We start from the raw sequence: 56736 nt of genomic DNA, 5'->3' as shown, positions 1-56736 counted from the left end.
TTACGAACTTGCAGCATTAACAGAGTTGCGAAATTACATAAGATCAGGAGATGTATTTGTTTCAGGAAGTAGACAGCATAAGGCATTTGATGATTACTTAATATCTGAAGAGGATTGGAGAAACATAATAAATGCGGAAAATTACTTGGCAGTTCCTTTAACGGTCGAGGAGTACTTAACAGAAAGGATTACTTCGCTAAACCAACGTTTGGACTGGTTATCAAAAAATAGTGAAAAATTAGAAGGTGTTGATATCAGCCAAGGAAAGCTATATGTGGAGAGGTTAGATAAAGGGACTCCAGAAGAAGCAAAAGCATTTAGTATCCGTCTACATAATATGTTACCAAGAATAAAGCTCACAGATTTACTATTAGAAGTTTCCAGCTGGACTGGATTTCATGAGCAATTTATTCATGCTTCAACGAACAAATCTCCTGATAAAGAAGAGAAGAATGTAGTATTAGCAACTCTGATGGCAATGGGTACAAATATTGGTCTTACAAAAATGGCAGAGGCTACTCCTGGAATCTCTTATAGACAAATGGCAAACACTGCACAATGGAGAATGTATGATGATGCTATGGTTCGAGCTCAGTCTGTTCTAGTTAACTTTCAACACAGGCGACAATTAGCAACATATTGGGGAGACGGTAATACATCGTCTTCAGATGGAATGCGGGTACCTATTGGCGTTCGCTCTTTACATGCTGATTCAAACCCGCATTATGGAACAGGAAGAGGAGCAACTATCTATAGGTTTATAAGTGATCAATTTGCTTCCTTCTATTTAAAAGTAATTAATACAAATGCCCGAGATGCACTATACGTCCTTGACGGTTTACTTCATCATGAAACAGACCTCATGATTGAAGAACATTATACAGATACCGCCGGATATACAGATCAAGTTTTCGGATTAACACATCTTCTAGGCTTCCGCTTTGCACCACGTATTCGTGACTTAATGGATACAAAACTTTTTACTATTAACGGTGTGCAAGAATATCCAAATGTTCAGTCACTATTAAAAGGGAAAATTAATTTAAAGGTTATTCAAGAAAATTACAATGATGTTTTACGGTTAGCATACTCCGTAAGAACAGGTAAAGTATCTAGCTCACTTATAATGGGGAAACTTGGATCTTATGCAAGACAAAATAAATTAGCGACCGCCCTTGGTGAAATGGGTCGAATAGAAAAAACGATCTTTACCTTAGATTATATTTCGAGTAAATCAGTGAGGAGAAAAATACAAAAAGGCTTAAATAAAGGCGAAGCCACAAATGCCTTAGCCAGAGCTATATTTTTCGGAAAGAGCGGAGAGTTTAGAGAAAGAGCCCTCCAAGATCAATTGCAACGGGCCAGTGCACTTAATATTATTATTAATGCGATAAGTGTATGGAATACGGTCTATATGGAAAAAGCCGTAGAAGAATTAAAAGATACAGGCGAATTTCGAGAGGATTTAATGCCGTATATATGGCCTTTAGGTTGGGAACACATCAATTTCTTAGGTGAATATAAGTTTGAGGGATTACATGCAACAAGTTTACAATCCTTACGCCCTTTGAATATAAAAGAGCCGATTTACTCTTAACGGAGTAAAATACGGCTCTTTTTTCATATAAATTTGCTTAGCGTGGTTTTTTTCCGAAATGCTGGCTGTACCCCTTTTAGGGCATATAAAAGCTAAGTAGAGCTTTGAGAGGCATTGAATAAATAAAGAAAAGGAGAAATGAAAAATGAAAATCGGTGTATCTGTATGGAGAGTTCTTTGCAAAGAAACAAAGTTGAAATTGCTTCAAAACGCTATGCAAGAAAGTAAAAGCCGCTTTACAAAACAATCCCTTTCCATTGCCATAAAGCAACAGAAAGGGGAAGTGTGATGAGTGATCGTATTGGTGAAGGGCACAAGAAATAAGATGCCTTCAAAAATATTTTAGCATGTTCATTTAGGAAATAAAGGGGGAATTTCATGTGATGAAAACAGTTCAATTATTGAAAAGTGAAGAATTTGAAATTGGTACAACGGATAAAAACGGGCACAAATTAAGACAGTCTGATTTTGTTGTCACACAAGATGACTTTGAAGGTATTAGTATCTGCCAAATCTTATACAACAGTATTGCAAAAGAATTTGTGGCTATGAGTGATTCTAATTGGTGGATACCTTATCATGATTTATCTGTTGCAACAGAAAGGCTAGATCATGTCATTGCAAAAGAGTTTTTGGGGCTAGAAAAATGCGGTACATATTGGGGGAAGAATTGTACACCATTTATTAGAATGCCAATTGAATATTTCAATCCTGTTGAGGAATCCACTTTTATTCTAGAAAAATTAGGGAGGCAATATGACGATCTATTGAGTGTAAAAGAAAAAGGGTGCTGGTACCTAACAGTGAACAAGAAAATATATAGTGAAAAGCGTCTTGGGATAGCCGCTTGTTTAGCCGCAATTGATACCGTAAGAAATAATAAGTAGGGATTTGATTTTAAGGAAGAAATACAAATTAAAATTATAAATAGGGGGAATCAAAATGTTACATGCAGTTATGCAAGAGCAAAATTACTGGAAAGGCCAAAAACAGAAATTCCGAAAAAATAATAAGAAGTTATTAATTTCATTAGAACCACATTTGCATGAAAGATTGGAAGAGTTCGCATTGTATAACGAAAATTTAGATCAAATTGCATCGGAGTTAGTAACAGAAGGTTTAGACTATATCTATATGGAGGATATACCTGTAAGGCAATCTTATGCTTTTCAGCACTTTGTAGAAATTGAATTATCACCATTTCAGCAAAAACTCTTACAACAATTGGCACTCAAACGAGGATGTTCAACAAGAAAAATGGCTTATACAGTATTACATTTTATGCTCAAAACAAAGTAAAAGAATCCAATCATTAAAGAAGGATTCTTTCACCAGGTATTCGTTGGCAAATGACTTCACCCGAAGAATTGAGTCTGGACCACTCAATTCTTTTTTATGTTATAAAAAACAATATAATTTGTCAAAAAGCATTTGCTATAGAATAACAAATGCTTTTTGTTGAACTTGAATTGAACACTTTCAGAAAGTATTTATATTGTTTGCCTTTTTCTCTTGAAAAATTGTACCCTCAATCACTAATTTTAACATAGAATATAAAAAATGTAGCGTTTTAATATTAAAAAACCTATTGGTTTTATATGGATTATTTCTTTATAATAATGAGAGGTAGTTCCCGAATGTAGATAGGCTCTCATGCAAAAAGCAAGAGAGCCTATTTACATAAAAAAAGATTGGATATTTGCCAACCTTTTTCGTGTAAGGGGTTTAATGACAGCTTGTTACTACAACTCGTTTTTATTTCAAAACAATTAATCAGAAAATTCAATCTAGGTTGTTTTTGCCCAAATCTCCGAAAGGGGGCATTAGCTAAATTTATTTTAAAAATACAACTTATATTTATTTGAAACATGTCAATTAAACTGTATATGTTTTGACATATTCATTTTTAAAAGAAGTAAAAATCTTTATTTTAAAGTATTTTTTGCTATTCCCCCTTTTCAAGGGGATGGGCAAAGAAACCCATATAGGGGAAAAACGAAAAAGGACGCTTAACTCCATAGAGTTAAACGCCAAAAGTGAATAGATAAATTAAAATAAGTACATAGAAGGGGAGTGATTCCCTTACTTATCATGAGTATATCACAGAATCAGGTTATAAAGAAAAACAAATGATAGTTAAGCTGGTTAAGTGATGAGGGGAAATATAGAGTAAGAGAATAAAGATCAGGAATCAAAATAAGATTCTAGAAAAAAATAACATGGAAACACTTGTTTGATTATGCAAAATTTGAGATAATATAGGTACGTGAGTAATTCCTATGTAATGTCTTGCCCTATAATGGGATGAAGAGGTTCGTTATTCTTTTAGAAATTTAATGCGGTGTCATTCAGTCAGCAACCATCAACCATTTTAAAATTAAAAATAATTAAAAATGGGGTGCTGATACATGTTTAAGTTTTTCTTTAAGAGAGATAAAGATTCAAATACAACAGAATTCTATTTTCATGTTAATTTTGATGTTGTTATCTCTGCTGTCATCATTGAGTTGATTAAACGATCTTTGAACATATAGAAATTTGAAAAAGGGAATGTGGAGATAATCCATGTTCCCTTTTTGTATGTAATGCTATCATTATAAAAGGGGAAATTTATTAAAACTAAGGGGGATGAAATAAATGGCTATTGATATAAGAAGGGTATTTCCTAAGTTTTATCGTGTTATTCCAGTAGAAGTACAAGAAGATAATGGGGAATCTAGAGAATATTCTTGTTTAGCTGATGAAAGAGGCACTGTTTATTCAAAAGAAGATGTAAAAGCATTGTTTGAGGAAATTAAAGAGTTTTATATGCGTGAAGATATGCCTAATATAGATGACTACAATAAACATATGCAGTTATTAGATTATATGAGGTGTGTATCTATTTCGTTAGAAGAAGATGAAACGGGTAAATATTTGATTCCTAAGGCTAGGTATACATATAAGAAGTTTAATAGTGATAAAAGAAATTGGTCTTTTAAGTGTAATTGGTGTGGTGAGAAAGTATCTAGCAAGACTGATGAAGGTTACTATTCAGCATATGACCGTAATTTTAAAGCTGATAATTTTGATAGAGGTTGTTCGGAGGATTGTGCTAAGTTAATTTGGAAAGATAATTTTAAACATTGGGCAAATGAACATGGGTATAGTAAATTCTTTGCATAAACAAGAAATTCCCCTACCAATCAATTAAGATCAGTAGGGGAAAGTATGAAGATAGGTTGTTTTTTCCCAAATCCCCGAAAAGGGGGAATTAGCTAAATTTATTTCAAAAATACAACTTATATTTATTTGAAACATGTCAATTAAACTGTATATGTTTTGACATATTCATTTTTAAAAGAAGTAAAAACCTTTATTTTAAAGTATTTTTTGATACTTTTTTTTGCTATTCCCCCTTTTCGAGGGGATGGGCAAAGAAACCCATCTAACGTTTTTTCTCAATATGGCTTTTCATATTTTTGAATTATAATATAATTAATTCTTTTTATTTCTATATCTGTCTCTTATCTTCCTGTTATGAATCCTTATTGAATTAAGGATTCTTTTTTATCCTAATTTTTTGATCTAATCGATATTTCCCCATTGCTTCATAGATTAAAAGGTCTAATTTTTGACTAAAATCAATTACTTTTTGATGGCTAAATCCATATTTTTTTACAAGATTGCTCAATTCTTTTTTTTGATCTTCGATCATGTCATGTAGTAATCTCATTTCCACTTTTTCTTGTAAACTCCTTTATACATAGAATCTCGAAAAAATTGTACCCAAAAAATTGCAAACAAAAACAAGGCTGAAACCAGCCTTGCCCTAAAGGAAAAAAACTAACTCTTATATCTAAGAGTACATTATGTATGGTAATTTTTGAAGTGGATATCCCATAAAAGGATAAAAAAGTTATTATTGTAATATTTTTAAAGGTTTTTTATTTTATAAAGAAACAGTCGAAATTGCTTGTTTATAAAGGAACTGTTGCTTTCCATTGCTTAAAACTAATACCGAAAATTTATCAACAGCGATAATTTTGCCAGGTACTCTGACACCATTTATTAGAAAAATCGTTACTTCTTTTTTTTCTTCTATTAATTTTTCATAAAACTTCTCTTGTGTATACATCATTTTGATGGTTGCAACTCCTCTCCTTTTTTTGAACGGTTCATAGCTTCTAAGAATACATATTCTTTTACTGTTAATTCAACAGTTGGGCAATATTCAATCTTTGATAATTCGTGAAATAAAGAAAGGTTTTTGTTTAGTTTTTCAATCATTTCATCTAAAGTGATTTCCCCTACACCATACTCGATTACTGGATTTAAAAATACGTCTATATCTATTAAACTTGGTTCAATTAGAGAAACAATTTCTTGTACCTTTGGTAAAATAATTGTTTCATAACGTTGTTTGAATAGTTCTAAGTCCTCTGGTGCGGATTCATTCTCACATAGCTTTTTGAAAGATATTACACGAATGTCATTTCGTAATGAATCAATACGCTCTTCATAAAACGCTTTGTCAAATCCTTCTTTGTCAGCAACATCATAATGAAGTTCTGTTTGTGACCTACGCTTTTTCTTATAAGAATCCATAAGGATTTTTTCTTTTGCATTAAACATCATAATAAAAACAGTACGTTCTAGATTCATGATTTGGTTTGCTACGCTTAATGTTTCATCTAACACTTTTGCGCGTTCTTCTTCACTTAACTTTTTTATAGAGGATGGAACAAGGTTTTTGACATTCTCAAACGACTCTGAATTTGTAATGTGTTGAAGAGAAAATTGAGCGACCTCTGGTAAACAAGGATCAGTGGTTTTGTCTAAGAGTAACAAATCTTTAATCGTTCGCACTGTATTTTTGATCTCTTTTTGAGCTTGGCGAACTTTTTCTATGCTTCTTTCCATGTATTCTGGTTGTTTGAGACGATTGAAAATGTATTCTCTTCTTTCTTCAAAATGTTGCTGTAAAAGTGACATAGTTGTTTCCCCTCTCTAAGTGTCTTACGGTTTTAAAATCCTTCTTATGGATGCAAAAGGAACAGTATAATTATAACATTTTATACTTTGATACGATTTTAAAATTCTTATATTTCGGAATTTTTGAGAAGACGCTTCTTTTTCGTGTTGTACTTGCACAAGTTTCATAATGTCGGCATATAGCTAATAGCGTAAAGCACGCTGATAGCTAATGATTAAAAATGTGGCCTAAAAGGGTCATTGTTTTATGGGAAAAGTGATATTACCGCTCATATCGATTAAATAAAAAAGTAGAGAATTTTTTTGTATAAAAAGGTGAATAACGTACAAACAGAAAGGAATACGTTTTAGTAATACCGATATTATCGGTCACATCGGGGAGGGTGAACAGAATGGAAAGATCAAAGTTTAGTAAACCTGTAGCATTTAATAAGAAGAATGAAAAGGATCGGATCATGTTACAGCATGTAAAGCGTAAAAATTTTTCGGGTTATGTAAAGAAATTAATCTGGAACGATATACCCGATAAACATAAAAAAATAACATGCGAAGAGGATAGAAAACAAGTACCTTCACCAATTCGACAAGACGAACAGAGTGTAACAGGAAAGAAGAAATTAAGTGCCGCGGCACGTATTGAACAAATTAAGGCGCAAACAAAAAGACAGGAGCCTTCAAAAAGCTCACTGCCTGTATTTTTACCCAACAAAAACATTAACAAGTGATCCAATAATCGCGCCTACAGCGACAGCAATTGCAACATGCATATCGTTAGACCTCCTACTTTTCATTTATAAGTAGTATGTGTAGTTCTTTTAAAATTATACGAGGGGTGTTGCATCATGACTAAGACAGAAACGATTTCTTTTCGCTCTTTTATGGACCAAAGTTATAAAAAGAAAGCACATAAAGAAACAAATAGTAAGAACGTACTTAAAAAGGTTTTTACCGCTACAGGGAGTTCATTAATATTAATACTTCCAAAAGTAACATTTGCCGCGGGAGTTAACGGGACGTTTGGCAATGTTCATAGTGCCATTATGAACGGGTTTGATGCGGGCGTAGTTTTAGTTATTATCTTTTCGGGCGCGGCCTGGGCATTGGGTCACCGTACAAAGGCAATAGAAATTTTAATTGGTGCATGTTGTGGGTATATCTTGGCTAGACATGCGGTTGACATAAGAGACTTTTTAAAGGGAATTTAAAAGGAGGGGTCCTTGTGAAATTCATTTTAGAAGGTGGAAAAATGATTGCGGCTAATACAGCTGGGTATATTGGAGAAAAGGCAAAAGAGGGTTCTTTTTTAGATCAATTAAATAATTTTAGTGATGCTATTGTAGGGAAGGAAATGGAATGGATTTTCAAGCCAGTTGGTGAATTTATGGTTGATATAGTAAGCGAATTAGGTCATTGGTTTATTCTAAATTTGCCCGATATTATGGGATATGGTGCATTGGTGACAGCTGGATTTATCATGATAGGTTCAATGACAAACAAAGGCGGAATGATGAAGCCGCTTGCCTATTTTGCAGGCGGACTTATCTTAGCAATATGTATATTAGGAGGGGCCTAAAATGATACAGGGAGAAGGCTTTATTATATGCGATATAGAAAATACAAACCTTCCTGTTTTGGCACAAAATGAATATTTGCCAGTAGTATATGAACCTAAGAAAATAAAAAAATCCTGGTTTAAAAGAAAAGAGATATATTCTTTAAAACAATTTTTACAAGTAGAAAAAAACAAAATGGTTGTATATCGGATTATTCCTCATGCGGATGTATCTAATAATACAAAGCGTTTATGGCGGGCGATCTATAAGATGTATGAAATGTACGAAAGTATGGGAAGTCGTATAGAAAGAAAAGGGATTACATTTCATTATCGTGAAAAGGACTATTTCTGGTTTGATGTTGTTTTCAAACAGAAAAAGGGCCAGAAGAAAATTGAATTTTATGTAGCAACTAGCGAATACCAAGCATTAAAGCTCAAAAGAAAACTAGAGAACAAAATGAGTGTGACAATTAAGGAAGCCGAAATAACAGATTTGCAAATTTCTAATGAAAATACAATCGTACAAGAAATGCGATATTTGAAACATGACATCTTTTCCTTAAATACAAATAGCAACGATACAAAAACGCCTATTGGTAATATTTTAAGTGTTATTGATGAACTAAGTTATGATGGAGACATTTGCCGATTGAGTATCTGTAATGAAGCGGAAAACCGCCAGAAATGGGTGAAAAACGCTTCCTGGGCCATTGAAAAGTTAAAGAAGGGTAAACCACCCCAACGGGTTAATATGAGCGGCAAACGACTTGTAACAGGGGCTAAAATTGGTGTTGCGGCTGTTATTAATGAAATAAATGATTTATTAACTGATACATTCCAGGCGTTCTCGAACGCTTTTTTTAAATCAGATAAAAAATTTAGCAAAGAGCACATCATTAAAAAGGCACATACAACCGCTGATGAAGTTGGAACAAATCGTGTGAGTTATGACAAAGGAAATCAACCTGTTTTTAAAACGCGTATACGGGTGGCCTCACATTCCCATGATCGGTTAACCAGGGAGACAATGGGGGAAACCTTAGCACTTTCTATGATGGATTTATCAGAAACGAATGAACTACATGGCGTAAAAATAAGAATGAGAAAACGCCAAACAGAAATATTACAGGAATTAAACACATTCGAACTATCAAGCAAGACAAAGTTTGATCCGAATGTAAATTTGATGAGTACCGATGAAATGAGCAAATTAGCTTTGCAAATGCCTGTAAAAGAGTTGCAACGAAAATATGCAGATGCATTGAGTGTAAAAAAGAAAGTTGAAATTGAGATACCAGCGATTATGCGGGATGAGAAAGGAATATTTTTGGGACATTCGGAATTGAAAGATCACAAAATACCAATCTATATGCCAATAGATAATCCAGACAATTTTTATAGAGGTTACGTCTTTATAGGAGGACAGGGGGCTGGTAAAGATACATCAATTAAGAATTTTGTTATTGAGGGAAATACAAAACATAAGATTAGTTTTATCATACCAGATGCAATTGTAGAAGAAGGTGGGCGGGGTATGGCAGACGGGATTCGTGATGCATTACCACCAGAAAACATTATTGATCTGGATTTAAACGACAGTGATTATATCCCACCTCTAGATTTAACAGAAGTAATTACAAAGCTAGGGCGGAACGGTGCTTCAAGATTTGCGGATGAAATGATTGATTTCATGCAAATTGAAGGATTAAGCCGAAGTGAAAAATATTTAACGGATGCGGCCAAAGCAAGTAAAGGAAGTCTATTTAATATTAAACGTATTATAGAAGATGAGGACTTTCGGGTAAATCGTATTCAAGAATTAGTGAATGAAGGGAATTTGCGTCTTGCGAATGAGCTGATACAGTGGGGAGATAATGAACAATTAGGGAATAAGTGTGATCCCATCATAACCAGATTAAACCGCTTTTTTGGGAATGAAAGATTGTATGATATCTTTGCACAAGACCCATTGAAAGAACTTGATTTTGGTAAATGGATGCAAGAAGGAAAAGTTATTATTTTAAGGGTTCCAAATGCTAGGGGATTGGGGGAACATGCAGTAAAAACCCTGGTTCACTGGATCACACTAAAAACCTTCATGACCAGGCTATTAATGACTAAAAAAGAGCAAGAAAATGGGGCGTTTATCATTTTTAATGAACCCGAGCAATATGAAAGTGAAGGATTAACTAAATTGATGGGTAGAGTGGGTACAGAGGGCAGAAAAGAGAGACTAGGAAGCATCTATGCATTTCACCATTGGAACAAATTGAAACCGTCATTACAAGAGAATTTACAAGGTGGCGGCGTACAGCAATTCCTATTTATGAACGATCATACAAAGACATTTGAATTATCTAAGTATCGATTTGAGGATACAATTTCACTAGAACAAGCATATAAAATACCAGCACATCACGCGATTATTAGTGTAAGAGCTGGGGGAGAAATGCAACCATCGTTCATTTGTAAAATGGCTCCACCGGTTAAAGCAAAATACGATAATAGTTTCCTAACAAAAAGGCATTCTCGTATGTATGGGCGATCGTGGATAGAATTACAACAAAAGTACGGATAATTCAAATGAAAAGGAGTTGTTTGTTATGAATGATTTAGCAAAAGAACTCAATGAGACATTTCAAAAGTATCAGATCGGCCCGCATGAAATTGCATATTGGATGTATCTCACATTAGAACGAATGACAGAGGATCATCGTGAGATGTATGAACAAGAATATACAAAAGAAGAAATGGAACGGTTAGAAGGCATAGCAGACGCCTTAAACAAAATTACAAATCAGTGTTGGTGGTTACTTAAATAATAAATGAAGCACAAGACATTGTCGCTTGTGCTTTTTACATTCTCCAAAAATCATGCGGTTGTGCGTAAGGGTCTATTTTTCTAATAGCTTTCAAGAGTTTTTTCATTACAAGGGGTGTTGGAATATAGGTTTTATCACGACAAGCCTTTGTCATTGTTGGTAAAGAAATACCCGCGGTACGCGCAATTTTTTGTTGCTCTATTCCGTGACGATCCAGCCATTTTTTTAACATGGTTTTATTATCTTTAAAAAACACTTTGCATCTCTCCTAAACTTGTATAATTTGGTTACAAGTTTGGACAGATTTTTTAAAATCTATTCTTTAGAGTTTAATATTTTTTTAAATATGGGAAGAAAGCGAAATTTTTATGAAACAATGAAACGAACGATTCTTTTAATTTTTAGCTAGTAATCTGGTATACATATAATGCAAAGATTTGACTTACGCATCATACAACAAATCTTTGCAAGGCGGTTTCCAGAAATACTTTGACATTTACATGTAAGAAAATATAAAAAAAGACTTAAATTGCAAACAGTAAATTAAAATTTAGTTTTGAAGAAAAGTAATTAATTTCGTTAAAACAAAATGAAGACGTATTATACAATTTTCATCATACGTCTTCATTTTTTGAAAAGAGCTTAGACCAGAATCCTTGTTTTTCTTTTGGAGCATTAAGAGCTTGTTTACTTTCTTTTAGCTCTACATGCAATTGCTCAATTTGTTTGGATTGTTTTTGTAATAGTTTTTTTTGTTCAACCATTTCTTCTGAAATGACACCTAAAATTTGTTTCAACTCACTATTTTCTTGTGTTAAAGTCTGTAATGCTTCCATTACATTTTCATAACGCGTTATGTGATGCGTGTTTTCGTCTGTGACGGGGGGCGTAATGGGCACCAAACTGTTAGGCTGATTCATTGATATAATAGCATTTGCGGCATCATCTAGCGTCATAGACTTACTTTTACTTAATTCTTGTATTTTTCTTAGAATAATAACGTCCTTGTCAAAAAAACCTCGTTGGTCATGGTCGTTACGGTGGAAGTTATAGCCGCGATCTTCTAATAAACGGGCATACTTGCGTATAGTTCCTTCCTTAACTCCTAATAATTCAGCAACCTCGCGGGTCCAGTAAACATTTTGTATATCTGTTACGGCGTCATGTGACACGTCACATACACCTCCTTTTCGGATAATATTATACACTTTTTAATAGAATCCTTGTGTATTTAATAAAAAAAGAGTTGTTCTTTTATAAAAGAACAACTCTTTTTGATTGTATTATGCATATGGATCATCTTCTAAATCATTCAGTTTATTCCATGATGTATTTTCTTCTTTATCATTGGATTCCCCAGGATTCGTTATCTCTTGACTTGTTTCGATATGAGTTTGAACCGAAACAGGTGTATGAACAGTTTTTGAACCTTCATCGTGTTTGATTGGTAAAGGTTGTGTTTCGTTATCTAATGTAAATGTGTATTTACGCGGTAAAATTTCCGCTACATCTGTATTACCAATTTGTTTATGAAGTTGTTGCGCCGCATACAAAAAGAACATTGTAAGATCACTTTGTTTGTTAATAAAATCGATCATGTCTGGTGAAATGTCTTTCTTAATATAGACATTTGCTCTATCACCAGCTTTGTATATTTTACGAGCCATTATTTTTCACCGACAGGAGCAAGCGCTTTTTCTTTTAATTCTTCAAATCTTGGAGAGCATGTGTACACAAGTAATCCGCGTGCATTTACGAAAAGTGGGTCTTTTAAGAAAATAACATTTGTTAAACGTCCTTTTTGCTCTAAAATTTGTTGTAGGCTTTCTTTTACGATTGCGGCACCGCCACCATAAATGAATACATACGGATCATCTTTCATATCATCAATTTTATTAATAATATCAGTTGCAATTCGATTTGCTAAACCCAATAACGCGCCACGTGATGCCTCTTTTAAACGAATATGACGAGGATGTTCAGAATCAAGATAAATTGCATTAAATTCAGCAATACTGTCTATTGTCTTTTGTTTATTGTTTAAGTTCCAAACCTTGATAATATCAAGTAAAGTTTCTTTCACTCCATATGGTAAACCACGACTCATTTTATGTTTAAAACTAACACCATGAGAAACAACTTCTTCTGTCGTACCAGCGCCAATATCGAAAGATAATATTGTTTTGTCAACAAAGTCTATTTCTGTAGTTTTGCCTTCTGTAGCTTCTACTTTTCTTTTGATGGTTTTACCTTTTTCATCATAAACGATTCCCCATGAACCCGCCGCACCTTCTGGTAAACACTTGCAAAATTCAATTTGGATATTAACTACTACTTCACGTCCGCTTGGGTGATGGAATTTTACCGTATGATGATTCATATAACGCTCTACAAATTCTTGTGCTGTTTGAGGCGTAATTGTTGCTACAGGTAATGCAACAGAAAGATCATAAGTAACATCAATTTTATTTTTATTTGGTTGTTTTTTCATAGCTGTAATTGCTAAACCAGCTAATGTAACAAGTAGCACAAGATCATCTTTCGATTTATCCGATTTCTTTTCCATTTCAATACCTTTAATGTTTTCATCAATCACTTTTTGACCAATAATGTAACGCAGATTGTTTGCTTTTAAGGTAGGTGATGAAATTGTAACATCAATGTTGTTTTCTAAATCTTCAACAGAAATATCCTCATCACTCAAAATGTTTGTTGCTTCTCCAATGTGATGTGAATAAATACTTGGTATGAATAAAGGATCAAGACCTAATACATTTAACTTTAAACCACTATTTCCCGCATCCGCACCAGCTTTAAGAATTGCCATATATAAAAACCTCCTAAAGATTAATTTTTATCGATTAACTTAATTCCATTATATGCTAAACTCTTTTAAAAAGTCAATACAATTACACACAAATTAATACATTTTAATACAAGTCAATACAAAAAATATTAGTGAAAATCTATAAAAATCATTAAAATACAAGTGTTTTTCGTATTGATTCGTATTTACTTGTATTCATTTGTATTGACTTTTATTGATTTTTACATAATTTAATTGTTTTTAGATCGTGGGGCCGACTGTCTTTTTGAAATAATCCACCTGTTACCTATTTTTTTAGCTTTTACTTCTCCCGCGGCACATAAATTTTTAATTGTTCCTGGTGGCATATCCCACTTTTCGGCGGCTTCTTCAACGCCCATGACTTCTTCTAATGGGTCGCTATCATCATTATTGTAATTAATCACTAATAAACGTAATGTTTCGCCTGGGGCACTTGTTTTTTTTAGAAATTGCTCCCAGACATCGTCTGGAAGCCTAAATTTTCTTTGCATAAAATCCCTTCCTTTCAATTTCGCAATGATATTGCTTTGCAAGCTGATCCGCATATTTTAAAGCCAGGTGACGTTCTCTACCTGTAAACATTTTTTCATGTTTGTAAAAACCGTACACCCGTTCATTTTCTATATAATCTGTACTGACGTTTGGTCGCATTTCTAGTTGTACATGGTATTTCACATGATTTGTAGAATAATCTCTTCTTCTAACAAGTGTCACAACGCTTTTAAATTCAGTATTTGCAACAGTTTGAGCGTGATCGTAGATATCCATTTGATAATTTTTAAGCTTTTTTATAATTTCTTCTAATCTTTCTATGTCCCGATCCACCATATCACTATAACTCTTTAATCTTTTCATATCATAGATGTGCTTGAATTTTTCACAATTTGCATTTATATACATGTGGGCATCTCCTTTTTTTAGAAAGATAAGAGGGGAAAACCCCTCTTATGCTTCAAGTTTCGGCTTGTTTTTCTTAATTCGCTTTACCTCGTGCATTGATCTGATTTCATCGAGTGAGAAGTCTTTGTTATGAAACTTCTTGTACTCTCCTTCATACCAATACCAAGCCTTTTTCTTAGATGCCCATTTAAATCCAAGTTGCTTTAATTCAGTTTTCAATGAGTAAGTGTTGCCTGTGAGCCAAATCCAGGTTCCAATGATCTCAATTTCAATATCGTATTTGATAAGTTCGTCTATGATGTTTTGGTATGCGCCTGTGTTTTGTTTTCCAGAGTTACTATGTAGTTGTTCAAAAAGTCTGTCATACTCTTTCTTTAATGCGATAAAGTCTTCATGTTTCCCGCCTAAGTCTGGATGGTGTTTCTTTGCTAGTTTCTTATATTGCTTTTTTAGTTCTTCGATGGAAGTGACACTTTGAAAAAATTTCATGGTCAACAGCTCCTTTTTAATATTTTAATGCGCTAGCGCATTTCTTAATTATATTTTATCATGCGCTAGCGCACAAAAACAAGCATTTTTTTACTTATTTTGAATTTTTTAGAAATTAATTTAGGGTTGAAAAATAGTGTAAAAAAGCCCTAGTTTTGCTGGCACCAGGGCTTTTTTATGCTTATATAAAACTCTTTTTATTGCTGTTTATTCCAGAATTGAACGTATCTATGCAGGGCCTCAACGCTTTTTAATCCTAAAAATGCTTTAATTTCAATGGGTTTCATGCCATTCTGTAGGGCATTTAATATAAAACGGTTCCGTAGCATAGTAGGCGTTATATGGATTTCAGCGCGTTTCGCTTCTTTCTGTAACATGCGTTGTACAGCGATTCTAGTTAAAGCGGCGGGTTGATCGTTTTCATAGTCCCATCGGAATGTTTGCGGGCCAAAATCAAACGCCACAAAAAAGGGATCACCCGTTTGTTGGCGCGGCCTTACAAGGTTAGGAATCTTGTTGTAATAAGATAAGGCAAGTTTTACATGCTCTTTTGAAAGGGTAATAGATCGTTTGTAGGCGTGCATCCCTCCTGGGGTAATGGTATTCGTCCCAAAGTGTATATCATGCATAGAAAGCGTGAGAATGTCCTGGATAGATAGCCCATAATCTAACATGAAATGAATTAATAAAAGATTACGCTCTAGAATAAACTTTCTTCCTGTTGCTTGGTAGTCGGTTAATCCGTTATAACTACGCATGACGCGGAATAGCTTTTTTATTTCTTTATCCGATGCAAAGTGTTTAGAAGTTAATCCAGGAGGGGAGACATCACTTTTTAAATCCTGGGCCGCACCATGAAATTGTAAAAAGTTAATTAGAATACCTCGTACACGTTTGATATTAGAAATTGACGCTCCACGTTCTTTTTTAAACGCTTTTAAGTATCTGTCTAATACATTTGTATCAAAAGAACGGAAAAACGATTCTGGAGGCAATTTGACGTGTTTCTGAATCCAAGATGTAAAAAGTGTGAGATCGTAGCGGTATTGTTTAACGGTGGAAGATTTACGGCCATGTTTTAATAAATCAGAAAGGAAAACATCAACAGAAAGTTCCCATGTCATTTTTATATACTCCTTTGTCCTAAAAATTGTGTACCGCAATTATAAGCGAGAACCATACAAACAAGCAATAGGGGATTCTAGGTCGTGACGTTTTTCGAGGGGGCTTGTGTGAGATGCCATAGCCGAGACATTGCGGGGCTATGCGGAGACATATGGGCCTGGCTAGAGAGGACGTGTAGTTGTGATATAGGGGGATATATAGATGTACGGGAATGTGTAGAAGGCGAATGATGGGCCGAGATTGAGGGAGGACGATATGCGAGGAATGGGAATGGCCGCCGCCCCGCCTACGTAGTTTTTTGAAAATCTGCCTGGCAACGGAATCTGATTCATAGCTGAATCAAGATACCCTTACCAGGAGAGCTTCGTTTTTCTTTTTCTTTATGTAAGTAGAAAAAAGCTAGAGTTTACATATATCAAACTGACTTTGCACTCATGCCGAAATGATGCCGCCTTTCATCATGTATACACTACATAGGAATCATATTTGCATCACTTTGGCATAACATAGGCATCAGTATTTTTGCTGTATGTTTAGATGGGATTAGAAATGATAATAGATAAAAGATCATCATGATATGTAGGAAAATAAACGAATAAAGCTACTCATAAATAGTGTGTTTGTTCGGAAATATGTTGAGTAACTAAAATATTGTAGATTTGCATATTAAGAGAAAATGAGGATTTTATTTTCGTATATAGATCAATTTAGGAATGATATGTAGAAGTTTATAAAAAAAGAAACTCCCAATATAGGATACTTTTTATTAATAAATCTTGTTTTAAAAAAAATTAAAACAATTAAATACATTAGGATTTATTTTTGCCCAATAAGCCTTACTCTCACAAGGGATTAGAAAATTTTTCTTATTTAATTACTAATTTAAAAGCAGGTTCAATTCGGGTTTAAATTCATAGTGGATTTGTTGTGAAAAACACCCTTATTTTGTAAAAGTATAATAGATTGATAATATGTTTAATCTATTAAAATAAAGAATGGCATGACAAAAAGCCTTGTTAGGGGGGAATTTTTTGAACAAGGCTATCAAACAATTATTTTTTTGTAAAAAATACGATTTAAGCGTTTGGATCGAGCATCTTTTTGAATAAATCAAACGGGATTTTACTCTTATTTGATTTTCTCAATCCTATATTTCTTATGTTTTCTTTCGCTTGTTGCTGTCTACGCTTCCTATTTGCAGTTAACTGTTTTGTATAGATTGTTATGAAATGTGCAGGCGTACTTTCTTGTGATTTGTTTATCTCAAAAAACTGTACACAATCCTCAAAAGTCTTTCGTGCTTCCCAATCTACGTCTGGCGGCATACGCAATGCGATTGTATAAGCATCTTTTTCAGTAATATTTGTATCTTTACTTATGATATACATATACAGTTTCTTTTGATCTTTACTCATAAACTCATCCATTTCGCGGAATCGTAGTTCTAACTTTTCACCCAAATCAGGGGCATTTATTGGCTGTTTTTCTTCTACTTCTTTATTTGAAGGAGCAACAGAATCTAATATGTCTATTCCCTGGCATGTAGGCACAGTTGGTTTTTCGGCTTGTTCTGTAGATTGCTCCTGTTTTTTACTTAGTTTTTTAGATAGAAACTTTGTAAATGTAGAAAACATATCAATTGAAAACGCCCATTTTTGCTTAAAGTATTCAATGATTTTTAAATAATTGGTATTGAGGCTTAATATGTAAATAGATGGTGCCTTCTTACCATGACGTCTTGTTTTGATTTGATGGCATACCTCAAGGTCCTCTAACCACTTCAGAATAAAGTTGATAATTGGTACAGAGATACCCGATTTTTTACTGATTTGATCTTGTCGCATTTGAGAGAAGCCTTCTTGTACGAGGTAAGATAAAACAACTTCCAATGCCTGATAGCGGCGTGGTGTTTGTACGAAGTATTCTTTAGTGGTTTTACCTTCATACTCGAACAGAATAATATCAATAGCTTTAATTACTTTTTTAACAGATTTATTGATAGCACCTGTAGGAACATGAATAAGGTTTGGACTTAATTCTCGTTTTGCTGTACTTAGTAAAAAGTTATTTAGTAGCACAAAAAACCCTCCTATTTTTTCCACCACACATTTGTTAAGGAAAAGTAGAGGATTTTCTTCACAAGAGATTCACTTTGTGCTAAAATAAACGTATATAAGTGAATAAATTCTATGCGTTAAAAATCCTACTTTCTGGGATTTTTAATTGGTGTCTAGTTTGCCGACCGGAACAACCAATTAAAAATTTGTGAGGTAGGTTTTTTTTGTTTTGATAAACTTATTTTATCGTTCTTCTTGCAGAATATCAATCTTTTGAAAGTAAAAATTACACTAAAGTGTTAATAATGTGTTTATTTTATATAGAAAGCAGTTGTTTGAAGGCCCTTATTTGTCTGAAAAATATTGAGAAACATGTACATTTACCTATTTCTGGAATAAAACCCTCCATTTAGAACAATTGTTTGATATAATATATTGAATATGTCTGAATTTTCTTTCAAGAGGTGTGAATGTATGAACTACTGGAATAGGAAATTACAAGAAGAAATTAATAATGCACATAAGACATATGATTGTTTTGCTGTTGAAGCAAAAGTTTCTAAGTCTACTCTAACTGATCTGTTTAAGTATAATAAAGAAGTTTCAATGTTTAGTGTGTTTAAAATGGCGAAAGTTCTTTTCCCAGATAGAAGAGACATTCATGAAGAATGCTGTATAAACATTTTTGCTCAATATGAAAGAAATGTAAAAATTAACATGAAGAGATTATTTGTTATTGCCTATCTTAACGGTTATTCCTCGATTTTAAAATATTTAGTTGATTTATCTAGCAGTCATACAGATTGTAATGTGAAAAAATATTCTCCACTTTTTAAACTGTTCTATGAACGTCCCAGGGGCGGAAATCCGAAGGAACACCTTTTGTGTTTAGAAGATATTCGAAAAACAGTTCCTAAAAAAGAAAATTTAGATATGGAGATATTTTGTGATATTTTATACCTACTGTCTAGTGGTGATATCGGAGATTTTGGAATGTTTGATACATATAAAGATCGTGTTGTTACCAATATTTCTAAGATTAAAAATCAAGATTTAAAACTCCTATATAATTACTGGATTACTGACATTTGGAGTTATGCTTTATTAAGAAGGTTAAAAGTTAATGAATTTAGAGAACAAAATAATAAATTAATGATGTATGAAAATATAAAATATTTTCCCGTTATGAATGCGATGAACAATTTGAGGCTAGGAGAGAGCTTTTTATTTTCGGATTATCAAAAGTCATATGAGTATACTTTAAAAGCACTTAAAGAATTAGAAAACAAATGTGATTTTAAGTATAGAATAGCTATAAATAACATGAACTTTTTAAAACTTATACACAATATAGAAATAGATACAATTAACTTAGAACAGCTTCATCCAGCAGAATTAGCGTTGTATTTTGTTTTAAGAAAAGAGTATTTAAAAGCAATAGAAATTTTAATGAACTTAAAAAATAAAAATAAAAAACTGACGCCAATTCAGTATTGTTATTTAGGTCAAGCAAAAATGGACCTGGATATAATAGCCGAATCAAAAAAGTTATTCATTGAAAATGGTGATTACTTTTTTGCCCAATATGCAACAAAGGCGTATAATGATTGTAAAGAATTGTTAAAATGTGGAGGCGTAAAATGAAAAAATTAGCCATTTTATGTACTGTATCATTAATTTTATTAAGTGGATTAAGTATTTCAGAAAAAAATAAAGTCCAAAATCCAAATAATGTGCAATATATGGTCGATCCCGGAGGAATGGGCTGACTGTAGAAAAACAAAGAGCGACAAAAGACACCGTTTATACGGTGTCTTTTGTTACTTTATAAACAGTTTTTTTAATGTTTGAGCTGGATTTCAGCGAACAAGAATATCAATTAATCCCAAAAAGGAGCGGTAATATGGAAAATATTCAAAATAAATCTAATTGCGAATCACTTATTGTTCAAATTGTTCAGGCATGTAATGGAGATTTAGAAATCATGGGAAAATTAATTGATTTATATGATAGTACAAACCATTTGGATATTGATTACTCGTAATTAACTAAAAAGTATAGATAAATATATGTACTCTAATTTGTTATTATAATGTGCTCTACTCCTCGTGTTGCGATTGCATTTCTATTTCAATTTCCAGAAGTTGCGCCATCCTAAGAATTTCTTTTTCGATTCTTGGTTTGTGTTCTTCTGGAACATTTCTATATTTTTCAATCAAAATTTGCGCCATACGTTCGATCGGATCAGTTTCACTACTATCTTTTTCTAAAATTTCGTTATCACTCATTTGATGGTGTAAAAGTCTTGATTCACTAACATTAAAAAATCTCGCGATTGTCGGTAGACGTTCAATCTTAGGGACTTTATCTCCATTTTCCCAGCTTGTTACGGTGCTATATGGTGTATTTATTGCTTGGGCAAACTCTTTTCGACTAAGGCCTTTCATTGCTCTTAACTTTCGTATATTTTTCCCAAATATATTGTTATCCATTAGGTATAATCCTCCTTTTATACTTTAGTGTTATTTTTTACACTAAAGTGTTGACTTTCGGCTTTAAGCCGAATACAATGTAATTAAGGGAAGGGAGGGTGAAAAAATGCTAGCGTCAGAAAATAAAACCATTGTACGAGAATATAGGGAATCCAAAGGTTTAAGTATTAAGGAAGTTTCTAAAGGCGCTAAAATTCCAATTGGCACATTATATGATGTTGAAATTGGGAGAAGGAGTCTCAAAGCCAATAAAGCCAAAAAAATGGCTGATTTTCTTGAAGTTCCAATCGAGAAACTTTTCAGACCAACATATTATCGTGCAATACCCATCACAGAATGAATTAACCTCATGTTATTGATTACATTTATTTTGTTCATATTCCTACTAAATGTATTGTAAATGAAATTCGGCTAAAAGACGAAATAATTATCACTAAAGTATAAATTTCTATATTTAGAAGGTTAAAATTCTAAATATTCCGTCCTTTGAAAACTGAATAATCCTAAAGGAGCTGTAAAAAATGGTTTTGAAACGATCGTATCAAACACTACTACTCTTTACGAGTGTACTTTTATTTGTGATGAGCTGCTTGATTCCACTGAATCAAGCCAGTGCGGAGGTAATCAATCGAGAAAGGTATCAGATGGATTGGGCCTATAGTCCGCAGTATGGGAAAGATGTTCGTACAGAGCTTCTAAAGAACGCAAGTGGTCAAATTGCGTATTGTCTGGTATACGGTTTGAAATCCCCAAATGGAGAGGATTTACCCGAAGCGGGCAAAACAGATGATGTATCCTATCGCGTCTTAATGAATGGGTACCCACAGAAAACACCAGAAAATTTAGGGGTTTCCAATTGGAAAGAAGCCCATTACGCGACACAATTAGCTCTTTGGAATGCACTTGGCCAGATTTCCGTTGATGAATTACAGTTCAAAAATGCGGCTGTTGAAAAAGCGGCAAAGAACATCATTCATGCGGCAAATCAAAGCCAGGATACACAAGATGTCTGGATGAATGTCATCCCAACGGATAAACAAGAAGCCCAATTAAACGGTGAATATTTTGAAACAACAACATACAACGTTCAAACAAATGCAAAAAAAGGTACATTCCATGTAGAAATGAACAACGCACCACAAGGCACACGCATTGTCACAGAACAAGGTGAAGTAAAAGAAACGTTCCAACTAGGAGAAAAGTTCCGTATTCAAGTACCAAAATCCTCTAAGAGTAGTGAACTATCTCTAAAAGTCGTTTCAAATCTAACGAATGTTCATGCAGTCGTATATAAAGGAACAAGTACGATTCAAGATGCAACTGTATTATTAGAACGCAGTACAGAACAAGTAAGCACAGACTTACAAGTATTTTGGAAAGCAAATGGCGCCTTAAAAGTGATGAAAGTGGATGGAAACAAAAAGCCGCTACCAGGCGCAGTATTTGAAGTCGCAAACAGCAATCAACAAGTTATGGGAACGATTACAGCTGACAAAAACGGTATCGCTGAAATGGGTAACTTAGAACTTGGCACATACACTGTAAAAGAAGTGAAAGCACCTGTTGGATATGTGTTAGACGCTACACCAAAGCCTTTTGAAGTAAAAACAGGTGAAGTTGCTGTTGTAGAAATGAAAAATGTACAGATCAAAGGAAATATTGAAATTAAAAAGATTAGTGATACAGGCAAGATTCTCCCAGGCGTTGAATTTACAGTATTTACGCCAGAAGGAAAGGCAGTCACAAAAGTAACAACAGATCAAGAAGGGATTGCGAAAGTACATTCTCTTCCGTTTGGAAAGTATTACTTCCAGGAAACGAAAGGATTAGAAGGTTACTTATTAAATCAAACAAAGTATCCATTTGAAGTAAAAGAGCATAATCAAACACTTACGTTTGAAGTGAAAAACGATCAAGTAAAAGGAAATGTACAGCTCTTAAAAGTAGATGAAGACGGAAAAACGAAATTAGAAGGTGCTGTTTTTATCCTAGCTGATGAAAAAGGTAAGAAAATCAGTGAGCATAAGACAGACAAAAACGGGTTCATCAAAATTGATAATATCCCATTCGGAAAGTACCAATTCATCGAAAAGACATCACCAGCGGGCTATGTGCTAGTAAAAGAGCCGATTCCGTTTAGCATCACTGAAAATGGGAAAACAATTGAGCTAGTTGCAAAGAATACGAAGATTAGAGGATCAATTGAAATTACAAAAGTAGACGTAGCCGATGGAAACAACAAGTTACCAGGTGCAGAGTTTACAATCTATAACGAACAAGGCCAGGAAGTCGTGAAAGGAAAAACAAACGAACAAGGCATTGCGAAGTTCGATAAACTCCCAGCAGGAAAGTACACATATAAAGAAACACTTGCACCACAAGGTTATGTGTCACATGAAGAAACATTCTCCTTTGAAATTAAAACGGATGGTGAAATTATAAAACACACCGTAAAAAACAAAAAGATTGAAGGTAGCTTAGAAATTACAAAAGTAGACGTAGCCGACGGAAACAACAAGTTACCAGGTGCAGAGTTTACGATCTATAACGAGCAAGGCCAGGAAGTCGTGAAAGGAAAAACAAACGAACAAGGCATTGCAAAGTTTGAGAAATTACCAGCTGGTAAATACACATATAAAGAGACATTTGCACCAGAGGGATTTTTAATCAATGAAGAAACATTCTCTTTTGAAATTAAAACAGATGGTGAGATTATCAAACATGTTGTAGCAGATCAGAAAAAAGAAGTTCCACCAACGCCAGAAACGCCACAACCAGAACAACCAAAACCACAACCAGAGAAGCCACAAACACCACAGGTCATTGAAAAACCTGTACCAACACCAGAGAAACCACAACATATTGTAAAACAACTACAACCGATGAAAGAACAACCTAAGAAAGTAGAAAGCCATTTACCAACAACAGGCGGCAAAGCTGAAAATCCATATTGGAAATGGATTGGTGTTACATTTGTCGTTCTTGGTAGCATCCTAGCTGTTTACGTAATTAGAAAACGTAAAAATCAAGAAGTGTAAAACACTCTCAACTGATAAGGGAGGGCGGGATCAAATGTGCATATTTGATGTACATTATCAAATCAATGATAGGAAATATACGAAATCATATTTACTTGCATTGGTGGAAGATGGGTTTCAGTTGCGAAAAAATATCCAACATGTTCTATTCAAAGAGCACCAACAAGAAATTAAGATTCTTTCTACAGATTTAGAGGAATTAGATTTAGTAGCTTTATAAAAACTGATACAAATGGAAAGGTGAGATTGCTATGTGTGGAACATTTATTGGAAGAAGTGCACAAATTCCAACATTTATGAAGCCAAAATGGTATGACATGAGTAAGTCAAATTCCATTGTCATAGGGAATGAAGGGAACAAGATGAATCCTCAATTTGTATTTGGAGAAGAAAATAGAAATATTCTGGTACGAGGTGGAACAGGAAAAGGAAAAACGGGTTTGATGAAGCAACTCCTTAACCTTGTCATGGCAGATCATCAACAAGCGACTGTCTTAGATGGGGAAGGAGAGTATAAAGAATACGAAAAAATGGGTGCTCACATTATCACCTTTACATCAAAAGATTCTTTTCTAAGCCAAACAGAAATAGAAACATGCAAACAATCGGATGTCGTTATTATAGATGAAGGATTAAGGTTGTATTCCAATAATCCAGAGGGATTCATCGATCTTTTAGAAGAACTAGAGGAACTGAATGTAAGAGTTTTTGTGAGTTTTCAAGCGATACCAGAAGAGTTATTGCACAGATTTGATGTGTATTTAGAATTGGACCCACTCATCGCTTAAAACTATACAATATTTCTATTTAACGATATAGAAGGATAAAACAATACAGGAGGATTTCTTATGAAACCAATTAAGCATATGCGAAGTAAACGCGGTTTTTATATTGGTCGAGTTCCACATACAACACATACACCTTCAACAAATAAGCGTACAGAAGCATGGACGGGAAAAATGGGAAAGGGCATGATTTTCTCTTCCCTTCTAGTCACGCTAGACCCCTATAAAAAAGCGCACAAATCATAATATTCATGGGAGGACATTCTTTCACTGAATATCCTCCCTACTTAAAAGGAGGAAGCAAGATGGGAAAACAAGCGTATCAAAATCGTCAAGAATGCTGGGAAACGTTCTGGAAAGAACAAGTAACGGTAGATGGTGAATTAGATATTGAACAAGTAAAGCAAGAACTCTTCAACTATAAAACACTCTTAGATCAAATTAATCAACCTCAAAACGGGATCATGCAACCTCAAATTTTGATTCAATTAGCCGCAGAAGAACGAACAGAAAAGCATCGTGAAAAGGTATTAGCCCTTGCATAAGGCCATTTCAAGGATAGAAAGGAAGTGAAGAAGTGGCGCACAGCAAGTTAGATAGAGAAATTGAAAACTTCATAGAAAAGAACTGGAAAATGCTTTTAGGTATAGGAGCTGTCGCATTTGTCTGGTTTTCTAAAGAAAAAATCCTCACAGAATTGATGAAGCTGGTGCCAACTGTAGTCGGTGTGTTTCGTGGTATTGCTTTATTGATCTTGTTGGGAATTGTCATACGGATTGTCTTACATGGCATCTATTTATATCTAGAAAAGAAGCGGTATCGATATGTATTGTTCATCCCGCACATAGATGATGAAGTTACACCAGATAAGCTAGGGCAAATGATTCGGCATGTACATGGTTCGGGTCGAAAGCCCTTAGAACGTCTGTTAAAAGGTCGCGATTGGTACCGCATGACGATGTATCGTCCAGAGGGAGAAAATGAGCGTGTCCGCTTTTATGTAGGTGGTCCAGAGGATAAGATCAAACAGGTTGTGCAAGCGATACAAAGCGCCTATACCCACAGTGAAATTTATACCGTCCCAAAGGAAGAAATGCCATTTCCAACAAGAAAAGCGGTAGGAGGACGGATGGTATTAAAGAGAAAGCGGCTAGATGCCACGTTATCACTAGCACGCTATACACGTGATGTATTACCGATGTTAGGAAGCGCAATGGAAGAAAAAACATGGATTGATATTGCTTTTACACCAGATAACGGATATCAGCTGACAAAAGGGATTCGAAAAGCAGAAAAGGCCATTCGAAAGAAGAAAAAGCATGGGCTAGATGCCTTTGAAAAAGAAGAAATTCGCGCATTAAATAAGCGGTTTGCAAAAAACGAAGTGGCGTTTCAAGTATCTGTTTCATTCGCAAGTGAGTATTACCCTGGCGTACCTGTTATTAAGAACTTAGGACATATGGTCGCAAGTATTATGGCTGATGTGAATGAGCTGAGATACAGAAGGTTAAGACGCAGTATGCCAGCTGTACCACATCCCGTATACGGAAAAATGATATGGACGGGATCAGAGCTATTAAACTTGTTGCATCTTCCAAATGTAACGGGTGATAAAAACAGCAAGACAGAGCGAAACATCTTGTATCTAGATAAAGGGGAAAACATGATACCGAATGATTTATTGGCCGAAGGCATTTCAATTGGTCATGTGATGCATCCTTATATCAAGGACCGATTAGTAAAAATTCGAGAAGACTTTTTCAAGAATCATGGCTACATTACGGGGAAAGTTGGGTCTGGTAAAAGTACCATTGCCATGAGGTTAATGCAAAGTGTCATTGATAAATGGCTAGAAAATCCGAATGAAGCGGGTGGATTGTCTCTATTTGATCCAACCGAAGATTTGGCATATGTAGCAATGAATCGACTATTGAAAGCGGAAAAGGATGGGAAAGAAGTGGATTGGAGTAAGGTTCACTTTATCCGTTTTCGAAACACAGATCATCCGCCAGCTTTGAATTTGTTTCATCGTTTTCCAAATGAAGATATCCAAACAGTGGTTGAATCCATTATGGAAATGATTAAGTTAATGATTCAAGGGCAAGCACAACAAACAGAACGATTACTAAGGGCGATTATTGGGACGTTACTTTGTGATAAGAGTCAAATTCATACGATTTTAAGTATCCCACTCTTTATTAGTGATGAACTGTTTCGAGCAAATGTAATCGCAAATTTACAAGGTCCAGAACAAAAATATTACTCTCACTTTTGGAAATATGAAGTGGGAAGCGCGTTAGAAGACAGCACACAAGCGATTTTGAACCGATTAGATATCTTTCGTAATACGCTGTATTTAAAGCGGATGTACGGGCAAACGGGCTTTTCTTTAGAAATTCGGAAGTGGATGGATGAAGGCCACCTTATCTTTTACGATTTAGCGGGCATGGGAAAAGAAGATACATTACTTACAGTCGGTTACATTTGTAATCAATATCACCGTATCGCCCAACAGCGGCCGCATGGTTCCAAACTACATTTAGGCGTGATAGATGAAGCTCATGACGTGCCAGTACCCGTTCTTCCAAAAATCATTGCAAAGGATCGGAAACATGGATTTGGATTATGGGTGATTACCCAGCAAGTTTCGGGACAGTTAGACAGAGAGCTAACAGACATGTTAACAGAGGCGGGCGGAAATTACTTTGTATGTAGGCAAGGTCATAATTCCGCGAAAACGCTAGAGGGCATTATGCAAAAGCAATTCCGTACAGAGTATTTGCAAAACCTTCCTAACTTAGTTGTAGCGATTCAAACGCAAGATTATATCAGAGGTGAAGCAAAAAATGTGTGGTGTACCATACGTGTTCCACCATTAGACCGCTATCTACCAAATGGGAAAGCGGCCAATTACAAAAACGAAAAAGAAATTCATGCATCAAATGAATGGACCAGAGCAAAGATTCATTCTTTAGAGCAACAAAATGGGAAAGCAGGATTAGAGATCGACAAAGAAATTGATGAGTTCCTATATGGAAAAGGCAAGTATCAACAAGCCGAAAAAGTCAATTTAACCAAAGAAAAACCTGTTGTGACATCGGGATTTGATGAGTTAGAAAAGAAACTATCTTCTAATGAAGAGGTGAAAGAAACGGTTTCAGAAACAGAGCTAGTCGAACCCACACAACAAGCGCAAATTATCCCATTCCGAAAACAAGCTACGACAACAACAGAAGGAAAGAAAGAAAATAAGCCAGTAAAAGAGCCTGTTACAACAATCGAAAAAGAACAAGCGGTATCAATTGAAACAGAAAATGTAGAAATAAAAGAAGATACACCACAAGAAGAAGTAAGTATTTTCGATAGTTGGGAAAAGGAGTAAGGGGCATGGGAAACATTTTATTTCAAATCACAGATGAACAATTACTCATGAATTTGCATACACACATTTACTTGGATATTGAGTACATTCATCAAAAGGTGTATGTAGATTATACCAAAAAATCGGTAACGAATCGTTTATATAAGCTAGAACAAGCGGGTTATATCCGTTACGAGTATTTACCTGTTACATCATCGAGGAATCAGAAACGAAAATTTGCGAAACCTCAACGGATTTATACATTAACACCCAAAGGAGTTGAAATGGTTCGTGGATTTCGAGGGGAAGTGCATTGGAAAAATAGTTGGTCCAAACGTTCAGCATCCTTTGTGTATCACAGTTTAATGCTAGCAAAGATTGAATGTGCCATGACATTAATATCGAAGAGAGAAGAAAGATTGGAATTAAAGGAATGGATAAATGAACCGCGGGCCACATTTCAATATGCAAAAGGAAAAAGTCGTGTCATACGCCCAGATGGAGTTGCGGTGATTGGTTTAAAAGAAGCGATTGATAAAAACATTGGTGTATTTATGGAAATGGAACGTTCTTACGGGTCAAAAGAAGTATTAGAAAAAAAGATTATCCGTTATAACGATTTCATGGCGCAAGAAGGAAAAGCGGCAGAGTATCGGACGCATGTTGGTATGGGGTATGAAATATTGCAATGGCGCCTGGTATTTATCGCGGGTAGTGAAAGTAGAGAAAAAGAATTGATTCGCTACTTAAAAGGGGTAAGTAGTCCAGAGATACCAGTGTTTATCACACTGTTTCAAGATATATTACAAGACCCATTCGGCAATATTTATCGCAATATTCAGAATCCCGAAAAGAAAGTGAGGCTGTAAAAATGTGTTTCGGTTTATTTTATCGATAAGCGCCAGTATTTTTCTGTTAGTTATCTTTTCAGATTGGTTATTTGAAAGAGTACCAGGATCAAGAGAAGCCTGGGAAGCGGTGAAAAGTAAGGTCGTGGAAATTTACTATACACAAGGATGGGAAGGTGTTTTGCTTTTCTTCCTAGTGGTAGTGGGAATATGGAAGATGGTCGATCATAAGGGGGGCTAAAAGATGCCGTATCCTAGTCTAATATCTTCACATGGAAATCCCATTTTGGTAGGTATTGTCGTCAGTATCGTCATGTTTGTGTTAATCGGGTATGCAATGTACACAAAAAAATGGGAGATGTTCATTTTCTGTTTCTTAGCATGGATGATTCTTTTCATAAAAGTAGTTTTTCCGCATGAAATGGCGGATATTGCATCTAAGTTGGCGGATCATCACCTTTGGATAGATAAGAAGTAAAAAAGATGAGGGGGAGATAGACAATGTTTACCCATAAAAACACTTACGAAAGAGGAAATGTGGGAGAAGTTGAAGCTCAATTTCTAGTGGAAATCTATGAGGGAATAGGTTGTGAGGAAGTACATGAGATTTGTTTGTCTCAAACAGATGTATATATGCAGAAGTTTTATCTGATGGAGAACGGAAAAATTATCGAAATAGAAATTGGATTAAATACAGATGAATTGGAATGGAAGTGTGATGGGGTAGAGCTTACAAAAGAAAAAGCCATGTTAGAAATCGAGCGTGAAATCAGCTGTTATGACATGTTCGAGCAAGCAAGAATAGATAAAGGGTGGATGTTTAAAGAAAAGGCAAACAAGTTTCTTACAGCTTTAAGAGAAAAGGAGAGTGCATGATGGACGAATTGGAAGGTTTGGAGTTTGTAAGGGCGTTTCGGGCTACAGATGGAGCGTCCTTTGAAGTGGGGAGGGATGAAGACAAACGGTATGTGGTTCATGCTAGATTCCCGTATATCACAGGCAGTCAAACAAAACTCAACAATTTTATCAATTATGCAAGAAATGAAATAAAAGATGAATCAACCGCGGTTGGCATGGCTTCATTCGCTTGTGATTGCTACGAACGATCTTTACGCCAGTACCGAAATTGAAAGGGGGATGAATATGGTTCAAAAGGTGAAACAGTGGTTTGCAAAAACATTTGAAAGTAAACAGGGGAAGGCAAGGAAAGCCACAAAGATTCCTTCCTATAAAGGCCGCTTAATTGGAAAATGGGCCTTTTGGCTCCTGTTTTGTTGGATGCTCATTGTATCCATCACAACCGTAATAAAAGGGAAGGGAGATATACAAGCAAAGGCCAGCACCACTCCAAAGGAAGTCACACAAAAACAAAACCTTGCCTCACGTCCAGAAGCGATTGAATTTGCTCGCGGGTTCGTAAAAGAATACTTTACGTGGCAAAGAGGGGATGAAGGCAAGAAGAAGCGTTCAGAGCGCTTACAGCTCTATGTACCGAAAACATTTGATCCACAAGTTGGTTTGGATTTTGCAAGTATACAATGGGATTCCCATTTTCTATACGCAACTGTATTAAAAGTAGATGAGGTCACAGATAAAGAAGCAAATGTAATTTTTAAAGTGAGATACAAATTAAGCCGCATGAAAGCAGATAATAGTGGGCCAGAGGATAAGGAGGTGATCCAGCAAGTGTCGGTTCCTGTTCAATCAGATGGAAAGGCTTTTGTGATTAGTGGATTCCCTCAAATCGTCAAGGTGAATGAAAAAGCAGAAGTACCAGAAGGGAAAGAAGAGAAAGAACGAGAGGAAATTCATGAAATGACTGTAAAAGAAGACATTCGAGAATTTTTGCCAACCTTTTTTAAATCCTATACGACCGCAACACAAAAAGAACTCGCGTATGTTTTAGCCAATACAGATATTAAAGGGTTAGAAGGAGCCATGAAATTTGAAAATGTACTTTCCTCTAAGATTTATCCAGGAAAAACAAAAGGCACATATGAGGTACAAACAGAGGTATCTATGATTGATCCACATTCTGAATCGAAAATGAAAACAGGTTATACGTTGTTTGTAAAACAAGATGGAAAGCAATGGATCGTAACAGACTTAAAAACAAAATAGGAGAGGGGCATGTATATGTTCAATATAAATCATTTTGTGTTAGGAATCGGGTTAGAAGGATTTTTCGAAATGATGAAGACACAAGGAACATACGCGTTATATTGTGCGTTTATCATTGTTATCTTGATCGTAGCGGCAAAGCGCGCATGGGGAAAAGCGATCACATTAATTGTTGGCGGCGGGATTGTTGTATTCTTCATTAACAAGCCAGATGCATTAAAAACAATTGGAACGTGGTTAGGTGGATTATTTGGCGTCTAAGTAAGGGATGGAAAGGGAGAGGGCTACATGAAGGAAAAAGAATCAAAATCTATCATTGTCTATTGTTTCGGAAGCTATATGAACTATATGCGAAGACAGTACGAAATTATGGGGTATCGTCTTCCGCGTGCGGTTACATGGAGGGCACTTGGTTATTTTGCGGCGGTAGAAGCGGGGCTTGTAGCCTTCCGCTTCCTTCCTCCCTTTAAATGGATATTTGGGGATATGATCGATCAAGTTTGGCTCATGTATTATGGTGTGATCCCTCTTTTCCTTGTATGGGGCGCAGATAAATATAAAACAGATGGAAAATCACTTTTCTCTTTTGTTCGGTCCTGGATCACATTTCGTTTACGGAAGCATCAAAGTAGTCGATTGGTGAATGTACCCAAACTTAAAAAACATGTGTTTTATGGTCATGTATGTGTACAACATGACGTCAAAGATTTACCAATCGTACATTCATTCAGTGAAGAAGAGAACGACATACACGCTTATGATGTAACATTTTTACCCCAAAAGGAGGAAGTTGAATATGTTGAAAACGATGAAAAGACCACCATTAAAGCACGTTGAAAAGAATTTAGCGTTTAGTACAGACGGAAAAGTATCCGCAGTGTATGAAGTAGACGGATTTGAATACGATCATCAAGATGAAAGTACGAAAAAAGTATATTATCGCAATCAACTCGCTCTATTTACCCATCAAGAATATGATATCCACTTGCTTGTGATTCCTCGTACAACAAATTCAGATGAAATTCTGGATGAACATATTTCCACTTTAAAAGGGCCAATGGCCCCAACAGGACGCTTTCTTTTTAAAAAGGTAAAAGAATACTTACGAAATGCGGCCATTGCGAAAGAGAACATGGAATATCGCTTTTTCGTTTTAGTACAACTGAATATGGAACAGAAAGAAAGACAAATTCGTAACCCTGTCGTAGAAACATGGAAGTTTATGAAGAAGGTTAGAGAAGGATTTGCAGAGACAGCTCAAAATATATCGGGTATGAATGTGACGGATATTTTAGAAGAGGAAATTGAAAATTATTTAGAAGTAGAAGACGTGTTATTTAGCCAGGTTAGAGGGGCCTTTCATAATACAAGACGTGCGAAACCATCTACAACACGCTTTTTATTCCATCATAACTTCAAACGTGGCATGAAAGAACTAAATCGGGATCAAAACTGGAAAGTAGGTTCTACGGTTACCTTGAAAAATGAAGAAGGAAAGGCGGTAAAAGTACGTCGGCCAGATTTACAAGAAATGGTGCACTTAACGGATACGGTGATTGATGAAAGCCCAGGGCGTTCTCTTATACTCGAAAGACAAAATGAAGAAGGAGAAATCGAAACCTCTCATGTTGCTTTTCTTGCGGCGAAAGATATGCCCGAAATATCGGCTTTTCCTGGTGGAGAGTGGATTTATCGCATTCAATCTCATTCATTAAAGTTTCCTGTTGAAATGAGTATTCGAGCGTATCACTTAGAAAACCAGATGGTCACACAAAAGCTCTCAAATAGTGAATTGGAATTAAACGATCAACGTCAACAAGCAATGGTAGGTGGTCGCACAACAGATTTAACAATTGATCGTAAAGCAAGAGGCGTCAAAATTGTAAAAGATCGATTTGAAACAACAGGAGCACCTGGATATGAACTAAGTGTACTGTTTTGTGTATATGCCGAAGATGAAAAAACATTAAAATCACGCGTCAATACGCTCATTACAGAATATCGCAAAATGAAAATTGAATTGGTCAATCCATTTGGAGAACAATTAGCATACTTCTACGAGTTCTTACCAGGCTCTAAACGTTATAATACAGACTTTAAGTTATTTGTGGAACCAGGCGTACTTGCACAGGGAATGTTTGGGGCAACGACACAAATTGGCGACAATCAAGGGTTTTACATTGGAAAGACAAAGAAATTAAATCGTCCTGTTTTTATTCGTCCCGAACTAGCGGCGAAAGCATTAGATAACATTGTGACAGCGTTTGAAAGTTTATCAGTTATGTTTGCGGGGCAAACAGGGAAAGGGAAATCTTTCTTAATGAACTTACTCGCTTTCTGGATTGTTATGAGTGGCGGAAGGGCATTTATCATCGATCCTAAGGGTGATCGCACAAGATGGCCCGAATTATTGCCAGGGTTCAATGAGGATACCTTGCAAGTATGGACGCTTGGGAAGAATAAAGAAGATGCGGGCTGTTTAGACCCATTCCGAATCAGCGCAACGATAGAAGATGCGAAGAGTTTAGCACTTGAAATTTTGACGTTCCTATCGGATGTAGGTTTAGAGGATATCCGATATGACTATTTATATAAAGCGATTGAACGAGTGGCGGAAAAAGAAGATGCATGTTTAACTTTGGTTCGTAAAGAGCTAGTGGAAATGAAGAAAGAACCTAACTTATTGCCAACTGAATTAGAACGGTTAAATGCCCTTACAAATCGTTTAGCGACTTTAGAAGGCATTCAGCTAGGAGATTTATTGTTTGGTAAACAAGGTCAAGATTACCGCGTATTAAGTCTAGAACGTCCGTTACAAGTATTACAAATTCAACATTTACGCATTCCGAAATCAGAGGAAAAGAATGAAAGTGTTACAGACAAATTATCTCGTAGTATCTTAATTGCATTAGCGGCATTTGGTAAATCCTTAATGCATTCCGACCGTAGTATTTTCAAAGTATACCTACAAGATGAAGCATCAAGTATTTTGAAAAATAAAGAGGGTGCGGCGTCTTCTGACAAAATCATTCGAGAAGGACGTTATCACAATATCGGCTTGTATTTAGGCACACAAAATGCATCCGATTATCAATCAGAAAACAAAGAGGTTGCAAATGTGGGGATGAAATTCTGTTTTGCATTGAAATACGATAAGGAAGCGGAAGAAATGTTGCGTTACTATAACTTACCGGTCACAGAAGAAAATATCTTAATGTTACGCCAGCTTAGACGCGGCGAAGCCTTGTTCCAGGATATTTTCGGGCGAACCGCGGTTGTAGAAATTGATCCTGTTTTCCAAGAATTAAAGACTGCATTTGATTCCTCTACGAAAACAGACGAAGAACGCGCACAACAATTAGCGTAATTCGTATTACAATACAGATAAGAGTATTCTAAATTATCTGTATATGGAGGATGGAACGATGAAAAAATTACGTATGTTATCTGGATTATGTGTAGCAGGAATGTTAATGGTAACGGGGATTGCGGGTTGCTCAAATGAAACGAAAAGTAATGTAAATCAACAAGAGAGTCAGAAAGAACGTGACATGAAAGAAGCGGATAAAGCCGCAATGAACTATGTAAGAGCCTATATTGAAATGGATCGAAAAAAAATGAATGAATTACAATACAAAAAATTTGATTTTGGAGAAGATCGAATTAAACATCCAGGTGCTAGTAAGGGAATGAAGGAGCGATATGACTTATACCGATTTGACTTAAAAGAAGGAGAAAATGAGTATTACTATCGTGTGAAATACTTTGATCCTGTAGAAAATGCACAGATGGGAATGAAATTGAAAGTAGTAAAAGATGAAAAGGACGGGAAATGGAAAAATTACGAATGGAACTGGGATGGTCATAATAGTTTAGATTCTATTGTGGGAAGTATAGAGCCAGTTCATGTTCATAAATGGGGGCAAAAGGAATGAAAAAACTTTTCTCTATTTGTATGATTCTTGTATTCTTTTTACTACCGTTAGGGCCTCATGTGGCCCTAGCGGAAGATACAAAAACAGAAGAAAAACAAGAACAAAAAGGAGCACGAATTTCTGAAAATCTATTTAGTGGGTACACAGACGGGATTTACAAAGATAAGTATTACGAAATTGATACGTACCAGCCGAAAGAAGACGATAAAAACGTGTTTCAAAAAGTTGGTGGATACTTATTTGGTGATGATAGTGTGGGAAAAGACTTACAACGGATATTGTATACAACTTGTCAATGGTTTGCGAATATGGCCTTTCAGTTAAATGTGATTCTGGGCCAATTAACCATCTTTTTAGTCGATCAAGCGTTGAACCTGGATATTGTAGATACGGTTGCAGATAAATTAGGAGCGGCTATGCAAAATATTGCTGGTATTGGAAAAGGCGGCTTTTTATCTTCGGGGTTATTCCCAGCAATTATCGGCATTGCGTGTGTGTTATCCGCTTGTTATGCGGGATATATCTTTTTTATTAAACGCCAACCCTCAAAAGGTTTAAGTGAATTAGTAAAAACAGTATTTGTCATTGCTTTTATTGTTACGTACATCGGGAACGCAAGTACAATTTTAAAGAGTGCGAATACAATTAGTTCTGAAATTAGTGTAACAGTATTGGCGAAAGCAACGGGAACGGTTGCGGGTGATCCAGGACGTTCTAAAGCAGATGCAATTTTTTCAGTGAAAAAGCAGATTTGGGATTTATTGGTTGAACGACCATATTTGTTTCTACAGTATGGGGAAGATTCTAAAGAAAAAATAGGAACTAAAAGAGTAGATGGATTACTAGCGAAAGCACCAGGTAAAGAACGTGATGATCTAGTTAGAAAAGAAGTAACAGATGATGGAAACCAAATGATGGTTATTTCATCGGTGGGAGAGCGTCTTGTATTTACAGTCATGTATTATGTCGTGAATACATTCGCAGGTGTTCCAGTAATTGCGTTTTGTTTACTAATTGTAGCATTCCAATTATGGTTCCTTGTCATGAGTATTATCTCACCAATCGTTATGGCGGTGGCTCTATTGCCAGGACACCGCAGAGTTATTGAAAGCTGGGCTTCACAATGGATTCGCCCATTGGCATTAAAAATATTTATGTCAGTTATGCTTGTTATCATCTTTACGGTGGCAGAATTACTGTATGTATTACCAGAAGCGGGCGTTGCAGGATATGTGTCTACAATGATTTTTCAAATTCTTGTTTTCGTTCTTTGCTACCTGTTTAGAGGAAATATTGTTGCGGCCTTTAGTCGAGCGCGCGGCGTGTATGAAACGGTCACAAATATATCTCTTATGACTGAAAACTTTGTAGATAAAGGAAAAGAGTACGCTGGAAATACAATGTCTTATATTGGAGACAAAATGGGAGCACATTTTAACAGCGCGGCTGAATTAGCGGCGGCAGGCGGCCAGTTAGAAAATGCAGGGACAGACAACGAAAAGACAAAAGCTAACCCGTTAGTGCAAGCGAATATACCGAACGATTTACCAAATAATCAAACGGAACAAGAAAAAGAAGAGAATAAAAAGAAAGGAAAGCTGATTTCCTTACAGGATCGTGATAAAGAAGGGAATTTACCACAGCAGGAAGAGGAAGGAAAAGAACAAACGACACCAGGTGAAGAAGAGGCACCAATGCAACAAGACCTTATCAGCTTAGATAAGGAAGCATTAGAACAAGAAATGGAAGAACAACAAGAAGGAACAGAAGTAGAAGAATCAGAAATGGAAGTTCAACCAGAACTTGTATCTTTAGAAGATGAGGAAATTCCAACAGGAGAGGAAATGCCAGCTGATATAGAGGGATATGAAGAAGTTCAACCAGAAGTGCCAGAACAAGAGGTACCATTAGGAGATATTCCGCCTGATATAGAAGTATACGAAGAGGTACAACCAGAAGTACCAGAACGAGAGGTACCATTAGAAGAGGTTTCAACTGATATGGAGGCATATGAAGAAATCCAAACAGAGGTACCAGAACAAGAAATGCCACTAGAAGAAGTTTCAAGCGATATGGAGGCATATGAAGAGATTCAAACAGAAGTACCAACACAAGAACTTCCATTAGAGGAAGTGTTACCAGATCATGAAACATTTGAAGAAATCCCATCCGATATCCCACAACAAGACATTCCAACAGAAGAAATTCCGATGGATATTTCAAGAGAAGAAATACAGCCAGAACAGGAAACTTCAACACATATTCCACAACAAGAAATCCCAACACCAATTGAAACAGAGGCAAATGATCCTTTAATACCAGATACAATTCGTGCAGATGTAAATGAGGAGGGTGTCATTGTCCCTCATACACCAGAAACAACAAGTGCAGATATTCCAGATGCTATTCCTGCAGAAGTAAATGAGTCTGGGGAGATTGTTGCAAAAAAACCTAATATAGATGTCGAGTCAACTGTACAAGAAATAAATTCTTCTGACTCATTTATCCCAACGGAATCCATTTCCCCTACTGATTTAACACGAGTAAATGAGAAAGAAGTAAGCAAAAATGAACCGATTCAAGGAGAAGCGGAAACAATCGATACACCAGATATACAATATGGAGCTGTAGCCGCGGGAAGTGAAAATTGGATGCCTTCTACTGATCCACAAAACTTAGATAACTTAGATGATTTGGAGCCACAAAAAAAAGATGAGTAGAGTCCTAGACTTTTAGGACTTTACTATTTTTTTACGAAAAAAGGAGCGATATAGCTATGAAACACTGGGGATTAACGTGTATGAAAATGGTGAGTATCAGTATTTTTCTCTGTATTGGGTGTTTAGGGTGGATGAACATAATCATTCTTTTCATACAGAGAGAATGGCCGACAGATTTATTAGGATGGATTGGTTTAGGGTTACTTATCTGGTATACGCTTATTCTTTTAACTCTCCAAATTATCCATAATGAGTTACGTTGCTCTATTGATGACAGGGCCAAACTAGCCTTTTTTATCTGGTTTGTAGGAATCGGTCATTTTGGATTATTAGACTTTATACAAAACCAGCAATCTACTCTTTTAACGTTACTATTTCATGTTTTAGCGATTATACCTATTCTTTTGGCCCTTACATATGGGCTGATTGTTCGAAAGTATTCCAATCAATCTTGATACATGTTGTAAGGGGGGAGGGATGATATGAGACCAGAAATAAAAGAAGTTGTAGATAAAACGGTACAAGAAGAGATTGCACAAGAACAAAAAAAGAAGAAGAAAAAGAAATCCTGGTTACTGACATTTCTTTTTGGGAGTTCTACTTTCACGATAGGATTGTTCGTTTGTATTGGATTTCTTTTATTTATCGTTTTGGGGCAAGGCATTGGCAAAAAAGAAGAGGAAGCACCAGCAACCATCCCAAGTAATGGAATGACGGTTTGTCGGCCAGGTGGAAAAACAGTGGCACCAGAAGAACTACAACCCCACCTGGGCGGCGTTTTTACAGGGAAAGCACAAGCCTTTTTAAATGCAGGAACACAAAACCAAATCGATCCCGTTTTACTAGCGGCCATTGCAAGATTGGAAACGGGTAATGGTACTTCTAATGCAGTAAAGAACTATAACAACCCTGGTGGCCTCATGGACCCTGGTAGTTCACAAATGAAAGGATTCATGAAGTTCGCCACTTTAGATGAAGGAATCAACGCTATGGCACGAAACTTATATAAAAATTATATCGGTATGGGGATTACAACAATAGAAGCAATAGGAGCGAAATATGCACCGCCAGGAGCCGCAAATGATCCGCATGGCACAAATGGTTTATGGCCTGTATTAGTAACAAAGTTTGTGGCGCAAATGGGCGGCCTTACTTTTAATTGTGAAGCGGGAAAGCCAGGCGGCGTTGTAGATACTGGATCAGCAAGCTCACAAGGGTTTATTCGTCCTATCGCTCAAACAACGATTACAAGCCCATTTGGGCCACGCTGGGGCACTATTCATAAAGGTATTGATTATTCTTGCCAAGACGGTGTCACACCAATTGCCGCGTCGAAAGGTGGCGTTGTAGAGTGGGCGAAATTTGGCGCTTCCGGTTCGGGGTTTGGCGGATACGGAAACGTAGTTGTAATCAATCATGGGAATGGATATTGGAGTTTATACGGTCATATGTCGTCCATTACTGTACAGGAAGGTCAAAACATTGGAGTCGGTCAACAGATAGGTGTTTGTGGAAGAACAGGGCAAGTAACAGGGCCACATCTTCACTTTGAGATCAAAACATCTTTGACGTTTGGTCAAGTCGACCCAGCACCTTATTTGCCGAAATAAGCGGAAAGAAAGGGAGGATTAGGGATGAAAAAGGGAATCGTTGGTTTAATCATAGTTGTACTAGTGGGTATCAGTGTATGGTTATGGAATCAAAATCGCACCTTACAGCATAAAGTTGAGCAGACAGAAAAGAAATGGACGGAACAAGTAAAAGAGCTAAAAACAGAGAATCGAGCATTGGAAAAGCGTGTAACAGTTTTAACAGAAAATACCCAAGATAAAGGGCAAGAAGTAGCAAAACAGTTTGTAGAGCTGTTAATACAGAATGATAACAAGCAAAAAGAAAAGCCAGGATTTGAAAAGATCAAAGAAATGATAACAGGGGAAGCACGAAACAAATTATTAAATGCGCCAGAGGATGCACATAACCATATACAAGATGATGGCTCTATGCACATTCAAACGAAAGCAAAGATAACAGATATGTATTACATCAAAACCGCTGATAATAAAGCGGATGTAACAGTTAAATATGATTATCTTGTAACGGTTGATGGAACAGAACAACAAGAAAAACACACTATGAAATTAAATTTAGTATTAGAAGGTGAGAAATGGTTTGTAGAAAATTATGAGTTCCAAATCAATACAGGAATTGAAGGACCATAGAGAAAGGAATGAGGGGAGTTGGTGAATCAAAATGTATTGCATCATATCGGGTATGAAATATTGCAAGAAACGTTTGTATTGATTCGAAATGTATTTTCCTATTCAAGCCAAGATGAATCCAGTGTAACATATGTGCGAGAAATTGCGGATGCCTTGCATAACATCCCACATTCGATTCAGAAACAGCATGATACATTTTTAGAATTCGAGTTCAAACTGTTAGAAGAAACATTAATGCAAATGGATTTTGGAAAGGTTGCCGCGCAAAACATTCCCTATTTTAGAATGTATGCGGCACGTGTACAGCAATTGTTACAGAAGCGCTATAAAGAGGTGTAATCTAGTGGAAATGGGGCGATAAAGAATGATTGTATTGGGAATTGGGCTGTCAGTTTTGCTGATAGCCTTTTTGTTTATCCAGGTGTATCCGTTCCAGGAACAAAAATTAGAACAGAGAAAATATGATGAATATGGAATCTGGATCATTATTTGTACAGGAGTATGTCTCTATGTTTCGCACCATTTTTTACAGGAAAACACATGGCAATGGGGTTTAAAAATCATAGGTGCAACTTTTTTTACAGGTTTTTCAATTGGATGTGTTGGAAAACAAAGTATATATGATTTTCAACACAAAAAGTTTCCATTCCAGAAAAAATGACGCCTCAAATTCGCTTGTAATTAATTTTAAAGGGATTGTTAATACATTTGGTATCGAATGAGTTTGTGACCCTTATTCAGCCTTTTAAGTAGTTCAAATGAATTTTTAAAGAAAAAGAGGTGTGAAGATGATTCTTTTTAAGGTTATTGCATATATTTTGCTAAGTATAGGAGTTTGTACGCTTGTTTTGGCAGGAATTGCCGCGATTGTAAAGAAACAAATGATAATCGCAAATATAAACCTATTATTGGCCATGTATTATTTTTGTTCGGGAAGTCTTCTGTATTTGTGCACGTTATGGGAAACACAAGATATTTTCCTACAAGCCTTTTTGATTTTAATTGTGGGAATTGCGATCATCCGCTTAAGAAAAAGCTGGTATGTACCGCAAATGCGTACCTATCTTCAAAAACAACAGGAGCAAGCGACAAATAAGAATGATCTGTGAGGAAATCCATGAAAAAAGGAGTGGAGAAATCTTGATACATCAATATGAATTGAACTTTTCAGTGATGTATAGTGGCAAGGTAACAGGCTCACAATCTACAATTATTCCAGCAAGTTCTCTAGAGGAAGCAAATGAAAAATTACAATCGGAAGTAAAACGGCGATTAGGAAAGTGTAGTATAAAAGTGAATGCGGCCAATTTATGTGTTTCAGAAGATAGTCGATATACGATTGAATAAAATAATGAAAAAAGTTCCCTAAAAAGGGAATAGAAGAAGGGAAAATGCAACTTATTCGCGGTATGCATAAACATAGGATGCTGATAGAAGATATTACAAAATTTACAAATTTACGTATAGAAAAAATACGAAACATTTTACAAATATAAATGACTAAAAACACCATTTACAGTATTTGTAGATGGTGTTTTTGTACCTATTATACCGATAGTCTTTTTAGTGTATTTTCAAGTTCATTAGTATTGGCTAAGTATGGAAGAGTTGAAAAATGTTATAAGTGTAATGTTTAAAAGAATGAGTGTAGATTTTGGTAAATATATGTTCTTCCTGACATTAAATTAGGTATAATAGAGATATCTCAATTGACGTGTTTTTTGAGAACTTATAGAGGAAGGGTGAAATTGATTTGGCTAGTAAGTACAACCTGTTTATAAGTCATTCATGGGCTTATAGCAACGAATATGAAGGTTTAATAGAATTGTTAAATAAAGATGAGGATTTTTTATATAAAAATTATTCAGTTCCTAAAAATGATCCGATTCATAATGCAAAGAATGATAAAGAATTACGCGAAGCAATTAAGAGGCAAATGAGTTCGTGTCATGTGGTTATTATTTTAGCAGGAGTATACTCTTCATACAGCAAATGGATTGATGAAGAAATTCAATTGGCTAAAACAGGATTTATCGTTCCTAAAAAAATCATAGCAGTGGAACGCTTCGGCTCTCAAAGGACATCTAAAAAAGTAAAAGACAATGCGGATGTTATTGTAAAATGGAATTCAAAGTCATTAATCAAGGCAATTAAGGGTGAACTGTAAAGGAGGAAGGTAGATATGTATGGTGCGAAAAAAGCACTTATTATAGGTCTGGGTAATTACCCGACAGCTCCTTTAAAAGGAGCGATAAGCGACGCACATAGTGTACATAGTGTACTGCAAAGTAATAGCGATGGTTCTCCTAATTTTGATTGTAAACTTATTACAGACGAATGTAGCAAAGTTGGGTTAAAAGCAGCAATACGTGAGTTGTTTGAAGGTGAAAATGATGTTGCTCTTTTGTATTTCTCTGGTCATGGGGTTGTAACATCTACGGGTGGATATGTGGCTACAACTGATTATCAAACAGATAATGAAGGAGTATCCATGCATGATATTTTAAGTTTCGCAACTGAATCAAAAGCTAAAAATAAAATTATTATATTAGATTGTTGTAATTCGGGGATGTTTGGTATACAGGACAGTAATAAAACAACGGGATTAGCTTCTATTTGTGAAGGAATGACAGTTCTAACAGCTAGTAGGAAAAATGAACCGGCATTAGAAGTTGATGGTTCGAGCGTATTTACATCGTTGTTAGTAGAAGCATTACATGGTGGAGCTTCAGATTTGATGGGGAACATTACACCAAGTAGTGTATATTCTTATATAGATAGAACGTTAGGCGCATGGGATCAACGACCAATATTTAAAACAAACGTGTCTACATTTACATCATTAAGGACAGTTAATCCGCCTATTTCTGTGGAACTCCTTAGAAAACTAAGCGAATATTTTGCTAGTCAAGAAGAGTATTTCTCATTAGATCCATCGTTTGAACCAACAGAAGAACCACGTAATCCTATAAATGAAGAGATTTTTGGAAATCTTCAGAAGCTAGCACGTGTTGGATTGGTAGTACCAGTTGATGCAGAACACATGTATTATGCTGCTGTGAATTCAACAGCTTGCCGTTTAACTGCTATGGGATATCATTATTGGAAGTTGGCAAAAGCACGTAAGATATAAAAGTTGGTATTTAACCTATAATTAAACTAAAAAGAAGCTAGTATACTAGCTTCTTTTTAGTTTAATTATTTTTGTTTTGTTTAGGTGGTTGTGCAGGTGGAGCGGGAGGTCTAGGTGTTAAAGGTTTATCATTTAATCCACCTTTTTTTATAGAACTTTCTTGTAAACTTTTATTTTTTTCCATTATAATTCCTCCTGTACAAAATATTATGCTTTTAAGGGAATTCAATTATTAAATTAGATTTATCTTTAGTGATGTACACTGCTTGCATAGAGTAAAGTTTTTGAGCATCAGAATTTCTGTATACATCTACATCTCGAATGAAAAGTTCATTATTATCGAATGTATCGGAAAAAGCTTCAACCCATCCTTGATACATTAAATCATTTTCTAAATCTCTAATAATTACCCAAACGGATTGTGGTGAATCGAATACATATGACCAAACATCTAATTGACCAAATTTTTTGCTGACCCCTATTTTTTTTGCTAATTTATGCAGAAATTTACGATTAAGTATTGTAGAAATAACAAAGGCTAATAATATCGCCACAAATGTGGCAATTACAACTTCTTTGATATCTATAGATGCTTGTTTGTTGACTAGAGAGTTTAGGAAGCTAACTTTCCATGTAGGGATTAGTCCTTTCATTATAACGAAAAAGTTATTAATAGAAATGAATACATATAATAAAAAATACGATGCTAACCCTAGTATAAAGGAGTGAAGTAGAAACATTTTAAACTCTCTTACCCTATGAGGTGTTAGAGTATCAATGAATAGTAATGAAATAATGCCAGGGAAAAATATAAGTAATAGTCTGATTGTTAACTCTGAAATTTTGTTCAATCCTCCTTTTAGGCTAATTTATAGTATATATTTTTAGATATTTAATTATAACAGAGCTGTATAGTAAGTGGTATGTTTTGTTGTAAAATAGATAATGTAAAGGAGATTTATATGAGATGGATTTTGAAGAACTTTTCTGAAGGAATACAAATTAATATGTTGACATAAGGGCTTAGTTGCGTGTGTATCACTTTTTTATGTACAATGAAAGAAAAACATCATATGAGATGGGGAGAGGAAAACCCATGTCCAACCAACAATTAGTGAATTTACGCATTGATTTTGCTTTTAAACAATTATTTGGCACAAGTGGAAATGAAGATATTTTGATTGCTTTTTTAAACGCGATGTTGCAGGATTCTTTAGAATCACCTATTGTTTCGTTACAATTAGAAGATCCACACTTGCACCGAGAACATGAAGAGGATAAATTATCGATTTTAGATATTTCCGCTACATTAGATACAGGTACAAAGGTAAATGTAGAAATACAGCTGAATAACAATCATGATATGATTAAGAGAAGTTTATATTATTGGGGAAGGCTATATACATCCCAGCTACAAAAGGGAATGCCGTATAGTTCCCTTCATAAAACAATTACGATTAATTTGTTAAATTTCGTTATGTTTCCTGAATACAAGGCATTCCATACAACAGGCATTCTATGGAATCAACAGCAACAAAAGAAGTTAAGTGATGATATTGAAGTTCATATTGTGGAGATTCCAAAGCTGATGCAACAGTGGCGGAATGAACAAGTAAATCCCTGGGAAGATTCGTTTGTTCGTTGGTTATTATTACTTCCAGCGAATGAAGATGAACAATTAACCCAAACATTGGAGGATATTGCGATGAGCCAAGACCCGATTTTACAAAAAGCCATGAATAAATGGGAACGTATGAGTCAAGATTCTTCTTTCCGACAAGCGTATGAAGCGAGGGAGAAAGCGTTGATGGATGAAGCCGCAAAATTTGCTTATGCAGAACAAAAAGGGATTGAAAAGGGCATTGAAAAAGGGAAAATACAGCTTATTCGTGGTATGCACAAAAACGGAATGCCAATAGAAGATATTGCAAAGTTTACAAATTTACGTATAGAAGAAATACGTAACATTTTACAAGCCTAAATGGTTAAAAATAATGAATATCCATTGCCATATAAAAACGGATACGCACTTTTAAAAAGGGTATCCGTTTTTATATGGATGATGGGTATCTCGCGTATATGCATCATACCCCGTAATCATCAGAATAGAAAATTAAAAGAGCGTAATTTTTGCTGATTTTATACATAACGGCTTCTCAGGATTGTGTATACCATTTAGTAAGAGCTTTTATCACTTTTCTTCTTAATCGTGGCTTTAACTTTGCTAAAGCATCTTGTAATTGATCATTTGCCATTAAAAATTGAGTATCTAGCATTAAATAATATGCAGCATCATTTACATATTTATTATGGCGTGTATATTGTTTCCCATAAGTAGTATGATTTTCTCTATTTTGATTCAAAGTTTCAATATTTTTATAACAAGCTTCTTTTTTTATGTCATATATATCTTTAGTTTTAAATGTTAGTTTACCTCTAGGGTGCCTATTTACAAACAAAATTTCATTTTCATATTTTAGACTATTGGGTGTATAAGAGGCTTTAGCATATTTGGTTAATAAAAAATCGGGGTGCATAATAATGTCTTCGACTGGGACTTTAAAACCAACCTTTATCAATTTGTGACCATAAGCTGTATCTAAATTCCTATTAAAGCATTGTCCAGATAGCAAAATATTTGTATCAATTTCGAATGAAAATTCTGGATTATTTAAACCGCCAATGTCTATTTGGCGTAGGACTTGTGCTAATTCGATAGTATTTAAAGAGCGATAAACTCGTATAAATCCCCCCTCTTCTACTAATTCACATACTTTTAGCATGTATTGAACATGATTATAGATATTCTGGATGTCTCTAATCGCTTCATAAAACATGTCATCAGGAATTGAATTTGCTAAGGACAAGGTATCTTCAAAGTATTTATGGCGATAAACATTTTGTCCATATTCAATGGGCATATAGTATGTCTCTTCATATCCTAAACGTCTTTGAATATTAAAGGCGAATTTAATTAAGGATGTTAGATAATATCTAGTAAAATTATACCGTTCATTATCAATGGTAAAAGGTACAATTTCTATATCATTTATTGTGCCACCTTCAATACAAGCACCCACTAAAGGAGAGCGTACCCGATAACGATAGAGGTTTGCCAAATTTGATGAAGTTGTATCATGGAAATAATATGTTTCTTGGTCTTCACAATCTTGAACGTATTTCATAAGCCCTCTCCTTGTATTAAGTGCTTATCTTGGTAATGTGAATTCTTTTTCTTTAGATGGATCTGCAGTCCAACAACTACTAATATTATAGGTTTTGCACATTTTATATGCCTCTTCACTCAGCCATTGTTTGGTTTTAGCGAGATTCTTAGGTCTAACTTTTTCCCCCCTTATTGTGTTGTCTCTCCAGTCATAAAAGTAAATTTTCTCCGGTTCTTCTACATCTTTTCTATAAGGTGCAAAGTCTCTTGGTTTTGGAAGCTGTCTGGGGCTTGTGGTATTTGGAATTTTGCTGTTAATTTCCTCATAAAATTTCTTTGGACTAAAAGGTTGTGAAGGACTTGAAGTTAATCCTAGTGCTTCGCAAATGTCCCCGTATTTGTCCCCTAAATACGGATTAATAATAAATCCTTTTTTGACGGCAACTTCAAAGAAGAGATTTTTATTTCTTACTCCAATAGCAAGTGCATGAGGCGTAGAATCTATTATGTAAATAATACTAAAAACAGCTTTATTAATGGTTATTGAAAATTTCACACGTTGAAGGTCTTGTTCGATCATACTGTTATACAATGGCTCTAGTCCTGTTAATTGCATTTGTAAAGCCCTCCTATAAAATAATGGTCCAATTATAACGTTTAATTATTCGGAATAATATAATTATAAACCATTTGCAAATTAAGGTAAAATAAAAAACAGAAAACAAGTTTTACAAAAGATACAAAATGTTAAACTCATAAGAACTAGCGATATCATGCGATTTTCTATGGTATTACTGTTTTTTTTTCGCTATAAAATAAAAAGAAAAAGATTATCAGTTTAACAAAATATAGTTATTGTTAAAGTAAGTTTTACATATTGTAGCTTACAACAGAGTTTTAGGAGGTCAAGTTTTATGACGAAAGGGGGACGAAAACCTGGGGCAAATGAGCTAATTCGTTCAATAGAAAAAATTGAAGAAATGAAAGATTGGCTGTTGCAAAATTCCTCATATCGAAATTACTTTTTATTTTGGAATTAACACAGGTTTACGCATTAGTGACATTTTACGGTTGTGTGTAAAAGATGTTCGTGGAAAAGATGGCATGAAAATTAAAATGGAAAAAACAGATACAACGGTAGAAGTGTATTTCAATTCAGTCTTACAACAAGAAATTGCGAAATACACAAGCAATCGTGCTGATTCTGATTGGATTTTTCCAAGTCGTCAAGGGGATAAACCCATTACAAGACAAATGGTACATAATTTCTTGTATAAGGCGACCGAGGCTTGCGGTATTGATTCAGAACAATGGGGAACACATAGTATGCGAAAAACGTTTGGATATCACTATTATCAGAGAAAGAAAGATGTGTACTATTTGATGAAACTATTTGGCCATGCGACGCAAGGTCAAACTTTACAATACATTGGTGTCGAAGCTGATGAAATTCGTAAAACAATGGAGGATTTCACTTTATAAGAATCCAAAGGGGGAAACCAGAGTATGAAAGAGGGAAGATTAGAACAGGAAAGTAAATCCCGAAAGTACGAACGTATTTTTATCATCTCATTTCTTACCACGATAGTTCTTATTATTGGAAGTATAGTTGTTGTAGGGCATACAGGTTTTAAATACATAAAGTACTTGGCGGTAGCAATTATAGTCAGTATAAGTATTACTAATGATATACAAAAAAGATATAAGAAATATTCTAATTTAAGCAATAAAGAATAGGGGGGTATAGATGGAATGTGTAGAGTTTGAAATTCTAAAAAGTTATGAATCACCAACAGTTTATTTTTGCGAACATGAGATGAAAAATAGTTGTTTGATTGCAATTCCATCCTGGAATTGGAGTTTCTTAATAGATTACACGATTAATTTTATAGATGAAAAGCCTAGGTTAATGAAAGCATTGGAGAAGTATGTTTCTTATCATCTTGTGGAGAATGTTGCAGATGCATTTTATGACTACGCGTTTAGCCAATTCGATTAAGATTTTCATAAGGGGGAGCATAATGAATTTTAAAGGGGCGGTAAGTAGTATTTTAGTAATGGGATTACTATTTTCGGGATGTTCAGCAATTCAAAATTCAAATCCTGCAAAACAAACAAGTGGAACACAAGATATTGCACAAGTTATAGAGTTTCCATCAAATAAGTATCCGGAAACCGCGGCGCATATTAAAGATGCGATTGCAAGTGGCAAAACAGATATTTGTACAATTGATCGGGGTGGAGCCGCAGAAAGAAGAAAACAATCATTAGCAAATGTTCCAACGAAAAAAGGATATGATCGGGATGAATATCCTATGGACCTTTGTCGTGAAGGCGGAAAAGGTGCTGATATTAGGCATATAAAACCAGCTGATAATCGTGGCGCAGGTGAAAATTGTTGTAAAGTAAATTAGGAAATTGATTGCAATGGATATAATATTAAAGATCCCTAGTTACGGAATTAATTGTAACTAGGGATCTTTAATAAAAGTTTCGATCAACTTAATACATATGGATTTGTTTTTGACGGTTTAACTTTCCTTGCAAATTTAAATATTGAGGTTTTTCTTGTTTCTTCTCATCTATTACTATTTTTGAAACTTTATAATTTATATCGGAAAAAATAGCTATATGTTTGATCCCTTCTTCAAACTTTTGCATAACTTCCTCAACAAGTGATTTATTATAAATCGTAATAGAAACGGAAGGAATTCGCTTTATATTATCTTTATCTGCTTTTTCAACCCAAGGAGAATAAAGTGAAATGCTATGGTATGGGAATGTTTCAGTTGGTTTGTTTATTGATTTAATTCGACCATGAAGGCAAATGGGATGATCTGGAGATGTAGAAAGGTAGTCGAAAGCCTCCCTAAAATTCTCGGTATCATAAAAAAATTTATTCCAATCAATCTTTTTGTTATGAAATTTTAATACTACAAGATTACGTAATTCTCTGTCTTGATCTTCAAGTTGAGTACGTAACTGCATAATTTTTTTCATAGATGCAAGGTAAGAAGAAAGCTTCCCTTTATTTTCATAAACTTTTTGAGGATTCTTTTGTTTGGCACCTGTTGGTACTAAAACATCACTAGCTACAGCGCTGTTTTTCTTTTTGTGTAAAGCGTTTTTAATAACATGTAGTCTAAATTCATACTTTCCATTTTCTAAGCTAGTCATTAAGTCTTCTGCACTTCTTGCAATTACTTTAACTTGATCAGCAGTGTTGAATTGGCAAGTTTCAATATGTTTTTCTTTACCAGCTAAGCGAAGAAATGCTCTTACTTTTATTGTTTTGTCATTATATTTACGTTCGAACTCATCCACAAAACTAAGTTGTTTACGACAATTTTCATCAGTACAGTATAAATCAGTTTGTAAGGCTTCATTTTCTTGAATCTCATCAATCCCGACAATTCTATTTAAAAAGGGATGATAAGCACTAGACATTTTAATTCCCATTTTACACCCTCCTATATAAATTGAATGTTCTTTATTTTATAGTATCAAATATTTCAAGGAAGATAATGGGTTATTTTTAAAAACAGTTATTTTAGGGGTACGGAAACGATTCTGGGTATGAGGGGCCACTCTGGGGTTTAATTACAAATTAAAGAAAGAACTTTATTCAAGTTCTTTTAATCTACGATACAGAGCGGCCTGACTCACACCTGTAATCTGGCAGATTTCCTTAACAGTTTTATTGGTATGCTTCCTTAATTCAATCGCATGATTCATACCTGGGTGCTTGTCTGTATATTTCTTCAATCTTCCTCTATACACTCCTTTTTGTTTCGCTAACTTTATTCCCGCACGTTGTTTCTCCTTAATCATTTCTCGATCTAGTTCACTAAAGGCGGCCATGACGGTTAAAAAGAATTTTCCTGTTGGCGTTCTCGTATCTATTCCTAAATCTTATTGTTGAGATAAGAGAATTCTTTCCTTTATTTTTAAAATGATTTCATCAGGATTAATTTTTTTTGCTGATGGAACTCCTAAGATAAGAGAAGCACCCTCACTTGCATATACTTCTTCTCCATTTTCGTGAGAAACAACAAATAATCCTTGTCCTTCAAATTCAATATATATAATTTCTTTGATTTTTTTTACATTTGTTTGTATAGACCTATAGATTTTATATAAATCTTTACTACGGTTTTCTCCCCCCCATACGTATAGGCTCTTGTTCGTTTGTAAAAATTAATCCCTCTGGGTTGTTTCTATTTAAAATAAACCATAATTTTTCATCTGTAGGCAATAAATATTCAGATAGATTTTTGGAGTCATTATTTATAATGTTTTGTTGTTGTATTTCATAAACATGGAAAAAAATGTGGATATTTCTAAAGTTGAATTAGACGTAAAATTATGATTTTGATGAAGTTGCTTGCCATCTTTTAATAGAGTGCCTTTACTATTTTGATAATCTTTTAGTGCTATCTTTTCAGGTGATTCTTTAGAGTTATCAGTTGCTTGAGCAATTTTATTCATACTTATTAATGCAATACTAAAAAATACAACTAAAATTATAGTTCTCGTTATTTTTTTCATAAACTTATTTCCCTTCTTATTTTCATTTAATATTCTCTACTAATATCTTGAACTGTTTCATTCCACCAAAATCTATCGTTATTTTTAAATGATTCAAAGTTATGTTGATAATGATCTCCATACCAAGGATCCATATAAGTAATATAGTTCATATTATTTATACCTTTAAAATAACCATCTAACACAAGAAAATGACCAATATTCCCTCCATTTTTCCAGTTAATAAGTGTAATTATTGGCTTATTGCTATTAATTTGGCTTCTAAACCCATCATAAGAAAGAGTTCCCCTATTAATTGTTGAAGTTAAACCAAAATAATTAAGACCATTTTGTATTTCTCTAGAAGTAGCTGGATAATTGTATAAGCCACCTTTTACATATCCTACAAATTGCTGTTGTGTAGTTGGTTGCCCCAAATAGTTTAAAACAGATACTGAAGTACCTGCCCAACACCAATTAGACTGCTGTTGTTTAATATTAGGAACATTTAATTTAACAGTTGTTGTAGAATTAGGTGGATTTCCATTTATAAATGCCGAAGCAACATATGCTTTTTTACCGTTTTTAAAAAAATAAAACCAACGATTATCTATACTTCCAGTCCAATAATCCTTTAATCCCTCTCCATATTCCCAACCATTGAAGTAAACGGTTTGATTTCCTTGAAGAACATCTATTATATTTCCAGTTAAATTTTTATTATCGCGCACATTTACTCCGATGGGAGCAGTTACACCTGAAAATTCAACTTCCTCGGCAAACACATCATTGACATTAGAAAAATTCCACAGAGATAAAATAAATGCAACTATAATTAAAATTCTTTGTGCAAGCTTCATCTTCTCACATCCTCATATGGTATGTTTAAAACACTATTAAAACGAAAAATTAAGTTGTTTAACTTTTTAAAATTTCAAGTACACACTACTTTTTTATAACTCATGATGTAATACTCCTTTCATTTTATTTCTATACTATTTTAATTTATTCAAATATCCTTATAATACCTCTTGGAATTCTAATATGTAATAAATATGACACAATTAAAATCTAGTTTTGGAATGCTCTCTAGCTAATAAATAGGATCATAAAATGTGAGAAAGATAGTTAAACATGGCTGTTATAAGAAAATAGTAGATAGAAAAGGAATCAATCAATAATAAATCATAAAAATACCCCTAGAGAAATTTGCAGGCATTTTTTATAGATGAAGTATTCAAAATCATCCCTTCAACTCATTTTTTAGAAACATCCTTACGCCCTTTAATTTTAATATTCTGAATTCATTTTGGGAATAGACAATACTTTATAGATATGAATATGTAATTATTCATATCTATATAAATACTTTGAAAGTAATTGTATATTTAATTTTGTAATTATATTTTTTATTTTACTTATATTGAAGGGGGAAAATGTATGAAAAAAACTGTTATTACATTGCTTGCTGCAGGAACAATGTTAGGTGCGCCTTTTTCAACTGCATTTGCAGAAGAACAAGCATCCCAAAAAGAAGTAATGGATAAAATGGAAGTGCAACAAAAGAATTGGAATGAGGAACAAGGAAGTCCATCATTTCTTTCAGGTGAATTATCTGATAAAAAGGTAGAAACTCAAAAAGCAGTGAAAGAGTTTCTTGAAGAAAATAAAGAACTATTTAAGGTAAATCCACAAACGGATCTGACACTGAAAGAAGTGAAATCGGATGATTTAGGTATGAAACATTATGTTTATACAAGGTCTGTAAATAAGGTGCCTGTTGATGGTGCACAATTCATTGTTCATACAGATAAAGAGGGCAAGGTAAAAACAGTAAATGGAGATGTTCATCCGGCTGCTGCAGAAAGTTTAAAAGGTGATACAGAAGCAAAGATTACAAAAGAAACAGCGCTTTCAAATGCTTGGAAACATATTAAACTTACAAAAAATGATACATTAGTAAAAGTAGATGGAAACACATTAGACCAGGTAAAAGAAAACTTAGATTCTACAAATGAAAAAGCGGACTTAGTTGTATATGAAAAAGACGGAAAGTATTATCTAACGTTTAAAGTGCAACTGCAATTTATTAAACCTTATGGAGCTAACTGGCAAATTTATGTGAATGCAGAAGATGGATCAATCATAGATTCATATAATGCAGTTACAGACGCAGATAGCGCTCAAAAAGGATATGGATATGGAGTATTAGGGGATCGAAAAGAACTGAATACAACATTTGATAGTGTACAGAAAAAATACTATTTAAAAGACACAACAAAGCCTATGAATGGAGGCTATATTGAAACATTTACGGTAAATCATAGTGATGCAGATTATCCAGTTAACTATCGTCTACTGGATAATGATAATGCTTGGATAAATAAAGATCAAGGACCTGCGGTCGATGCTCATTATAATGCTGGAAAAGTCTATGACTACTATAAAAATATTCACAATCGTAACAGTTTTGATGGAAAAGGAAAAACAATTCGCTCTGGTGTAAATTATGGAGTAAATGTAAATAATGCATTTTGGAATGGGCAGCAAATGGTTTATGGAGATGGTGATGGGCGCATATTCTCTCCACTTTCAGGTTCCCTTGATGTTGTTGCGCATGAATTAACTCACGCTGTGACACAGTATTCAGCTGATCTTCGTTATGTAAATCAATCAGGTGCATTAAATGAATCTTTCTCTGATGTATTTGGATATTTTGTTGATCCAACAAATTGGGATTTAGGAGAAGCTGTATATACGCCTGGTATTTCTGGAGATGCACTTCGCAGTTTATCAAATCCTGAAAAATATGGCCAACCTTCTCATATGAGGGATTATCAATACCTTCCTGCAACTGAAGAAGGCGATAACGGTGGGGTACATATTAATAGTGGTATTCCGAATAAGGCTGCATATCTGACAATCAATGCTATTGGTAAAGAGAAAGCAGAAAAGATCTATTATCGCGCGTTAACAACATATTTAACACCAACAAGTGATTTTAAACAAGCTCGTACAGCTTTATTACAATCCGCAGCTGATTATGATGGCTATGGTAGTGCAACCTATAAAGCAGTAGAAAATGCTTGGAATCAAGTGGGCGTAAAGTAAATTAAAATTCGTTTATAATATTTTTATGTTTTTAACATTTAAATCATAAAAGGACCTATGTCTTGTTAATACAAGTAGGTCCTTTTATTGTATTAATTATATTTATTAAATGTTATAATATGTGTAAACGATAAATGGAGGTTATTATGAATCTTTCATCAAGTGTAAGCAATCAGGTACTAGATCAAACAATGATTTTGGTTGGACTGGAATCCAATTTAGCAATGATAGAATTTAACTTAGATACAGAGGTAATTTGGGTAAATGATCATTTTGCACAAGCTTTAGGTTATACAATCAGTGAAATGAAGAACATGGTACATAAACAATTTTGTCCCCATAGTTTTATAAATAGTAGAGAATATAATCAGTTATGGGAGAATTTAAAAAAGGGAATTAAGTTTCAAAAGAAAATTCAAAGAGTTGGTAAAAAAGGCGATTTAATTTGGTTTGAGGCTACCTATATTCCAATTAAAAATGAACAAGGGGTAGTAGATGCTGTACTAAAAATTGCAACGGATATTACAAATCGTGAAAATCAAACAAGAGAAGTTGTTTCACATTTAAAGAATTTATCTATAGATTTAGGAAGTAAAGTCGACATTAATTCTAAGGAAAATATGAAAGCTCTACAATCTTTAAAAGAACAGATTAACTTAGTAAGTGAAATTGCTCAAATGATTAAGGAAATTTCTTCCCAAACTAATATTTTATCTTTAAATGCAGCAATTGAAGCGGCAAGAGTAGGAGAACATGGACGTGGATTTGCAGTAGTAGCAGAAGAGGTAAGAAGATTGGCAAGTAATGTTGATGGTGCAATAAAAAAAATAAATTTAAATGTAGAGAGTATCACAAATGGTGTAACCATTGTTAGGAATGTGACTGAAAAATTACAAAGAGAAGTGATTAATAATCAAATTGAAATTAGTAATACTATGGAAAAGTTCGAAAATATTGTGGGGTGAATATAAGCATAAAGAACTATCTTTTGAAGTTAAGCTATAAATTATACATAAAAAAGAAAGGCATGTCTTACATGCCTTTCAAGTGATTACTATTTTCTAAAGTTTTAATAATTATGTTTAATAGTAAACTCGCTCTAATCGGATACGTAAATATTAAAATAGTAGGGATACCGCCCTAAATCCATTAACACTATTTTATGGTTTTCGTTTCTATTCACTTATAGTTTGGCTGTTACTGAATCCTACCTGATTAGAATTTTGCTTATATCCAAGGTTGCCTCGTGTGAAAATAAGGATAAGCAAAGCAATAAAGCCCAACCCTATCACTACAAGGGGTACCGCCAGCATTTCGGAAAAAAACCACGCTAAGAGAATTTATCTAAAAAAGAGCCGAAATTTACCCCGTTAAGAGTAAATTGGCTCTTTAATATGTAGAGGGTGCATAGAAAACTTAGAGGGTTATTAATTCTGTGTTTATTCGAGTTTTCGTTGATTAATTGCTCGATAAAGAGAACCTTGTGATACACCAGTTCCTTCTACAATTTCTTTAATAGAGTATTCTTTACTGTCATACATGCGTAATGCAATTGAGAGTTTTTCTTTTTCTAATTTGGGTCTACCTAATTTTTTTCCACGTTTCTTACTTGCTTCTAATCCTTCTTTCACTCGTTCTGCAATCAAATTTCTTTCTAATTCTGCAATGACACACATCATTTGCAACATAGCCTTACCTGTAGGCGTTCCTGTATCCATATTCTCTTTCAATGATACAAATTGAACTCCTATTTCTTCGAACTGTTGGATAATACTTAGGATATCTAATGTTTTCCGTCCTAAACGTGAGATACTTTCAACTACAACAGTATCTCCTTTTCTTATCACATCAAACAAATTTATAAGACCTTGTCTTTTTCGAATTGTTCCAGTGAATTTTTCTTGAATGACTTTTTCACATCCATATTCAGTAAGTGAATGGATTTGCCGATCTAAATTTTGATCAATCGTAGATACGCGTGCATAACCAATAATCATTTGCTTCCTCCTGTACAATCATATATTTTCATTGTACCGAAGGTTCATTTATTGTAAAGGTATTTGGTAATACTTTTGGTAACTATTTTTTGTAACTCGAAAACCCTTATAAATATAGAAATAGAAGCAAGGGGAGAAATGTTACAAAAATATTGGTTTTTGGTAAGAGTTCTTTTAATGGATTTTTTATAAAATACAAATGAGATTAACCTTGATTAATAATAAATAAATAAATAAATCTTTGAAAATCCAAAGAATATTTTCAATTATTTTAGAAAAGACTGTTTTTTTATAATTTATAGTATGTACAAGCCCTACATTGAATAAATTTTTTAAAGAGAAAGGAGGTATATAATGTCAGATGAGAATGAAGAAGAGTATTCAAACGAATTAGCCCAAGCTGATTTCATATCTGCTGCAGCGTTTGATCCTAGTCTTGTAGGCCCTACATTGCCGCCAACTCCACCATTTACACTACCGACCGGTCCGACCGGAGCTACTGGTTCTACTGGAGCCACCGGTCCTAGCGGAGCCACTGGTTCTACGGGAACTACAGGCCCTACCGGAGATACAGGCCCTACCGGAGATACAGGTCCTACCGGAATTACAGGACCTACCGGAGTTACAGGTCCTAGCGGAGCCACTGGTCCTACGGGAACCACTGGTTCTACGGGAGTTACAGGTCCTACCGGAGCCACTGGTTCTACGGGAGTTACAGGTCCTACGGGAGCCACTGGTTCTACGGGGGTTACAGGTCCTAGCGGAGCCACTGGTCCTACGGGAGCCACCGGTCCTACGGGAGCCACTGGTTCTACGGGGGTTACAGGTCCTACGGGAGCCACTGGTTCTACGGGAGTTACAGGTCCTACCGGAGCTACTGGTCCTACGGGAGTTACAGGTCCTACCGGAGCTACTG

At 34.9% G+C, this 56736-nt stretch carries 68 protein-coding genes and 5 pseudogenes (1 of these 73 only partly in view); 50 read left to right on the top strand and 23 right to left on the bottom strand.

Going from position 1 to position 56736, the window contains the following annotated elements:
• The 5 genes from MR147_RS24985 to MR147_RS24965 all read left to right on the top strand — a co-directional run.
• Positions 1-1597: the 3' portion of a Tn3 family transposase gene (locus MR147_RS24985; RefSeq protein WP_242304811.1), read on the top strand. 1367 nt of this gene lie to the left of the window's left edge; the window shows 1597 of its 2964 coding nt (coding positions 1368-2964); its start codon lies beyond the left edge, outside the window; its stop codon occupies positions 1595-1597.
• Between the two features lie 145 nt (positions 1598-1742).
• Positions 1743-1886 (top strand): hypothetical protein, encoded by a 144-nt coding sequence (locus MR147_RS24980; protein ID WP_000690451.1) that lies wholly within the window; start codon positions 1743-1745, stop codon positions 1884-1886.
• 94 nt (positions 1887-1980) lie between these two features.
• The gene (locus MR147_RS24975; protein WP_061678418.1) at positions 1981-2484 is read left to right on the top strand and encodes a hypothetical protein; all 504 of its coding nucleotides are present in this window, start codon (positions 1981-1983) and stop codon (positions 2482-2484) included.
• A gap of 55 nt (positions 2485-2539) precedes the next feature.
• Positions 2540-2896, top strand: coding sequence for a hypothetical protein (locus MR147_RS24970; protein WP_061678385.1), 357 nt, complete (start codon positions 2540-2542; stop codon positions 2894-2896).
• A 1338-nt stretch (positions 2897-4234) separates the two neighbouring features.
• Positions 4235-4762, top strand: coding sequence for a hypothetical protein (locus tag MR147_RS24965; RefSeq protein ID WP_061676393.1), 528 nt, complete (start codon positions 4235-4237; stop codon positions 4760-4762).
• A 370-nt stretch (positions 4763-5132) separates the two neighbouring features.
• Here MR147_RS24965 and MR147_RS24960 read toward each other — a convergent pair whose 3' ends face one another.
• The 3 genes from MR147_RS24960 to MR147_RS24950 form a co-directional block, all read right to left on the bottom strand.
• A complete protein-coding gene (locus tag MR147_RS24960) occupies positions 5133-5318 on the bottom strand; it encodes an aspartyl-phosphate phosphatase Spo0E family protein (RefSeq protein WP_061678386.1) in 186 nt (61 codons plus the stop codon).
• 210 nt (positions 5319-5528) lie between these two features.
• Positions 5529-5717, bottom strand: coding sequence for an RNA chaperone Hfq (gene hfq, locus MR147_RS24955; RefSeq protein WP_016123539.1), 189 nt, complete (start codon positions 5715-5717; stop codon positions 5529-5531).
• Positions 5714-6571 carry a hypothetical protein gene (locus tag MR147_RS24950; protein ID WP_061678387.1) on the bottom strand — a complete coding sequence of 286 codons (858 nt, stop codon included), beginning with the start codon at positions 6569-6571 and terminating at the stop codon, positions 5714-5716. Before MR147_RS24950 ends, hfq begins: the two co-directional genes overlap by 4 nt.
• Before the next feature lie 392 nt (positions 6572-6963).
• On the opposite strand from MR147_RS24950, the gene MR147_RS24945 reads away from it, so the two are divergent.
• The 5 genes from MR147_RS24945 (at position 6964) to MR147_RS24925 (ending at position 10948) form a co-directional block, all read left to right on the top strand.
• Positions 6964-7296: a hypothetical protein gene (locus tag MR147_RS24945; protein ID WP_061655298.1), complete on the top strand. Its 333-nt coding sequence runs from the start codon at positions 6964-6966 to the stop codon at positions 7294-7296.
• Positions 7297-7413: 117 nt separating this feature from the next.
• A complete protein-coding gene (locus MR147_RS24940; protein WP_000167718.1) occupies positions 7414-7776 on the top strand; it encodes a hypothetical protein in 363 nt (120 codons plus the stop codon).
• Positions 7777-7790: 14 nt separating this feature from the next.
• Complete coding sequence (locus tag MR147_RS24935) at positions 7791-8144, top strand: hypothetical protein (RefSeq protein ID WP_000668764.1); 354 nt, start codon at positions 7791-7793, stop codon at positions 8142-8144.
• Between the two features lies 1 nt (position 8145).
• Positions 8146-10704 (top strand): hypothetical protein, encoded by a 2559-nt coding sequence (locus MR147_RS24930; RefSeq protein WP_061678388.1) that lies wholly within the window; start codon positions 8146-8148, stop codon positions 10702-10704.
• A 25-nt stretch (positions 10705-10729) separates the two neighbouring features.
• Positions 10730-10948 carry a hypothetical protein gene (locus MR147_RS24925; protein WP_061678389.1) on the top strand — a complete coding sequence of 73 codons (219 nt, stop codon included), beginning with the start codon at positions 10730-10732 and terminating at the stop codon, positions 10946-10948.
• A gap of 34 nt (positions 10949-10982) precedes the next feature.
• Here the strand turns inward: MR147_RS24925 and MR147_RS24920 are convergent, their stop codons facing one another.
• From MR147_RS24920 to MR147_RS24880, 9 genes are all read right to left on the bottom strand, one after another.
• On the bottom strand, positions 10983-11204 hold the full coding sequence (locus MR147_RS24920) for a helix-turn-helix domain-containing protein (RefSeq protein ID WP_061678390.1): 222 nt from the start codon (positions 11202-11204) through the stop codon (positions 10983-10985).
• Positions 11205-11562: 358 nt separating this feature from the next.
• Positions 11563-12120, bottom strand: coding sequence for a MerR family transcriptional regulator (locus MR147_RS24915; protein WP_061678391.1), 558 nt, complete (start codon positions 12118-12120; stop codon positions 11563-11565).
• A 111-nt stretch (positions 12121-12231) separates the two neighbouring features.
• A complete protein-coding gene (locus tag MR147_RS24910; RefSeq protein WP_000101420.1) occupies positions 12232-12615 on the bottom strand; it encodes a hypothetical protein in 384 nt (127 codons plus the stop codon).
• Positions 12615-13775 (bottom strand): ParM/StbA family protein, encoded by a 1161-nt coding sequence (locus MR147_RS24905; protein WP_000996173.1) that lies wholly within the window; start codon positions 13773-13775, stop codon positions 12615-12617. The genes MR147_RS24910 and MR147_RS24905 overlap by 1 nt, the downstream gene beginning before the upstream one ends.
• Positions 13776-14005: 230 nt before the next feature.
• On the bottom strand, positions 14006-14287 hold the full coding sequence (locus MR147_RS24900) for a helix-turn-helix domain-containing protein (protein WP_001189040.1): 282 nt from the start codon (positions 14285-14287) through the stop codon (positions 14006-14008).
• Positions 14271-14696, bottom strand: coding sequence for a hypothetical protein (locus MR147_RS24895; protein ID WP_061678392.1), 426 nt, complete (start codon positions 14694-14696; stop codon positions 14271-14273). Before MR147_RS24895 ends, MR147_RS24900 begins: the two co-directional genes overlap by 17 nt.
• A gap of 45 nt (positions 14697-14741) precedes the next feature.
• On the bottom strand, positions 14742-15185 hold the full coding sequence (locus MR147_RS24890) for a molecular chaperone DnaJ (protein WP_061678393.1): 444 nt from the start codon (positions 15183-15185) through the stop codon (positions 14742-14744).
• A 197-nt stretch (positions 15186-15382) separates the two neighbouring features.
• Entirely contained in the window at positions 15383-16309 is a 927-nt protein-coding gene (locus MR147_RS24885; RefSeq protein WP_061678394.1) for a tyrosine-type recombinase/integrase, read from the bottom strand.
• Positions 16310-17386: 1077 nt separating this feature from the next.
• Positions 17387-18388: a hypothetical protein gene (locus MR147_RS24880; RefSeq protein WP_061678395.1), complete on the bottom strand. Its 1002-nt coding sequence runs from the start codon at positions 18386-18388 to the stop codon at positions 17387-17389.
• Positions 18389-18841: 453 nt separating this feature from the next.
• Here MR147_RS24880 and MR147_RS24875 point away from each other — a divergent pair, with 453 nt between their 5' ends.
• The 3 genes from MR147_RS24875 to MR147_RS24870 all read left to right on the top strand — a co-directional run bounded on the left by MR147_RS24875 (position 18842) and on the right by MR147_RS24870 (position 20411).
• Complete coding sequence (locus tag MR147_RS24875; protein ID WP_061678396.1) at positions 18842-20011, top strand: AimR family lysis-lysogeny pheromone receptor; 1170 nt, start codon at positions 18842-18844, stop codon at positions 20009-20011.
• Positions 20008-20136, top strand: a complete 129-nt coding sequence (locus tag MR147_RS27095) for a hypothetical protein (protein WP_255259297.1) — start codon at positions 20008-20010, stop codon at positions 20134-20136. The genes MR147_RS24875 and MR147_RS27095 overlap by 4 nt, the downstream gene beginning before the upstream one ends.
• 134 nt (positions 20137-20270) lie before the next feature.
• A complete protein-coding gene (locus tag MR147_RS24870; protein ID WP_163248476.1) occupies positions 20271-20411 on the top strand; it encodes a hypothetical protein in 141 nt (46 codons plus the stop codon).
• A 55-nt stretch (positions 20412-20466) separates the two neighbouring features.
• Here MR147_RS24870 and MR147_RS24865 read toward each other — a convergent pair whose 3' ends face one another.
• Positions 20467-20859 (bottom strand): helix-turn-helix domain-containing protein, encoded by a 393-nt coding sequence (locus MR147_RS24865; protein ID WP_061678397.1) that lies wholly within the window; start codon positions 20857-20859, stop codon positions 20467-20469.
• Between the two features lie 106 nt (positions 20860-20965).
• On the opposite strand from MR147_RS24865, the gene MR147_RS24860 reads away from it, so the two are divergent.
• The 27 genes and pseudogenes from MR147_RS24860 to MR147_RS24730 all read left to right on the top strand — a co-directional run bounded on the left by MR147_RS24860 (position 20966) and on the right by MR147_RS24730 (position 43019).
• A complete protein-coding gene (locus tag MR147_RS24860; protein WP_061678398.1) occupies positions 20966-21199 on the top strand; it encodes a helix-turn-helix domain-containing protein in 234 nt (77 codons plus the stop codon).
• 181 nt (positions 21200-21380) lie between these two features.
• Positions 21381-23897: a SpaA isopeptide-forming pilin-related protein gene (locus MR147_RS24855; RefSeq protein WP_061678399.1), complete on the top strand. Its 2517-nt coding sequence runs from the start codon at positions 21381-21383 to the stop codon at positions 23895-23897.
• Between the two features lie 34 nt (positions 23898-23931).
• The gene (locus MR147_RS24850; protein ID WP_016099495.1) at positions 23932-24117 is read left to right on the top strand and encodes a hypothetical protein; all 186 of its coding nucleotides are present in this window, start codon (positions 23932-23934) and stop codon (positions 24115-24117) included.
• A gap of 31 nt (positions 24118-24148) precedes the next feature.
• Positions 24149-24685: a type IV secretion system DNA-binding domain-containing protein gene (locus MR147_RS24845; RefSeq protein WP_061678400.1), complete on the top strand. Its 537-nt coding sequence runs from the start codon at positions 24149-24151 to the stop codon at positions 24683-24685.
• Between the two features lie 60 nt (positions 24686-24745).
• A complete protein-coding gene (locus tag MR147_RS24840) occupies positions 24746-24928 on the top strand; it encodes a hypothetical protein (RefSeq protein ID WP_061678401.1) in 183 nt (60 codons plus the stop codon).
• A 59-nt stretch (positions 24929-24987) separates the two neighbouring features.
• A complete protein-coding gene (locus tag MR147_RS24835) occupies positions 24988-25227 on the top strand; it encodes a hypothetical protein (protein ID WP_061678402.1) in 240 nt (79 codons plus the stop codon).
• A 32-nt stretch (positions 25228-25259) separates the two neighbouring features.
• A complete protein-coding gene (locus MR147_RS24830; RefSeq protein ID WP_061678403.1) occupies positions 25260-28064 on the top strand; it encodes a type IV secretory system conjugative DNA transfer family protein in 2805 nt (934 codons plus the stop codon).
• A gap of 5 nt (positions 28065-28069) precedes the next feature.
• Positions 28070-28912, top strand: a complete 843-nt coding sequence (locus tag MR147_RS24825; RefSeq protein WP_061678404.1) for a replication-relaxation family protein — start codon at positions 28070-28072, stop codon at positions 28910-28912.
• 223 nt (positions 28913-29135) lie between these two features.
• The gene (locus tag MR147_RS24820) at positions 29136-29369 is read left to right on the top strand and encodes a hypothetical protein (protein ID WP_061678405.1); all 234 of its coding nucleotides are present in this window, start codon (positions 29136-29138) and stop codon (positions 29367-29369) included.
• 23 nt (positions 29370-29392) lie between these two features.
• A complete protein-coding gene (locus MR147_RS24815; protein ID WP_061678406.1) occupies positions 29393-29767 on the top strand; it encodes a hypothetical protein in 375 nt (124 codons plus the stop codon).
• Entirely contained in the window at positions 29764-30021 is a 258-nt protein-coding gene (locus MR147_RS24810; protein WP_033685378.1) for a hypothetical protein, read from the top strand. The genes MR147_RS24815 and MR147_RS24810 overlap by 4 nt, the downstream gene beginning before the upstream one ends.
• 13 nt (positions 30022-30034) lie before the next feature.
• Complete coding sequence (locus MR147_RS24805; protein ID WP_061678407.1) at positions 30035-31012, top strand: conjugal transfer protein; 978 nt, start codon at positions 30035-30037, stop codon at positions 31010-31012.
• Positions 31013-31021: 9 nt separating this feature from the next.
• Positions 31022-31273 carry a TcpD family membrane protein gene (locus MR147_RS24800; RefSeq protein ID WP_000281809.1) on the top strand — a complete coding sequence of 84 codons (252 nt, stop codon included), beginning with the start codon at positions 31022-31024 and terminating at the stop codon, positions 31271-31273.
• Positions 31274-31300: 27 nt separating this feature from the next.
• Entirely contained in the window at positions 31301-31849 is a 549-nt protein-coding gene (locus MR147_RS24795; RefSeq protein ID WP_061678408.1) for a TcpE family conjugal transfer membrane protein, read from the top strand.
• Positions 31809-34379 carry an ATP-binding protein gene (locus MR147_RS24790; RefSeq protein ID WP_061678409.1) on the top strand — a complete coding sequence of 857 codons (2571 nt, stop codon included), beginning with the start codon at positions 31809-31811 and terminating at the stop codon, positions 34377-34379. The genes MR147_RS24795 and MR147_RS24790 overlap by 41 nt, the downstream gene beginning before the upstream one ends.
• Before the next feature lie 58 nt (positions 34380-34437).
• Complete coding sequence (locus MR147_RS24785; RefSeq protein WP_061678410.1) at positions 34438-34947, top strand: hypothetical protein; 510 nt, start codon at positions 34438-34440, stop codon at positions 34945-34947.
• Complete coding sequence (locus MR147_RS24780; RefSeq protein WP_086717773.1) at positions 34944-37667, top strand: CD3337/EF1877 family mobilome membrane protein; 2724 nt, start codon at positions 34944-34946, stop codon at positions 37665-37667. Before MR147_RS24785 ends, MR147_RS24780 begins: the two co-directional genes overlap by 4 nt.
• Positions 37668-37723: 56 nt before the next feature.
• Positions 37724-38122: a hypothetical protein gene (locus MR147_RS24775; RefSeq protein WP_000683510.1), complete on the top strand. Its 399-nt coding sequence runs from the start codon at positions 37724-37726 to the stop codon at positions 38120-38122.
• A gap of 27 nt (positions 38123-38149) precedes the next feature.
• Positions 38150-39277, top strand: coding sequence for a peptidoglycan DD-metalloendopeptidase family protein (locus MR147_RS24770; RefSeq protein ID WP_061678412.1), 1128 nt, complete (start codon positions 38150-38152; stop codon positions 39275-39277).
• A gap of 24 nt (positions 39278-39301) precedes the next feature.
• Complete coding sequence (locus tag MR147_RS24765; protein ID WP_086717774.1) at positions 39302-39886, top strand: hypothetical protein; 585 nt, start codon at positions 39302-39304, stop codon at positions 39884-39886.
• Positions 39887-39904: 18 nt separating this feature from the next.
• Positions 39905-40225 (top strand): hypothetical protein, encoded by a 321-nt coding sequence (locus MR147_RS24760; protein WP_000248033.1) that lies wholly within the window; start codon positions 39905-39907, stop codon positions 40223-40225.
• Between the two features lie 25 nt (positions 40226-40250).
• Positions 40251-40547 carry a hypothetical protein gene (locus MR147_RS24755; protein ID WP_000636253.1) on the top strand — a complete coding sequence of 99 codons (297 nt, stop codon included), beginning with the start codon at positions 40251-40253 and terminating at the stop codon, positions 40545-40547.
• 127 nt (positions 40548-40674) lie between these two features.
• Entirely contained in the window at positions 40675-40995 is a 321-nt protein-coding gene (locus MR147_RS24750; RefSeq protein WP_000600086.1) for a hypothetical protein, read from the top strand.
• A 31-nt stretch (positions 40996-41026) separates the two neighbouring features.
• On the top strand, positions 41027-41233 hold the full coding sequence (locus tag MR147_RS24745) for a hypothetical protein (protein ID WP_012580580.1): 207 nt from the start codon (positions 41027-41029) through the stop codon (positions 41231-41233).
• A 20-nt stretch (positions 41234-41253) separates the two neighbouring features.
• Positions 41254-41382, top strand: a pseudogene (locus tag MR147_RS24740) (Rpn family recombination-promoting nuclease/putative transposase); the annotation flags it as partial.
• A gap of 257 nt (positions 41383-41639) precedes the next feature.
• The gene (locus tag MR147_RS24735; protein WP_000157351.1) at positions 41640-42053 is read left to right on the top strand and encodes a TIR domain-containing protein; all 414 of its coding nucleotides are present in this window, start codon (positions 41640-41642) and stop codon (positions 42051-42053) included.
• 15 nt (positions 42054-42068) lie between these two features.
• Entirely contained in the window at positions 42069-43019 is a 951-nt protein-coding gene (locus MR147_RS24730) for a caspase family protein (RefSeq protein ID WP_000274130.1), read from the top strand.
• A 61-nt stretch (positions 43020-43080) separates the two neighbouring features.
• Here the strand turns inward: MR147_RS24730 and MR147_RS27090 are convergent, their stop codons facing one another.
• Both MR147_RS27090 and MR147_RS24725 read right to left on the bottom strand, forming a co-directional pair.
• Complete coding sequence (locus MR147_RS27090) at positions 43081-43203, bottom strand: hypothetical protein (RefSeq protein ID WP_012580577.1); 123 nt, start codon at positions 43201-43203, stop codon at positions 43081-43083.
• 31 nt (positions 43204-43234) lie between these two features.
• Positions 43235-43870 (bottom strand): DUF6338 family protein, encoded by a 636-nt coding sequence (locus tag MR147_RS24725; protein ID WP_001033845.1) that lies wholly within the window; start codon positions 43868-43870, stop codon positions 43235-43237.
• A 245-nt stretch (positions 43871-44115) separates the two neighbouring features.
• On the opposite strand from MR147_RS24725, the gene MR147_RS24720 reads away from it, so the two are divergent.
• Positions 44116-45000 (top strand): Rpn family recombination-promoting nuclease/putative transposase, encoded by an 885-nt coding sequence (locus tag MR147_RS24720; RefSeq protein ID WP_000070879.1) that lies wholly within the window; start codon positions 44116-44118, stop codon positions 44998-45000.
• 175 nt (positions 45001-45175) lie between these two features.
• On the opposite strand, the gene MR147_RS24715 is transcribed toward MR147_RS24720, so the two are convergent.
• Together MR147_RS24715 and MR147_RS24710 are read right to left on the bottom strand one after the other, a co-directional pair.
• On the bottom strand, positions 45176-46204 hold the full coding sequence (locus MR147_RS24715) for a hypothetical protein (RefSeq protein WP_000878402.1): 1029 nt from the start codon (positions 46202-46204) through the stop codon (positions 45176-45178).
• Between the two features lie 24 nt (positions 46205-46228).
• A complete protein-coding gene (locus tag MR147_RS24710) occupies positions 46229-46801 on the bottom strand; it encodes a DUF6037 family protein (RefSeq protein ID WP_001177549.1) in 573 nt (190 codons plus the stop codon).
• 298 nt (positions 46802-47099) lie between these two features.
• On the opposite strand from MR147_RS24710, the gene MR147_RS24705 reads away from it, so the two are divergent.
• The 5 genes from MR147_RS24705 to MR147_RS24685 are packed head-to-tail and all read left to right on the top strand — an operon-like array spanning position 47100 to position 48599.
• Positions 47100-47225 carry a hypothetical protein gene (locus MR147_RS24705; protein ID WP_000160190.1) on the top strand — a complete coding sequence of 42 codons (126 nt, stop codon included), beginning with the start codon at positions 47100-47102 and terminating at the stop codon, positions 47223-47225.
• A 31-nt stretch (positions 47226-47256) separates the two neighbouring features.
• Positions 47257-47667, top strand: coding sequence for a tyrosine-type recombinase/integrase (locus MR147_RS24700; RefSeq protein ID WP_002028802.1), 411 nt, complete (start codon positions 47257-47259; stop codon positions 47665-47667).
• Positions 47668-47691: 24 nt separating this feature from the next.
• Positions 47692-47922, top strand: coding sequence for a hypothetical protein (locus tag MR147_RS24695; RefSeq protein WP_000658017.1), 231 nt, complete (start codon positions 47692-47694; stop codon positions 47920-47922).
• Between the two features lie 10 nt (positions 47923-47932).
• Complete coding sequence (locus MR147_RS24690) at positions 47933-48184, top strand: YueH family protein (protein ID WP_000389052.1); 252 nt, start codon at positions 47933-47935, stop codon at positions 48182-48184.
• A gap of 22 nt (positions 48185-48206) precedes the next feature.
• A complete protein-coding gene (locus tag MR147_RS24685; RefSeq protein WP_061678415.1) occupies positions 48207-48599 on the top strand; it encodes a NucA/NucB deoxyribonuclease domain-containing protein in 393 nt (130 codons plus the stop codon).
• A gap of 88 nt (positions 48600-48687) precedes the next feature.
• Here MR147_RS24685 and MR147_RS24680 read toward each other — a convergent pair whose 3' ends face one another.
• From MR147_RS24680 to MR147_RS24665, 4 genes and pseudogenes are all read right to left on the bottom strand, one after another.
• Positions 48688-49644: a hypothetical protein gene (locus MR147_RS24680; RefSeq protein ID WP_000511678.1), complete on the bottom strand. Its 957-nt coding sequence runs from the start codon at positions 49642-49644 to the stop codon at positions 48688-48690.
• Between the two features lie 162 nt (positions 49645-49806).
• Positions 49807-50097 (bottom strand): annotated as a pseudogene (locus tag MR147_RS24675) (recombinase family protein); the annotation flags it as partial.
• Positions 50098-50733: pseudogene (locus MR147_RS27310) on the bottom strand (hypothetical protein).
• 26 nt (positions 50734-50759) lie between these two features.
• Positions 50760-51572, bottom strand: coding sequence for a papain-like cysteine protease family protein (locus tag MR147_RS24665; RefSeq protein WP_061678416.1), 813 nt, complete (start codon positions 51570-51572; stop codon positions 50760-50762).
• 580 nt (positions 51573-52152) lie between these two features.
• Here MR147_RS24665 and MR147_RS24660 point away from each other — a divergent pair.
• From MR147_RS24660 to MR147_RS27300, 3 genes and pseudogenes are all read left to right on the top strand, one after another.
• Entirely contained in the window at positions 52153-53823 is a 1671-nt protein-coding gene (locus MR147_RS24660) for a M4 family metallopeptidase (RefSeq protein ID WP_000754399.1), read from the top strand.
• A 134-nt stretch (positions 53824-53957) separates the two neighbouring features.
• Positions 53958-54362: pseudogene (locus tag MR147_RS27305) on the top strand (PAS domain-containing protein); the annotation flags it as partial.
• Positions 54345-54788 carry a methyl-accepting chemotaxis protein gene (locus MR147_RS27300; protein WP_372586867.1) on the top strand — a complete coding sequence of 148 codons (444 nt, stop codon included), beginning with the start codon at positions 54345-54347 and terminating at the stop codon, positions 54786-54788. The pseudogene MR147_RS27305 and the gene MR147_RS27300, both read left to right, overlap by 18 nt.
• Positions 54789-54998: 210 nt before the next feature.
• On the opposite strand, the pseudogene MR147_RS24645 reads toward MR147_RS27300, so the two are convergent.
• Together MR147_RS24645 and MR147_RS24640 are read right to left on the bottom strand one after the other, a co-directional pair.
• A pseudogene (locus MR147_RS24645) lies at positions 54999-55118 on the bottom strand (CPBP family intramembrane glutamic endopeptidase); the annotation flags it as partial.
• Positions 55119-55262: 144 nt separating this feature from the next.
• Positions 55263-55820 (bottom strand): recombinase family protein, encoded by a 558-nt coding sequence (locus MR147_RS24640; RefSeq protein ID WP_000583545.1) that lies wholly within the window; start codon positions 55818-55820, stop codon positions 55263-55265.
• A gap of 354 nt (positions 55821-56174) precedes the next feature.
• On the opposite strand from MR147_RS24640, the gene MR147_RS27295 reads away from it, so the two are divergent.
• A partial coding sequence (locus MR147_RS27295; protein WP_242304810.1) for an exosporium leader peptide-containing protein occupies positions 56175-56736 on the top strand: 562 nt, incomplete at its 3' end.

It is taken from the genome of Bacillus cereus group sp. BfR-BA-01350 (assembly GCF_022663775.1).
GTDB lineage: Bacteria > Bacillota > Bacilli > Bacillales > Bacillaceae_G > Bacillus_A > Bacillus_A paranthracis.
Note: the sequence above shows the minus strand (reverse complement) of the source record. Positions and strands in the feature narration are given on the sequence as shown.

Excerpts from the sequence above, each read along its gene's own strand:
- MR147_RS24865 (WP_061678397.1), bottom strand. The coding sequence starts at position 20,859 with ATGGATAACAATATATTTGGGAAAAATATACGAAAGTTAAGAGCAATG.
- MR147_RS24945 (WP_061655298.1), top strand. The coding sequence starts at position 6,964 with ATGGAAAGATCAAAGTTTAGTAAACCTGTAGCATTTAATAAGAAGAAT.
- MR147_RS24785 (WP_061678410.1), top strand. The coding sequence starts at position 34,438 with ATGAAAAAATTACGTATGTTATCTGGATTATGTGTAGCAGGAATGTTA.
- MR147_RS24895 (WP_061678392.1), bottom strand. The coding sequence starts at position 14,696 with ATGTATATAAATGCAAATTGTGAAAAATTCAAGCACATCTATGATATG.
- MR147_RS24695 (WP_000658017.1), top strand. The coding sequence starts at position 47,692 with ATGAAAGAGGGAAGATTAGAACAGGAAAGTAAATCCCGAAAGTACGAA.
- MR147_RS24780 (WP_086717773.1), top strand. The coding sequence starts at position 34,944 with ATGAAAAAACTTTTCTCTATTTGTATGATTCTTGTATTCTTTTTACTA.
- MR147_RS24890 (WP_061678393.1), bottom strand. The coding sequence starts at position 15,185 with ATGAAATTTTTTCAAAGTGTCACTTCCATCGAAGAACTAAAAAAGCAA.
- MR147_RS24800 (WP_000281809.1), top strand. The coding sequence starts at position 31,022 with ATGTATATGTTCAATATAAATCATTTTGTGTTAGGAATCGGGTTAGAA.
- MR147_RS24755 (WP_000636253.1), top strand. The coding sequence starts at position 40,251 with ATGATTGTATTGGGAATTGGGCTGTCAGTTTTGCTGATAGCCTTTTTG.
- MR147_RS24970 (WP_061678385.1), top strand. The coding sequence starts at position 2,540 with ATGTTACATGCAGTTATGCAAGAGCAAAATTACTGGAAAGGCCAAAAA.
- MR147_RS27090 (WP_012580577.1), bottom strand. The coding sequence starts at position 43,203 with ATGGAAAAAAATAAAAGTTTACAAGAAAGTTCTATAAAAAAAGGTGGA.
- MR147_RS24775 (WP_000683510.1), top strand. The coding sequence starts at position 37,724 with ATGAAACACTGGGGATTAACGTGTATGAAAATGGTGAGTATCAGTATT.
- MR147_RS24820 (WP_061678405.1), top strand. The coding sequence starts at position 29,136 with ATGCCGTATCCTAGTCTAATATCTTCACATGGAAATCCCATTTTGGTA.
- MR147_RS24680 (WP_000511678.1), bottom strand. The coding sequence starts at position 49,644 with ATGGGAATTAAAATGTCTAGTGCTTATCATCCCTTTTTAAATAGAATT.
- MR147_RS24665 (WP_061678416.1), bottom strand. The coding sequence starts at position 51,572 with ATGAAGCTTGCACAAAGAATTTTAATTATAGTTGCATTTATTTTATCT.
- MR147_RS24875 (WP_061678396.1), top strand. The coding sequence starts at position 18,842 with ATGAACTACTGGAATAGGAAATTACAAGAAGAAATTAATAATGCACAT.
- MR147_RS24835 (WP_061678402.1), top strand. The coding sequence starts at position 24,988 with ATGGGAAAACAAGCGTATCAAAATCGTCAAGAATGCTGGGAAACGTTC.
- MR147_RS24860 (WP_061678398.1), top strand. The coding sequence starts at position 20,966 with ATGCTAGCGTCAGAAAATAAAACCATTGTACGAGAATATAGGGAATCC.
- MR147_RS24825 (WP_061678404.1), top strand. The coding sequence starts at position 28,070 with ATGGGAAACATTTTATTTCAAATCACAGATGAACAATTACTCATGAAT.
- MR147_RS24640 (WP_000583545.1), bottom strand. The coding sequence starts at position 55,820 with ATGATTATTGGTTATGCACGCGTATCTACGATTGATCAAAATTTAGAT.
- MR147_RS24795 (WP_061678408.1), top strand. The coding sequence starts at position 31,301 with ATGAAGGAAAAAGAATCAAAATCTATCATTGTCTATTGTTTCGGAAGC.
- MR147_RS24770 (WP_061678412.1), top strand. The coding sequence starts at position 38,150 with ATGAGACCAGAAATAAAAGAAGTTGTAGATAAAACGGTACAAGAAGAG.
- MR147_RS24750 (WP_000600086.1), top strand. The coding sequence starts at position 40,675 with ATGATTCTTTTTAAGGTTATTGCATATATTTTGCTAAGTATAGGAGTT.
- MR147_RS24845 (WP_061678400.1), top strand. The coding sequence starts at position 24,149 with ATGTGTGGAACATTTATTGGAAGAAGTGCACAAATTCCAACATTTATG.
- MR147_RS24710 (WP_001177549.1), bottom strand. The coding sequence starts at position 46,801 with ATGCAATTAACAGGACTAGAGCCATTGTATAACAGTATGATCGAACAA.
- hfq (WP_016123539.1), bottom strand. The coding sequence starts at position 5,717 with ATGATGTATACACAAGAGAAGTTTTATGAAAAATTAATAGAAGAAAAA.
- MR147_RS24790 (WP_061678409.1), top strand. The coding sequence starts at position 31,809 with ATGTTGAAAACGATGAAAAGACCACCATTAAAGCACGTTGAAAAGAAT.
- MR147_RS24925 (WP_061678389.1), top strand. The coding sequence starts at position 10,730 with ATGAATGATTTAGCAAAAGAACTCAATGAGACATTTCAAAAGTATCAG.
- MR147_RS24930 (WP_061678388.1), top strand. The coding sequence starts at position 8,146 with ATGATACAGGGAGAAGGCTTTATTATATGCGATATAGAAAATACAAAC.
- MR147_RS24980 (WP_000690451.1), top strand. The coding sequence starts at position 1,743 with ATGAAAATCGGTGTATCTGTATGGAGAGTTCTTTGCAAAGAAACAAAG.
- MR147_RS24690 (WP_000389052.1), top strand. The coding sequence starts at position 47,933 with ATGGAATGTGTAGAGTTTGAAATTCTAAAAAGTTATGAATCACCAACA.
- MR147_RS24940 (WP_000167718.1), top strand. The coding sequence starts at position 7,414 with ATGACTAAGACAGAAACGATTTCTTTTCGCTCTTTTATGGACCAAAGT.
- MR147_RS24705 (WP_000160190.1), top strand. The coding sequence starts at position 47,100 with ATGACGAAAGGGGGACGAAAACCTGGGGCAAATGAGCTAATTCGTTCA.
- MR147_RS24950 (WP_061678387.1), bottom strand. The coding sequence starts at position 6,571 with ATGTCACTTTTACAGCAACATTTTGAAGAAAGAAGAGAATACATTTTC.
- MR147_RS24905 (WP_000996173.1), bottom strand. The coding sequence starts at position 13,775 with ATGGCAATTCTTAAAGCTGGTGCGGATGCGGGAAATAGTGGTTTAAAG.
- MR147_RS24840 (WP_061678401.1), top strand. The coding sequence starts at position 24,746 with ATGAAACCAATTAAGCATATGCGAAGTAAACGCGGTTTTTATATTGGT.
- MR147_RS24885 (WP_061678394.1), bottom strand. The coding sequence starts at position 16,309 with ATGACATGGGAACTTTCTGTTGATGTTTTCCTTTCTGATTTATTAAAA.
- MR147_RS24815 (WP_061678406.1), top strand. The coding sequence starts at position 29,393 with ATGTTTACCCATAAAAACACTTACGAAAGAGGAAATGTGGGAGAAGTT.
- MR147_RS24720 (WP_000070879.1), top strand. The coding sequence starts at position 44,116 with ATGTCCAACCAACAATTAGTGAATTTACGCATTGATTTTGCTTTTAAA.
- MR147_RS24730 (WP_000274130.1), top strand. The coding sequence starts at position 42,069 with ATGTATGGTGCGAAAAAAGCACTTATTATAGGTCTGGGTAATTACCCG.
- MR147_RS24975 (WP_061678418.1), top strand. The coding sequence starts at position 1,981 with ATGAAAACAGTTCAATTATTGAAAAGTGAAGAATTTGAAATTGGTACA.
- MR147_RS24715 (WP_000878402.1), bottom strand. The coding sequence starts at position 46,204 with ATGAAATACGTTCAAGATTGTGAAGACCAAGAAACATATTATTTCCAT.
- MR147_RS24965 (WP_061676393.1), top strand. The coding sequence starts at position 4,235 with ATGGCTATTGATATAAGAAGGGTATTTCCTAAGTTTTATCGTGTTATT.
- MR147_RS24900 (WP_001189040.1), bottom strand. The coding sequence starts at position 14,287 with ATGCAAAGAAAATTTAGGCTTCCAGACGATGTCTGGGAGCAATTTCTA.
- MR147_RS24850 (WP_016099495.1), top strand. The coding sequence starts at position 23,932 with ATGTGCATATTTGATGTACATTATCAAATCAATGATAGGAAATATACG.
- MR147_RS24910 (WP_000101420.1), bottom strand. The coding sequence starts at position 12,615 with ATGGCTCGTAAAATATACAAAGCTGGTGATAGAGCAAATGTCTATATT.
- MR147_RS27095 (WP_255259297.1), top strand. The coding sequence starts at position 20,008 with ATGAAAAAATTAGCCATTTTATGTACTGTATCATTAATTTTATTAAGT.
- MR147_RS24685 (WP_061678415.1), top strand. The coding sequence starts at position 48,207 with ATGAATTTTAAAGGGGCGGTAAGTAGTATTTTAGTAATGGGATTACTA.
- MR147_RS24805 (WP_061678407.1), top strand. The coding sequence starts at position 30,035 with ATGGTTCAAAAGGTGAAACAGTGGTTTGCAAAAACATTTGAAAGTAAA.
- MR147_RS24810 (WP_033685378.1), top strand. The coding sequence starts at position 29,764 with ATGATGGACGAATTGGAAGGTTTGGAGTTTGTAAGGGCGTTTCGGGCT.
- MR147_RS24660 (WP_000754399.1), top strand. The coding sequence starts at position 52,153 with ATGAAAAAAACTGTTATTACATTGCTTGCTGCAGGAACAATGTTAGGT.
- MR147_RS24870 (WP_163248476.1), top strand. The coding sequence starts at position 20,271 with ATGGAAAATATTCAAAATAAATCTAATTGCGAATCACTTATTGTTCAA.
- MR147_RS24855 (WP_061678399.1), top strand. The coding sequence starts at position 21,381 with ATGGTTTTGAAACGATCGTATCAAACACTACTACTCTTTACGAGTGTA.
- MR147_RS24765 (WP_086717774.1), top strand. The coding sequence starts at position 39,302 with ATGAAAAAGGGAATCGTTGGTTTAATCATAGTTGTACTAGTGGGTATC.